Genomic DNA, 57,166 nt, shown 5'->3' on the forward strand with positions numbered 1-57,166 from the left:
TCGCATGCATCTGATCGTCGCGTTCAATTATGGATCGCGGCAGGAAATCGCCCGCGCCGCGCAGCGCCTCGCTGTCGAAGTGGCGGAAGGCAAGCGCGATGCATCGTCAATCGATGCCGATGCGCTCGGCCGCTATCTCGACGCCCCCGATGTTCCAGATCCCGACCTGATCATCCGCACCAGCGGCGAACAGCGACTGTCGAATTTCCTGATGTGGCAGGCGGCCTATAGCGAGCTTGTTTTTGTTCCGGTCCACTGGCCGGATTTCGACAAGGCCGCGCTTGAGGGCGCAATCGCCGAATATGCCCGGCGCGAGCGCCGCTTTGGCGGTCTGGTTGTGAAAACCGGATCGTGAGCGAAGGCCAAGCAGCATCGACAGAGGGAGCCGGGCAGGAGGGGCGGAACCTTCTCCTGCGGATTGCCGCTGCGCTGGTGATGGCGCCGTTCGCGATCGCTATGGCCTATTTCGGCGGATGGCTTTGGATCTGCCTCGTCACGGCGGCGGCGATCGGGCTTTACGTCGAGTGGTTGACCGTGATCGGTGAGCGCCGGCTTCCGCTCGTGCTGTCGGGCGTGCTCGTCCTGCTCGCCGTGGGATGGGTTGAAATCGAACATTTCGATGTTGCAAGTGTTTCTACCCTTGTCGTGCTGGGTGTTGCGGTCGCGGCCATATTTTCCCGCGAGCGGCGCGGCTGGGCGGTGGCCGGGATTGCGTATGCCCTGACCGCCGCGATTGCCTCCAGCGTGGTGCGGCGTGACCCGATTTTCGGATTCGTCGCGCTGATGTTCGTGCTGCTGGTGGTTTGGGCAACCGATATCGGCGGCTACTTTGCGGGCCGGCTCATCGGTGGTCCGAAACTCTGGCCGCGGGTCAGTCCGAAGAAGACCTGGGCGGGTGCGATCGGCGGTTTTGCGGCCAGTCTTGGCGTTGCGGTCGGATTTGCGGTCTGCGGTTTCGGAAAGGCGGTTTCATTGCTGTTATTGGGAGCCGTGCTGTCGGTTGCCGCGCAGCTCGGCGACCTCTTCGAATCGGCGGTCAAGCGCCGGTTCGGCGTCAAGGATTCCAGCCACCTGATTCCCGGACACGGGGGCCTGATGGACCGCCTTGACGGATTCGTCGCCGCCATTGCTCTCGCGGCACTTTTCGGCTTTTTACGCGGCGGCGCGGATGGCGCCGGCCACGGTCTTATGGTTTGGTGAGGTATGAGCGCCGTTCCCTTGCGTAACAACAAAACGGCCCGCGCCGTTCGTTCGGTCACCGTGTTAGGTGCGACCGGGTCGATCGGCGACAGCACGATGGATCTGCTGCGGGCCTCCAAAGATCGTTACCGCGTCGAGGCTTTGACGGCGCACAGCAATGTGCAGGCGTTGGCCAATCTCGCGAAGGAATTCGATGCGCGTTATGTCGCTGTCGCCGATTCTGCCCGGTTGCAGGAATTGAAAGACGCGCTTGCCGGCACGCGAACGGAATGCGGCGCCGGCGAAAATGCCGTCGTCGAAGCCGCGGCGCGGTCAGCGGACTGGGTGATGGCTGCAGTCAGCGGGGCCGCCGGCCTGAAGCCTGCGCTTGCCGCGGTCGATCGCGGTGCGACTGTTGCGCTCGCCAATAAGGAATGTCTCGTTTGCGCCGGCGATTTCTTCATGGAGCGCGCGAGCAAGGCGGGAGCCTGCATTCTTCCGGCTGATTCCGAGCACAACGCGCTGTTTCAGGCCTTGGCTTCCGGGAATCGCGACGAACTGGTTCGCGTCATCATCACCGCGTCAGGCGGGCCGTTCCGCACCTGGTCGGCTGCCGGTATCGAACAAGCAACGCTGGAGCAGGCGCTCAAGCATCCGAACTGGAGCATGGGACAAAAGATCACAATCGATTCGGCATCGATGATGAATAAGGGTCTCGAGGTAATCGAGGCGGCATGCCTGTTTGGTTTGACCGCGGAAGAGATCGACGTTCTCGTTCATCCGCAATCGATCATTCATGGAATGGTCGAGTTCTCCGATCGCTCGGTGGTGGCGCAGCTCGGTGCGCCCGATATGCGCACGCCAATTGCGCATTGTTTGGGATGGCCTGACCGAATCGTTGGGCCCGCGGCGAAACTCGATCTCGCCAAGATCGGACAGTTGACGTTCGAGGCACCGGATTTTGCCCGCTTTCCGGGCCTTAAACTGGCCTATGACGCCTTGCGGACCGGCCGTGGCGCAACCACCGTCTATAATGCGGCAAACGAAGTCGCGGTCGCCGCTTTCATCGCCGGCGGGATCCGGTTTGGCGCGATCGCGCGGCTCGTTGAAGCGACGCTGGAAGCCTTTGTTCGCGCGGGCAATCTGGCGCCGCTGACGTCGGCTGATGATGCAATTACTGTTGACCATAACGCGCGAAATAAGGCGGCCACCCTATTGCCTCAAATTGCCTTAAAGGCATCCTAGAGCGTTGGGGCGGAGCCTGCCGGCTTCGGGTGAGGGGATTCGTATGTCTGAGTTTTTCCAGCACAGTTTCAATGTGTTAGGCCATGGCCTGATCGGTTACATCGTTCCCTTCCTGTTTGTTCTGACTGTCGTCGTTTTCTTCCATGAACTTGGCCATTTCCTGATCGCCCGCTGGGCGGGCGTGAAGGTGTTAACTTTCTCGCTCGGATTTGGCCCGGAATTGGCCGGATTCAACGACCGCCACGGAACCCGCTGGCGGATCTCCGCCGTGCCGCTCGGCGGCTACGTCAAATTCTTTGGCGACGACAGCGAAGCTTCAACGCCGGACCTGGAATCACTCGGCAACATGAGCCCAGAGGAACAGGCGGGCAGCTTCCATCACAAGAAGGTCGGTCCTCGCGCGGCAATCGTTGCCGCCGGTCCGATCGCGAATTTCCTGCTGGCGATTCTGATCTTCGCTGGCATGGCGCTCTATCTGGGCAAACCCAGTTCGACCCCGCGCGTCGACGTCATTCAGGCCGACAGTGCGGCTGCTTCGGCAGGTTTTCAGGTTGGCGATATCGTCACCTCGATTGACGGGACCGCAATCGAGAGCTTCGCCGACATGCAGCGGATCGTGTCGACCAATGCCGGCACCAAGCTGACATTCCGCGTCAAGCGCGATGGCAACCTCATCACGCTGACCGCCGTGCCCGCATTGAAGGAAATGAAGGACGTCTTCGGCAACAGCCACAAGATCGGCGTGCTTGGAATCCAGTACACGCCGCAGCCGAGTGACCCAAAGAGCGCAACGCCTGTCGGCTATCTCGAATCGCTCAAGATCGGCGTCGAGCAGGTCTGGTTCATCATTGATTCGACGTTCAAGTTTGTCGGCTCGCTGTTCGTCGGCGCAGGCTCGACCAATGACCTCGGCGGACCGCTGCGGATCGCGCAGCTTTCGGGCCAGGCCGCGAGTCTCGGTTTCCAGTTCCTGCTGCAGCTATGCGCCGCGCTTTCCGTGTCGATTGGGCTGCTGAATCTGTTTCCGGTTCCGCTGCTCGATGGCGGTCATCTTTTGTTCTATTCCGTGGAAGCCTTGCGGGGGCGCCCGTTGTCGCCGAGAGCCCAGGAAATGGGGTCCAGGATCGGCCTTGGGCTGGTGCTGATGCTGATGGTGTTCGTCACCTATAACGACATCTTGCATCTCGCGGCATCTTGAAACGGCTTTTTTGTGACGTGGCCAATAGGCAACGTCTTGGAATGAAAATGAAATCGCGCTGCCACATTAAGTTTGCCGCCTAGGCAAAATTAGCTACAAGCAAGGCGGCAGATGGGGATTTGCCGGTTCGTGGGGGTTCGATGGACCGGCACAAGATTGTAAGGGCGCTCGGCGCATGAAGGTTGGAATGCGGGTACGGGGGGGCTTGCTCGCCGCCCTGGTCATGTTGTCGGCGCCGCTTGCTGGAACGCTCGCGGTTGGGCTCGCGTCTTCGCCGGCGTGGGCGCAGACGGTGGATTCGATCGAGGTCCAGGGCAATCGCCGGGTCGAGACGTCCACGATCCGCTCGTATTTCAAGCCCGGCCCCAATGGAAAGCTGGATCAAGGCCATATCGACGACGGCCTGAAGGGCCTGATCGAAACCGGCCTGTTCCAGGACGTGAAAATCAACCAGGCCGGCGGCCGAATCGTCGTCTCGGTGATCGAGAATCCGGTCATTGGCCGCGTCGTTTTCGAAGGCAACAAGAAGATCAAGGACGAGCAGCTCTCGTCCGAAGTTCAATCCAAACCGCGCGGAACGTTGTCGCGTCCGATGGTCCAGTCTGATGCCCAGCGAATCGCCGATATCTATCGTCACGCCGGCCGCTATGACGTGACGGTCGTCCCCGAAATCATCGAGCAGCCCAACAACCGCGTCGATCTGATCTTCACGGTCAACGAGGGCAAGAAGACCGGCATCAATTCCATCGAGTTCGTCGGCAACACGACCTATTCGTCCTACCGCCTCAAGGACGTGATCAAGACGCACGAGTCGAACCTGTTGAGTTTCCTCGGCGGCAACGACGTCTACGATCCCGACCGCATCGAAGCCGACCGCGACCTGATTCGACGTTACTACCTCAAGCACGGTTTCGCCGACGTGCAGGTCGTTGCCGCGCTGACGGAATACGATCCGGACAAGAAGGGCTTCCTGGTCACTTTCAAGATCGAGGAAGGCCAGCAGTATCGCGTCGCTACCGTCAATTTCGAATCGAGCATTCCCGGACTGGTCGGAACTGCGCTCGCGCCGTATTCGCGCGTCAGCGTCGGCTCGCTCTACAACGCCGAGGCGCTTGAGAAGTCGGTCGAGGAAATGCAAATCGAAGCGTCGCGTCGCGGATACGCATTCGCGATCGTCAAGCCGCGTGGCGACCGCAACTTCGAATCGCACACCGTCTCGATCACCTTCGCGATCGACGAAGGTCCGCGCACCTACATCGAGCGAATCAACGTGCGCGGCAATACGCGAACGCGCGACTATGTGATCCGCAGGGAATTCGACATCTCCGAAGGCGACGCCTACAACCGCGCGCTCGTCGATCGCGCCGAACGCCGCCTGAAGAATCTGGATTTTTTCAAGAGCGTCAAAATCACCACTGAGCCGGGCTCTTCAAGCGATCGCGTGATTCTCAACGTCGATCTTGAGGAGAAATCGACGGGCGACTTCTCGGTCTCAGGCGGCTATTCGACGACCGATGGTCCGCTCGCCGAGGTCAGCGTCTCCGAGCGCAACTTGCTGGGCCGCGGTCTTTTCGGAAAGGTATCGGTGACCTACGGCGAGTTTGCGCGTGGCGTCTCGCTTTCCTTCGTCGATCCGTATCTGCTCGACTATCGCATCGGGCTCGGCCTCGACACCTATTACCGCGAACAGCTGCCCAACGCTTATATTTCCTACCAGACGAAGACGATCGGCTTCAGCCCGCGAATCGGACTTTCGCTTCGTGAAGACATGGCTGTGCAGCTGCGCTATTCGATCTATCAGCAGGACGTCTCGCTGCCGAGCTTTCTCAACAACTGTAACAACAACCCGAACAACCCCACGCTCGCATTCAATCCGTCGCCGGCTTTCGCCAACACGACCGCGGGGCAGGCGCTGATTCAGCAGCTTATTCCAGGCGGCGTGGATCCGTCCGGCACCGGCCTGTGGTGTTACTCCGACGGTGAAGCGTCCTTGCCGGTTCGTAAGGAGCTTGCCGCGGGCTCGACGATAACGTCGGCGGTCGGTTATTCGTTCGACTACAACACGCTCGACAACAACAAGAACCCGACTGACGGCTTGCTCTTCGACTGGAAGCAGGACTTCGCAGGCGTCGGTGGGGACGTGACCTACCTGAAGTCGGCGGCGGACTTGAAGTACTACACGCCCATGGTCGCCGACATCGTCGCGTTGGTTCACCTCCAGGGCGGTATCATGACTCAGGTCGGCAACAACCAGATTCGGATGCTGGACCAGTTCCAGATGGGCCCGAACCTGGTGCGCGGCTTCGCTCCAAACGGCATTGGTCCGCGCGACATCAACCCATTTGGCACGCAGGACGCGCTTGGCGGTACGCAGTACTGGGGCGCTTCGATGGAATTCCAGATGCCGTTCTGGTTCCTGCCCAAGGAACTCGGCATGAAGGGGGCGGTCTACGCCGACGCCGGCTGGCTTGGCGATTACAAGGGACCCACGGATTGGGTCGCGACGGGCGAAGTCAATACGCCCGGTTGTATCAGACCGGTCAACAACGGCGCGGCTTTCCCGGCCTCGCCCGGCACCTGCTTGGGATTGCAGTATGACCCGCAGAACATCGTGCGCACCGCGGTGGGTGTGGGCTTGATCTGGCAGTCGCCATTCGGTCCGCTGCGCTTCGACTACGCGATCCCGCTCACCAAGGGTCCGCACGATATCGTGCAGCAATTCAAGTTCGGCGGCGGCACCAGCTTCTAATCCCTGGCCGCTTAGTCTCACCGCATCGTCGGCACGACCGAGCCGGACCACAAACGGGTCCGGCTCAGGCTATTCTGGGGATTGCCAAGGATCGTCAACGACCGCAGAGTTGAACTGCAGAGCCGGCCGTCCGGACGTGTTGGGCTCGGACGGGTTGCGGCTCTTGGCGCGGGCGCTCGAAGCACCCAAGGAGAGGATTGGGAAGATGGAGGAGGCGTCGGTCAAATACGAACTGATTGACATCAACGAGATCCTCAGGACGTTGCCGCATCGTTACCCCATGCTGCTGATCGACCGGCTGATCAATGTTCGCTCGGACCACAGCGGAATCGGCATCAAGAATGTCACGTATAACGAGCCGGTTTTTCTCGGTCATTTTCCGGATCGTCCGGTCTATCCCGGCGTGCTGATGATCGAGGCGATGGCGCAGACCGCAGGCGTCATAGGAATCAAGGCGATGGAGACGGACAAGCCGCGCGCCGTCTACTTCCTGACCATCGATAAGTGCAAGTTTCGCAAGCCCGTCCTGCCCGGCGACACCATCGAGTATCACATGCGCAGCGTCTCGAGGCGGAAGGCGATGTGGTGGTTCCACGGGGACGCCAAGGTCAATGGCACCATCGTTGCCGAGGCTGATGTCGGCGCCATGCTGGCCGACTGACGCCACCCTGTTTCGCTGGCGCTGCTTGAGTGCCGCGCAACCTCCAATCGACACACCAGGCTTTCTATGGTCTAGTTTTTGCGGCGAGGCGCGGGGGAAGGGCCAACATGCGAAACGTGACGGTACTGGCGGCGTTCGCAACTTTGTTCGTGAGCGTGGATAGCCCGGCCGTTGCGGGCAAGACATGCCTTGCCAGCGCAACCGAAGCATTGCCCAAGATCACAGGTCTCGTCGTCAAGAGATCGCGGACGCGCCCGGTGTCGCCCACTATTCTGGCAACCTGGAGAGGCCAGGCGAAACCCGTCATGATCGACCTTGACGTCGAAACTTCGAGCGAGGCGCAGACCTTCTCCTATATGTGCGTGATGAGCCAGGGGTCTGCTTTCGTCCAGCGCACGATGAATTAACGCTGCGATTTGCGCCTGTTGAGGCGAAGTGCCAGTCACACTGGACAGCCCCGGTAGCTCGCGCTAACCACTGAAAAATCGAACAAATTACGCCAATCTCTTCAGGACGACAGGACCCTCGATGACCACGATCGATCCGACCGCGCGGGTTGAAGACGGCGCAGTGATCGGCGAAGGCGCCACGGTCGGTCCTTATTGCGTGGTGGGCCGTGACGTCGTCATCGGCCCGAACTGCACGTTGATTTCCCATGTCCATGTGATGGGACGCACGACGATCGGCGCGAATTGCACCGTCTATCCGTTCGCTTCGCTGGGCGGAGCACCGCAATCGCTAGGTTATCGTGGCGAGCCGACGAAACTCGAGATCGGCGAGAGCTGTACCATCCGCGAGTCGGTCACGATGAATGTCGGCACGGTCGGCGGCGGCGGCATCACGCGTGTTGGCAATCGCGGCTACTTCATGAATTGCAGCCATGTGGGCCATGACTGCTATGTCGGCAACGACGTTATTTTCGCCACCTCCGCGACGCTTGGTGGGCATTGCGAGATCGGCGACTTCGTCTTCATTGGCGGCCTCTCGGCCGTGCATCAGTTCACGCGCGTGGGGTCGCAGGTGATGATCGGCGGCGTCTGCGGCGTTCGCGGCGACATCATCCCCTATGGTCTTGTCAACGGCCAGTACGCGCGTCTCGAAGGCCTCAATATTGTCGGCATGAGACGCCGCAAGTTTACCCGCGAGCGGCTGGCTGTAGTCCGGTCGTTCTACCAGAAGCTGTTCGAGGGTCCCGGGATCTTTTCCGAACGATTGAGCGCGGTGCAATCCCTAGCGGCAACCGATCCCGCGATTGCGGAAATCCTGCAGTTCATCGATGCCGGCAAGCATCGTCCGCTGTGCTTGCCTTCCGGCCGTAACGCCGAAGATTGACGACGGAGTCCTCGAAAGCCATGGCAGCGGCGGCTTTTGAAATCTCCTCACCTGTTGGTGTCATCGCGGGCGGTGGCGCGATGCCGTTTGCGGTCGCCGATTCCCTGAAAGCGCGGGGCCTCGATCCCGTTCTGTTTGCGCTGAAGGGAGCTTGCGATCCCGCATCCGCAGAACGGTTTCGCCATCACTGGATCACGGTGGGTCAGCTCGGGCGGACGATGAAATTGCTTCGTGCCGAAAGCTGCAAGGACGTGATCTTTATCGGAACGCTTGTGCGGCCTGCGCTGTCGGAACTCCGGCTCGATTGGGGAACGCTTCGCGTCATCAGGCGGATATGGGCGGCCTTTCGCGGCGGCGACGATCACCTGCTGTCGGGCGTCGGGCGGATCTTCGAGCAGCAGGGCTTTCGTCTTCTGGGCCTGAAAGAGGTCGCGCCCGACTTGCTGATGCCGCAAGGATGCGTCACGCGAAAGATGCCTGACAAAGACGCATCCGCCGACATAGCCCGGGGACGCGAGCTGCTCGCCGCGCTCGGGCCTTTCGACGTCGGCCAGGCCGTTGTCGTGATTGACGGTCATGTCGTGGGCGTCGAGGGCATCGAGGGAACCGATGAATTGTTGAGGCGTATCGCAGATCTGCGTGCACGCGGCCGCGTTCGCGCAGCTGCCGGTCGCGGCGTGCTGGTGAAGGCGCCGAAAGACGGACAGGATTTGCGTTACGATTTGCCGGCCATCGGGCCGCGTACGGTCGAAGGGGCGGCAGCGGCCGGGCTTTCGGGCGTGGCTGTCGTTGCCGGAAACACGGTGGTTGCGGAGGCGCAAGCCATGATCGAGGCCGCTGACGAGGCTGGTCTTTTTGTGACAGGTCTAGCCTCCTGATGCCGGCGCCCGCAAATGGCAGGGTCGCGCGCAAGATTTTTCTGATCGCAACAGAGGAATCCGGCGACCGGCTGGGCGCGCATCTGATGAAGGTGCTTCGCCAGCGCCTCGGCGATGCCGTTACATTCGAAGGTGTCGGTGGGCTCGCAATGGCGAGAGAGGGCCTGAAGTCGCTGTTTCCGATTGAAGAGCTGTCGATCATCGGCTTTTCCGCCGTAATCAAGCAGTTGCCGAAGGTCTTGCGCTTGATCGGGCAAACCGTTGCCGCGGTGGTGCGAGCAAGGCCCGACATGCTCGTCATCATCGACAGCCCCGACTTCACTCATCGTGTCGCGCGAAGGGTGCGATCGCGTGATCCTTCGATCCCGATCGTGGACTATGTTTCACCGTCGGTATGGGCCTGGCGGCCGGGCCGGGCGCGCGCCATGCGGGCCTATATCGATCACGTTCTGGCGCTCCTGCCATTTGAGCCAAAGGAATATCAGCGGCTACGTGGGCCTCCATGCAGCTATGTCGGCCATCCGCTGACAGAGCAGCTTGCCTTGCTCAGGCCTAATGCTGAAGAGCAGCAACGGCGCAACGGAACGCCGCCGGTGTTGCTGGTTCTGCCGGGAAGCCGCCGGGGCGAGATCCGATATCATATGGCGGTATTTGGCGAGGCGCTGGACCACCTCCATGCGCAGGGCAAGGAATTTGAATTGATCCTGCCGACGATGCCGCATCTGCTGGAAGGCGTCCGGGAAGGCGTCCAGTCGTGGAAAGTTGCTCCCCGGATTGTGGTTGGCGAGCAGGAGAAACGCGCGGCGTTCCGGATCGCCGCTGCCGCGCTCGCCAAGTCGGGTACGGTGACGCTGGAGCTTGCGCTGGCGCAGGTGCCGATGGTGACGGCCTATCGCACCGGGGGGCTGGAGGCCTTCATCGTCCGGCGCGCGCTCACGGTCACGTCGGTGATCCTAGCCAACCTCGTCATTGGCGAGAATGTGGTGCCTGAATTCCTTCAGGAGAATTGCACGGCTGAGAAGCTCGCGGACGCTCTTGGCGAGGTACTCTCTGATTCACCGATGCGCCGGCGACAGGTTGAGGCGTTTGCGCGAATTGACGGCATCATGTCGACGGGCAACCAGCCGGCGAGCGTGCGCGCCGCGGACGTCGTTCTCGGAATGCTCAGAAAGTCGCGACGGACCGCCTAGTTCGGCGCGAGCGACAACTAAAAAGCCGGACGCGATGGTCGCATCCGGCTTCTAAAGTGCCTTCGCAGATCGTCGGCTATTACTTCCGCTTGTCGATGGCGACGTAGTCGCGGCGCGTCTGGCCGGTGTAGAGCTGCCGCGGCCGGCCGATCTTCTGCTGCGGATCCTCGATCATTTCGCTCCACTGGCTGATCCAGCCGACGGTGCGGGCGACCGCAAACAGAACGGTGAACATCGATGTTGGGAAGCCCATCGCCTTCAGCGTGATGCCCGAATAGAAGTCGACGTTCGGATAGAGCTTGCGCTGGATGAAATATTCGTCGTTGAGCGCGATCTTTTCCAGCTCCAGCGCGACCTTGAGCATCGGATCGTCGCCGTGACCGGTCTCCTTCAGCACGGCGTGACACATCTTCTGCATGATCTTGGCGCGCGGATCATAGTTCTTGTAGACGCGATGGCCGAAGCCCATCAGGCGGACTTCGCTGTTCTTGTCCTTCACCTTCTTGATGAAGTCCGGGATCTTGTCGACGGTGCCGATGCCTGCGAGCATCGCCAGCGCCGCTTCGTTGGCGCCGCCATGCGCCGGTCCCCACAGGCAGGCGATGCCGGCGGCAATACAAGCGAAGGGATTGGCACCAGAGGAGCCGGCAATGCGGACCGTCGAAGTCGAGGCGTTCTGCTCGTGGTCGGCGTGCAGAATGAAGATCTTGTCGAGTGCATCGGCCAGCACCGGATTGATCTGGTATTCCTCGCACGGCACCGCAAAGCACATCCGCAGGAAGTTCTCGGCGAATTTCAGCGAGTTCTTCGGATAGATGAAGGGCTGGCCGAGGTTGTATTTGAAGGCCATTGCCGCCAACGTCGGCACTTTCGCGATCATCCGCATCGAGGCGATCATGCGCTGCTGCGGATCGTTGATGTCGGTGGAGTCATGATAGAAGGCCGCTAGCGCACCGACGCATCCGACCATGACCGCCATCGGATGCGCGTCGCGGCGAAAACCCTGGAAGAAGCGGGCCATCTGCTCGTGAACCATGGTGTGATGGGTCACGCGCTGGTCGAAGTCCTGCTTCTGGGCCGGCGTAGGAAGCTCGCCGTACAGTAGCAGGTAGCAGGTTTCCAGGAAGTCGCCATTCTCGGCGAGCTGTTCGATCGGATAGCCGCGGTATTCGAGGACGCCGGCATCGCCATCGATATAGGTGATTTTCGACTCGCAGCTTGCCGTCGAGGTGAAGCCGGGGTCGTAGGTAAACATGCCCGACTGGCCGTAGAGCTTGCCAATGTCGATGACGTCGGGGCCGACGCTACCGCTCGAGATCGGGAGATCGAAGGTCTTGTTGCCTACCGTTAAAGTTGCGGTCTTGCCTTGAGATACGGCCATCGTGAGATCCCCGATGCGATCGTTGCGGAAGCCCCGCGTTTGACGCCTTTTCCGAGACGGCCGGCAGGCGTGCGGGACGTTTAAATGAAGCAGCGAAATGGGTAGCTTATTGCTGTGTGCGCTGCAAGGTGGCGCCCAGTGGTCCGATTCTGGCATTTGCATCCCATCTCGGCAGGCACCTTTGCGAATGCCAGAATCCAAGGACCGCTAGCAAATATCGGTTCCTAGTGGAGTTTTGGATTTGACATTCGCTTGATTGACTCGCGGCCATGTTGGGCGAGTGTCGAATCCACTCCACTAGATGCGCTAGTCCGGTCCCTGATCGTCGAGGCGGGCGAGGCTTTCGTCCCGACCAAGCACCGCAAGAACATCGAATATACCAGGCGAGGTCGAGCGCCCGGTCAGGGCGGCGCGCAACGGCTGGGCGACGGCGCCGAACTTGAGGCCGTTTTGATCGGCAAAGGCGCGCATCGCGGTTTCTGTTGCTTGCGCGGTCCAGTCTTTGACCTCCCAGAGCGCAACGCGAAGACGCCCTATCAGCAAGCGGTTTTCCGGCGTCAGCAAGGCCGCTGCCTTGGCGTCGATTTCAAGCGGCCGGTCGGCGAAGATATAGTAGGCGCTGTCGATCAGTTCGATCAGCGTCTTGGCGCGCTCCTTCAGGCTTGGCATCGCCTGCAACAACTGCGCCCGGGTCTTGTCGTTGAGCTTGGCCTTGAGGTCGGCGCCGTTGGGCACGAAGGGAAGCACCTCCTCGAACATCTTCACGAGGGATTGATCGTCCGTGTGCCGGATATAATGCCCGTTGAGATTTTCAAGCTTGGCGAAGTCGAACCGTGCCGCTGATTTGCCGATGCCCGACAGATCGAAGGCTGCGATCATTTCCTCTGTCGAGAAAATCTCCTGATCGCCATGGCTCCATCCGAGCCGGACCAGGTAATTCCGCAGGGCGACCGGCAGATATCCCATAGCCCGGTAGGCATCGACGCCAAGCGCACCGTGACGCTTGGAAAGCTTTGAGCCGTCCGGCCCGTGGATCAAGGGAATGTGCGACATGCTGGGAACGTCCCAGCCGAGCGCTTCGTAAATCTGCTTTTGCCGCGCCCCATTGATCAGATGATCGTCGCCGCGAATGATATGGGTGACGGCCATGTCGTGATCATCGACCACGACCGCCAGCATATAGGTCGGGTTTCCGTCGCCGCGCAAAAGGACCAGATCATCGAGGTTCTCGTTCTGCCAGACCACGCGGCCCTGCACCTGGTCCTCGATCACGGTCTCACCCGTCAGGGGCGCGCGCAGGCGGATCGTCGGTTTCATGCCGGGCGGGGCCTCGGAGGGATCGCGGTCGCGCCACAGGCCGTTGTAGAGGCGGGTGCGGCCCTCGGCACGGGCCTTTTCCCGCATCGCCGTCAGCTCCTCCGGCGTGGCATAGCAGCGATAGGCCTTGCCGGCCGCCAGCAGGCTTTCGGCGACCTCCCGGTGGCGGGCGGCGCGGCTGAATTGGTAGATGACGTCGCCGTCCCAATCGAGCTCCAGCCACTTGAGCCCGTCCAGAATTGCGCCAATCGCCGCATCCGTGGATCGCTCCCGGTCGGTGTCCTCGATCCGCAGCAGCATCTTGCCGCCATGCTTGCGCGCATAAAGCCAGTTGAACAGGGCGGTGCGGGCTCCTCCAATATGGAGAAAGCCGGTCGGCGAAGGGGCAAAGCGCGTAACGACGTGGTCGGCCATAGATGTCAATGAGGTGTTGGCGGGCTGGGGGTGTATAGCAGGAACCCCATATAACTAAAGCCTTCCGTGGGAGAGGCTAATTTGGCAGATAGACCTTCGAATCCCTTAACGGAAACCAGAATGACCCTAGAAGCGACGACGGCAGAGGCAGGCCGCGATTTCATCCGCGATATCGTCCAGGCCGACCTGGATTCCAAAAAGCATAGCCTGATCGTGACCCGGTTTCCGCCGGAACCGAACGGCTACCTGCATATCGGGCATGCCAAGTCGATCGGCCTCAACTTCGGGATCGCGCAAGAGTTCGGCGGGCGCTGCCATCTTCGCTTCGACGACACCAATCCGACCAAGGAAGAGCAGGAATTCATCGATTCGATCCAGGCCGACGTGAAATGGCTTGGATACGACTGGGGCAAGGACCTCTTCTTCGCTTCCGACTATTTCGAAAAGCTCTACGAGTGGGCGGAAGGTCTGATCCGCGCCGGCCTCGCTTATGTCGACGACCAGACCCATGAGCAAATCCGCGTCAACCGCGGCACGCTGACCGAACCCGGGAAGAACAGCCCGTTCCGCGATCGCTCGGTCGAGGAGAACCTCGATCTGTTTCGCCGCATGAGGGCCGGCGAATTTCCAAATGGCGCGCGCGTGCTGCGCGCCAAGATCGATATGGCGTCGGGCAATATCAACCTGCGCGATCCCGTGCTCTATCGCATCCTGCACGCCCACCATCCGCGCACCGGCGACAAATGGTCGATCTATCCGAGCTACGACTACGCGCATGGCCAGTCCGACGCGATCGAGGGCATTACGCATTCGATCTGTACGCTGGAATTTGAAGACCATCGGCCACTCTATGAGTGGCTGCTCGACAAATTGCCGGTGCCGTCAAAGCCGCGCCAGTACGAATTTGCGCGTCTCAACCTGACCTACACGCTGCTGTCGAAGCGCGTGCTGACCATGCTCGTGCGCGACGGCCATGTGTCGGGCTGGGACGATCCGCGCATGCCGACGATCGCAGGCCTGAAGCGACGCGGCGTGCCGCCGGCGGCGCTCCGCGAATTCATCAAGCGTATCGGCGTTGCCAAGGCCAACAGCGTTGTCGATGTCGGCATGCTCGAATTTTCCATCCGCGAGGTCCTGAACCAGACCTCACAGCGCCGGATGGCGGTGCTACGGCCGCTCAAGGTCGTGATCGAGAACTACCCGGAAGGGCAGGTCGAGGAGTTAGAGGCCGTCAATCACCCAGACGATCCCAGCGCCGGCATGCGGCGCGTGGCGTTTGGCCGTGAGCTCTATATCGAGCGCGACGATTTCATGGAAAACCCGCCGAAGAAGTTTTTTCGCCTCTCCCCTGGCAACGAAGTGCGGCTGCGCTATGCCTATTTTATCACCTGCCGCGACGTGGTGAAGAATGCCGCCGGTGAGATCGTCGAGCTGCGCTGCACCTACGATCCTGCGACACGGGGCGGCAACGCGCCTGATGGACGCAAGGTCAAGGCGACCATGCACTGGCTCTCTGCGGCGCATTCAAAGCCGGCGGAAATCCGTCTCTATAGTCAGCTGTTTGCAAACCCGACGCCAGATGCGGCGAATTTCGCAGCCGACATCAATCCGCAGTCACTGGAGGTCCTGAGGGATGCGAGGGTCGAGCCTGACGTGGCCGGGTCGAATTCGACCGACGTCATGCAGTTCGAGCGGCAGGGCTATTTCGTGCGTGACGAGGATTCAACCGCCGATCATCCGGTGTTCAATCGCACCATCGGATTGCGCGACACGTTCGCGAAAGAGGTCGCCAAGGCCTAACGCTACCTGCGTTGCGGGGACGACTTGTCCAGTCCGGCCAACCGGACCCCGACCATATGGCGGGCCAGACGGTCCCTGGCCTTTTCTTCGATCAGGAGATTGATGAAGGCGAGGCGTTTTGGTTCGTCGTCTGCCTCTGCCAGGAGTTGGCGATACCGATCGTAGTTATACGCTGCGTCCGTTCCACTCATCGCTACCCCCGCAACAACTCGTGTAACGGAAGTGTTACGCTGCGCCGCCTGCGACGCAATCAAATAGTAAGTCAAACGACGGCTGCCATTTGATGCGTTGTGGATAACCAGCTTGCGTTGTCGTCTTCGCGGCGCGGCAAACGGAGGCTTCAGGTGAGGCGCTCGCGGATTTCGTCGCGCATCTTTTCGCGGAACGCCGCTCTGAGCGCGGGACGTTCCTTCTCGTCGACATCCCAGCGATCGAAGATATTGAAGTTCTCCAGGATCGGATGACGATCGCTCGCCATGGCGAGTATGGTCAGAAGCTTGTCGGCGGGGCCGCTTGGGCCGGTGACCTCCCAACGGCGGATGGTGTCGGCGCCTTCCTTCGGCGCCAGCCCGCAAAGCTTCGCCATGTCAGCGGCCGACAGCGGCTGGCCGATCGCTTCCCCCAGATCCAGACGAAGTTGTTTCAGTTCCGCGCCTGTCACGAATCCCGTTCCTTCCGCATGGTCGGCGGTCTCGACAACAATTGCGGCTTTCCTGCGAATTCCGCATCCGTTCGGCTTGTTGCCGGACCACCGCTCTAGGTAGCATGCCGCCCGCTGACGTAGCGTAGGGTGGCTGGATGGCTGAGCGGGGCAGGACGCCTGGCCGGGTTCAAGGCATTGCGGAGACCTGGCCGCCGCGCGGCGGGGCCAGAACCGGTGGTCTTGCCGCGGCGTCTGGCGAATGGCCGCGCATCTTCGAAAAGGTGCGCGAGTGGGTGCGCGCGGAAGCCGGCGCCGGGCGGCTGCTGCCGTGGGTGCCGATCGCCTTCGGAACCGGCATTGCTTTCTATTTTGCAGCCGATCACCAGCCGGTCCTCTCCGTGACCGTCGTCACTGCCGTAGTGCTCGGCATCGCGGCCTTCCTGCTTCGGCGCAACAAGGTCTTCCCTGCCGCTGTCATGGTCGCCAGCGTGGCGGCCGGTTTTGCAACGGCGACTTTCAGAACGGCGCACGTCGCGCATGAGGTGCCGGCAAGGCCGGCCTATTCGGTGTCGCTGTCGGGCTTTGTCGAAGCGCGGGATGTTCGCGAGCGGACCGATCGCTTCGTGCTGCGGGTGACGCAGATGGACGGCCCGCGCCTGCCGACAAAACTCGATCGTGTGCGACTGTCGGTGCGCAAGGGCGCGCTGCCCGAGGTCGGCAGCTTCGTCGAGATGAAGGCGCGTTTGCAGCCGCCGCTCGCGCCGCTAAGGCCAGGCAGCTACGACTTCAGCCGCGACCTGTTTTTTCAGGGTATCGGCGCCTCGGGCTTCGTCACCGGCAGTATCAAGGCCAGCGAGCCGCCGGTCGCTGGCGGCCTGTCGCTGCGCTACGCCGCCTTCATGCAGGATCTGCGCGATGCGATCGACGCGCGGATCCGCACCACTCTCGATGGCGACAAGCGCGCCATTGCGACCGCGCTGCTGACGGGCCGGCGCGATGCGATCACAACGCCCGTCAACGACGCGATGTTCATCTCGGGGCTCGGCCACGTCCTTTCAATTTCCGGCTACCACATGGCGGTTGTCGCCGGCGTCGTGTTCTTTGCAATCCGCGCGCTGCTGGCGCTGGTGCCGGTACTGACGGTGACCTATCCGATCAAGAAATGGGCGGCGGCCGCGGCGCTGTTCGCCGCCGCATTTTATCTCTTGCTGTCCGGGGCGGAAGTCGCGACCCAAAGATCGTTCTACATGACGGCCGTGGTGCTGATCGCCGTGATGGTCGATCGCCGGGCCATCACCTTCCGCACGCTGGCGCTGGCGGCCATTGTCGTGCTCGTGCTTGCGCCGGAAGCGCTGGTTCACCCGAGTTTCCAGATGTCATTTGCGGCGACGCTCGGTCTGGTCGCGCTGGTCCAGATCGGCATGCCGCGCCTGTTTGCAACGCCGGAGAATTCCGCGGCCGCGAAAGTCGCGCTGTGGGGAGGGCGCGAGCTCATGACTCTCACGCTGGCTTCACTCGTCGCAGGCCTTGCCACCACGCCGTATGCCGCTTTTCATTTTCACCGGGTGACGCCGTATGGCGTGCTGGCCAATCTGGCCGCCATGCCGGTCGTCTCCGCTGTCGTGATGCCCGCGGGCATGCTGGGACTTCTCGCCATGCCCTTCGGCTTCGACGGCTTCTTCTGGTGGCTGATGGGTATTGGCATCGATTGGATGATCGCCGTGACCGAGTGGGTCGCGGCGCTTCCTGGCGCCATCGGCCGGATCACGGCCTTCGGCGTCGGTCCATTGATCGTGTCCAGCCTGGGAATTGTGCTGCTGGGACTTTTGCGCACGCCGTTGCGATGGTCCGGGGCGGTCCTGCTGACGATCTCCGTGATTTGGGCGGTGGCGCTTCCGCAGCCTGACATCTTGATCTCCGGCGATGGCCATAACGTTGGTGTGCGCGGACGCGATGGCCGGCTGCATCTGATGAAGACCGGCAAGGACGCTTTTCTCGTCAAGGAGTGGCTCGCTGCCGATGCCGACGACCGGGACCCGAGCGCAGCGTCGCTTTCTGACGGGGTCTCCTGCGACGCCGAAGGGTGCGTAGCGCCGATGGCCGACGGCCGCTTTGTCGCGCGGTCGATCAGGCCTGACGGACTGGCGGATGACTGCGCGCGGGCGACGCTGATCGTGACGGCAACACCCGTTCCGCAGGGGTGCGGTGCCACCGTGATCGACTTGAAGCGGCTGCGGGCGCAGGGCGCCATGGCGCTGCGCTGGACGCCGCGCGGATTCAGCATCGATGCCGTCCGGCCGCGAGGCGTGAGCCGGCCGTGGGCGCCTTTCTCCGGTGAGGTCGAAGCCGAGACCGCTCCAAGCGCAGGCGCCACCACCCCAGCGCGACCGGCCGATGCGACGCCGGCAGAGTCCGATCTTCAGGCTGAGGATTGAGCTTCGGACTGAGTTTCCATGGGCATCTCATCCGCTGGATGCGCGCCGATCATGCTGGGCGAGACGGCGACGTGCAGCTCGAAAGCACCGAGGTGGAATTCGTCGGTCTCTGCGATCGCCTCGTCAGTCTCCACCGCCAAAGGCGGCGCCGAGGTCTGAACGAGGGTGAAGGACGCATCAGGAAATTGCGTCCAGATCGCGAGATCGTCGGCGGCAACCGTCAGCCACCCGAAGCGAAACATGTAGCGGCCAGGCTCGGTGACGTGTCCAACCTGTTGCCATGTGACCTTATTGACGGGCAATTTTGCCTCCCTCCCCAAATGGTGGCGCAAGGTTCGCGGCGGATCCTTCACTCCCGGACTGGCCGATCGAGCGCAACACTTTTTGCGTCCGCAGCTCGAAGGCATCGAGCTGCAACGCGAATGTCGTCAGCGCCAATTGCAACCTTTTCAATTCCCTGGAACGCGGGTCGTTCCAGGGATCGATGACGCGTGACGCACCAAGCCGAGCTGTGACCAAGCTGCTGACCCGCTCGTCAACCGGTGGTAATGGGCCTCGTTACGGGCGCGTTGGCGACGACAGGACGCGGCGTCGTGCGCTCACGCTGTTGCACGGCGGGCAGTTGCAACACGGTTGCCTGCTGGCCTTCGCGAAGCAGAGTTACCAGCACATGGCTGCCGTCCGGGAATTCGATCGTGTCGTGGTGCCGGTCGGGCAGGTGGCGGTCGATCTCGCCGAGCTTGCCGACCCGAAAAGCCGACCGCCGCGTCCAGAACCACCGGCTGTCGTATTTGACGTTGTCGGCGAAGGCGAGTTCGGTACCCGGCAACAGGCAGACCGCGACATCCGGCTCGCTCTCGGACGCAAAGCCCTTGGTGGACGTCCCGCGGAAAGTCGTGGTGATCAGTGTTTCGCCCGCTTTGGCGGGGCGGGTCGCAACAGCGTGCAGACTATAGTCACACATCGGGTGGCTCCTCAGTCGAGATAGCCGGCCGTGCGTCTCCGTCGAAAAGAGGCGCAGGCCTCCATCTAGGTGAACATCAGTGTGTGAATCTCTCGCCGCTTGGCGGCAATTCTGCGGCTTGCCTCAGGCGACCGGATCACAAATTTGTTTTGCAAAAGGCAAACGCCTTGCGGAACTTTTTTGTTCCTAAAAAACAAGCCGATGCGTGAGGCGAGGGACGGGCGTGCGTGCGGTCCAGTGCGATGAATTCGCAAACGAATCCGTCACCACACCTACGAATGTCTGAGGGCCAGGACGCTAGTATTTCCGGTACAGGCCGATCAGTTTGCCCTGAATCTTGACCCGGTTCGGCGGCAGGATGCGGACTTCGTAGGAGGTATTCGCCGGCTCCAGCGCGATCGACGCACCACGGCGGCGGAAGCGCTTGAGCGTGGCTTCCTCATCGTCGATCAAGGCGACGACAATATCGCCGGTCTCGGCTGTCTCGTTGCGCTGGATCAGCGCCATGTCGCCGTCGAGGATTCCGGCTTCCACCATGGAGTCGCCACGCACCTCGAGCGCGTAGTGCTCGCCCGATCCCAGCATGTCCGGCGGAACGCTGATGGTGTGGCTGCGGGTCTGTAGCGCCTCGATCGGCGTGCCGGCCGCGATGCGGCCCATCACCGGCACGGCGACGGGACGCTCGCCGTCATCCGCCGAACCGACGCTACCGCCGCCGCGAACCTTGCCAAGCGTCCCTTCGATCACGCTCGGCGTAAAGCCGCGCCGGCTGCTGCCGCCAGCGGTCGCCAGTTCAGGCAGCTTGATCACTTCAATGGCACGGGCGCGATTGGGAAGGCGGCGAATGAAGCCGCGCTCCTCGAGCGCGGTGATGAGGCGATGGATGCCAGACTTGGACCGCAGATCCAGCGCGTCCTTCATTTCGTCGAAGGAGGGCGGCACGCCCGACTCCTTCAGCCGTTCGCTGATGAACCGCAGGAGTTCGTATTGTTTGCGTGTCAGCATCTCGACCAGTCCCCAGGTTGCCGTCGTTCGCGTTGGAAAGGCCTCTGACCCTTGAGACTCCCGTCAGAGCGCCCGACTCCGACCAGGATCGACAAAGTTCAGAAACAAATCATGAACGAACACTATCTGTTCCATATGTGTTCCGCAACCACTTAATTTTTCGTCAACGACAAGTGCGCTTGCGCTGAGTGCGGGAACTTACTCGGCGGGCATCCTGAGGACGCGGCAGACAGAGCCCGATTGGGCTGCGGGCGCAAATGGCGGACGGATGAGAAGTGCCTGTGCCGCAGCGAGATTCCCAAGCAACGAACTGTCCTGATGATCGACCGGCGTTGCGATCAGCGCGCCGTCGTCGCGCATCGAAAGCCGTGCGCGCAAATAGTCCTCGCGCCGGTCATTGGCAGCCACATCGCGCCCGAGCAATGCCTGTTCGGTCGCGTGATGGATGATGAGTCGGCCGCAAAGTTTGCGAATCAACGGCACGAGAAACAGGTACGCGCACACATAGGACGACACGGGATTGCCGGGCAGGCCGATCACCCGCAAGCCGCCGAGCCGCCCGTGCATCAGCGGCTTTCCCGGCCGCATCGCGATCTGCCAGAAGGCGATCGTCACGCCTTCGGCATCGAGGGCGCGCTTGACCAGGTCATGGTCGCCGACGGAAGCGCCGCCGGTTGTGATCAGGATGTCGGCCCCTAGATCGCGGGCGCGGCGGATGCCGGCCGTGGTGGCGTCCAGGGTATCGGCTGCGATTCCGAGATCGACGACGTCAGCGCCTTCGGCGCGGGCGAGCGCGCGCAGCCCATAGCCGTTGGAATAGACGATCTGGCCCGGCCCGGGCGTCTCGCCGGGCATCACCAGTTCATCGCCGGTGGCAAGCAAGGCGACCTTCGGCCGCCGGTGAACCGGCAGGCGGGGATAGTTCATGGAGGCGGCCAGCGAGAGATCGCGGTCGGAGAGTGCGTTGCCGGCCTTCAGCAAGAGGTCGCCCTCGCGGAAGTCGACCCCGGCGCGGCGGATATGGCGTCCCACGACGGCGGCTTCGGTGACCGTGATGCCGTCGCCGTCGACCACAGTGTCTTCCTGAATGATCACGGCGTCGGCTCCGTCCGGAACCACGCCGCCGGTAAAGATGCGCGCGGCTTGCCCCGTCCCGATGACGCGGTCGAATGGCCGGCCAGCGGCGATCTCGCCGATCACCTTGAGCTTCGCTCCGGCCTGGTTGGCGTCCGCAGCGCGCACGGCATAGCCGTCCATGGCCGACATGGCTTGCGGCGGCTGGGTGCGTAGCGCCGCGAGGTCGCGCGCCAGGATCCGCTTGTGCGCGGAATCGAGTGCGACCAATTCCTCGGGCAGCGCCTCGGCCCCCGAAAGAACGGCGGCGAGGGCGTCGGCGACCGGCATCAATGCCAAGACAACACTCCGAAAGGCAAAACTCCGATAGCGGGCACTTCCAACGTCACTTTCCTAGATCCCGAGCGCCTCAAACGCCCTTGCCACATCGTCTGGCGAGGTGACAAGGACCGCCTTCAGGCCGCGTTGGCGAGCGCCCTCGATGTTCTCAGTGAGATCGTCGAAGAACACAATGCGGTCCGCCTGCACCCCGATCGCTTGCACGACGTGATCATAGGCTTCCGCGTCCGGCTTTCGAAGCCCGATGGCGGAGGACACGAAGATTTTGCGGAAATGCTTGAGCACATCGGCAAATTGACCGGAGAAATGGGCCACGTGCGGGGCATTGGTATTGGAGAAGGCGTAGAGCGGCAGGTGTTGCGCCGCACGGGCAAGGAGCTGATTGATACCGGGCATTTCGCCGACAAAGATCGCGTTCCAGCCCTCCATGAATTGAGCGTCGGAGATCTCGACGCCGAGGGACAGGCGCAGGCCGGCAAAGAAATCTTGATCGCTGATTTCGCCCTTTTCGTGCCGCTCATAGAGGTCATCCCGCAGGAACCGCCGTGCCAATTCCGCAGGTTCGCAAGCAGCGTGGCGTGCCCAGCATTGTAGCGTCCGGCTGAATTCGATGTTGAGCACCACGCGGCCGAGATCGAACAGCAGGGCGTCGGCATCGCCGGGCGCGAGAGGTGGATGGTTCATCTGAACATTTCGAGCCAGTTGGACTGAAGGCTGCTCCGGGCTAGTGGACCACTAGCCGCAGCGTCCGTTCAAATGCTTTTCAACGCTGAAAAGTCAATATCGATAAGGTGCGATGTCCAGGAGCGGGAAGGCGCTGAGGACGCTCGGCAGGTTGGTCGGCACGGCCTGATGAAGGTAGGATTTGTCGAGCTCGGAGAATTTGGTGACACCGAGCAGGCCAAGGCAGCGCACCACTTCGTCTTCGAGCAGTTCCAGCATGCGCACGATGCCACTTTCGCCGGCAGCCGCGAGCGCCCAGCACTGCAAGCGCCCGATCCCGACGAGATCGGCGCCCAGGATGATCGCCTTGACGATATCGCTGCCGCGGCAGAACGAGCCGTCGACCATGATTTTCGCGCGGCCTTTCACCGCGGCGACAATTTCAGGCAGCACATGCATGGAGCCGCGGCCGTGATCGAGCTGGCGTCCACCATGATTGGAGACGTAGATCCATTCCACGCCGTGATCGAGCGCGACCGTCGCATCCTCCGCGGTGGCAATGCCCTTGATGATCAGCGGGATCTTGAATTTGTCCTTGATGAGCTTGACGGTGCGCCAGTCGAGACCTTTCTGGAAGTCGCCGCCGGTGGCGCGCAAGCGGCTTTCGCGGACATAACGCTTGGCGATGTCGCGCTCGCGGCGGCTGTAATGCGCGGTATCGACCGTCAGGCAAAACGCCGTATAGCCGCAGGCGATCGCGCGGCTCACGCGGTCTTCGACAAAGGCGTCATCGCCGCGGACGTAAAGTTGATAGATGCGGAGCGCATCCGGCGCCGCCTCGGCGACCTTCTCCAGTCCTGGCTCCGTCACGGAGCTCAGCATATGGGCCGCGCCAAATCGTCCCACACCGCGGCTGACGCTGGCGCCCGAGCCGGCGGGATCGAATATTTCGAGCGCGCCGACCGGCGCCATCATGACGGGCAGGCGCAATTTGCGGCCGAACACCTCGGTGGTGGCATCGATACGCGCGACGTTGCGCAACACCCGTGGTCGAAAGGCGATTTCATCGAGCGCCATGCGGTTGCGGCGCATCGTGGTTTCTGTCTCGGCGGCGCCGATGATGTAGTCCCAGGCGTTCTGATTGAGATTGTCGCGCGCCTTGTTCACGAACTCATGCAGATTCTGGAACGGCTCGGCGCTGGCGCCGAGTTCAGTACTTGTCGGGATACGGGTGACTTCGTTCATTTTCTTCTCCTTGTATGTCCGACACGCTTGCCGCGGACGCCTTTCTTAAGGGGCAGGCAGTCGCCGCGCAAAACCCTTTGGCGCGGATCAGGAATGCCCGGCCGGCGTGAGCAGGCCAGGCCGGGCATACCCAAATCGCCGTGATTACTTCGCGTTGGACGCAATCACCGTCATTTGCCGGGCTTCGCGCTTGGCGACCATCTTGGCCGTGGTGGCGGCGTATTTCTTGAAATGATCGGTCTCGCGATGGGCCTTCAGCGCGGCTTCGTTGTCGTAGACCTCATACAGGAAGACGTGGTTCGGGTCGCTGTTGAGGTTGATGATGTCGAACCGCTTGCAGCCGGGCTCCTTGACCGATGCTGCGCCGTTCTCCTTGATCGCCGCCAGGAAGGCGTCGCGCTCGGCGGGCACGATATCAAGATCGACCGCATTGACGAACATGCCGGCCGATTGCGCTTCCACGCGCTGGCCGGCGGGCAGCAAGACGAGACAGGCCACCGAGATCGCAAGCGTAGCGGCGGCCGCAGAAATTGACTTGAACATGAGAAATCCTCCCCGATGTTGCCCCGGATTATTTCCGGTTGCCGGCGCATGGGTGCGGTTCTGGATGCATTGGCCGCGCGCCAAGCCTATCCATAACCTATTGCACGGGAGCCGGTAAGCCCGCCGCGGCCCCTCCATTCTTCCCTGCCGCTTCGCAAATTGCTAAGGCTGGTTCGCGTTTGGCGTGCAAGAGAGGAAACAGTCATGACAAAGATGATGGCCATTGCGGCCCTGGTCCTGTCCGCGTGCGGCGTGACGGCGGCGAACGCTCAAAGCATGAATCTTACCAGCGCCGAGGTCAAAGATGGCGGCACGATCGCCAATGAGCAGGTCTTCAAGGGATTTGGTTGCACCGGCAATAACGTCTCGCCGAGCCTGAGCTGGAGCGGCGCACCGAGCGGCACCAAGAGCTTTGCGTTGAGCATTTACGATCCGGATGCCCCGACCGGCAGCGGCTGGTGGCATTGGGTCGTGTTCAATATTCCGGCCAACGTCATGTCTCTGCCGAAGGGAGCCGGCGACGTGAAATCGAAGGGAATGCCAAAGGGAGCCATTCAGAGCCGGACGGATTTCGGCAGCGACGGCTATGGCGGTCCGTGTCCTCCGACAGGTGACAAGCCGCATCATTATCAGATCACGGTTTTCGCGGTCGATGTCGACAAGCTGCCCGACGCCAAGGACCACAATGCCTCCGCAGCGCTGGTCGGCTTCGACCTGCATTTCCATACGCTGGCCAAAGCAAGCTTGACGGCCACTTACGGCCGCTAGTGCGCGATTGACCGGCTTGGGCTGTCGCTGACAATCTCTCCCGGCAATGCTGACAAAGATCAGCTTTACCGCCGGGAGGGAATTCAATGATGCTTCGTTCAATCCAGATACTTGCCGCCGCCGCTTTCCTGATCGGCTCGGCCGCATCGGCTTCCGATATCCGCCGCGTCGTCGTCGGACTCGATGCCGACAACAAGTCGGTCGTGATGTTCGACACCCGGATGCCGCTGCAGTCCGGTCCCATGGGTCTGCAGGCGACCAATCTGTGGGTCACCAATTCCTATCCGCTCGGCTTCTCGTTCAAGGACGATACGTCGGCCATCCCGGTCGGCATCTCACCGCTCGATAACGGCACAAAATTCCGCGTGGTCGAGTTTCCGCCGCTCGATGCCGCCACCGAAGCCAAAATGGAACCGGGTTTTCTGATGAAAGCGGTCGGCCCGGTCGCGCCGGCGAGGGGAGTGCCCGTCACCCACCCGCTGATGCATCGGACGCGCAGCGTCGACTACGCCGTCGTCCTGTCCGGGGAGATCGACATGATGCTGGATAACAGCGTCGTCCACCTCAAGCCGGGCGATACGGTGGTCCAGCAGGCCACCAACCATGCATGGGTTAATCACGGAACCGAGACTTGCCGGATCCTGTTTGTGCTGATGGACTCCAGGCAGCCATAAGGCGGTCCGAATAAGTTGCGAGCGATTACAAATTGGACAGGTAAGGGATTTCCGGTTCTTTACGGTCCGCGAAACCCCTATAGTCCCGCTCCGTTGTGGCCATATATGCCGCAGAGGCGGTATTCGGCCCCGGTCGGCTTTTCGGGCCAATTTGTTGACGCTCTCAAAGCGGCCTCAATGATACCCGACAAGTGCCGCATACGACCGGTTTGAACGGAAAAACCCCATGAAGGTCGCCAGCCAGTCGATAAGGACCGGCGGCGCCAACCCAGAAGGCTCGCCAAATGCGAAAGAACTCCCTGTTTCTCCTCGGCACGGTCACGGGCATTTGCCTCACTCTGGTGATTGGCGGGCCGATCGGCCAGCAAATGGTGGCTGTCGCCAAGGCGAAGGTGGAGAACGACGTTTATTCGCAGCTCAATCTGTTCGGCGAAGTCTTTGAACGGGTCAGGAGCGACTACGTCGAAAAGCCGGATGATTCCCAGATGATCGAGGGCGCGATCAACGGCATGATCACCTCGCTCGATCCGCATTCGCGATACATGAACGATGCCTCCTGGCATGAGATGCAGGACACGACGAAAGGCGAGTTCGGCGGCCTCGGTATCGAAGTCACCATGGAGGATGGCCTCGTCAAGGTCGTCACGCCGATGGACGACACGCCCGCATCGAAAGCCGGAATCATGTCCGGCGATTTTGTTTCCCAGATCGACGACGAGAACGTGCAGGGGCTCACGCTGGAGCAGGCCGTCAACAAGATGAAGGGCCCGGTCGATACCAAGACCAAGCTCACGATCCTGCGCAAGGGCAATGATAACCCGATCTATGTGACGCTGACCCGTGAGATCATTCACGTCAGGCCGGTGAGCTTCCGCACCAATGGCGGTGATATCGGTTACATCCGGATATCTTCGTTCAGCGAGCAGACCGGCGACGAACTGAAAAAGGCGATCGCCGATATCCAGAAGCAAATCCCGTCGCAGACCCTGGCCGGTTATGTGCTCGACTTGCGCAACAACCCCGGCGGATTGCTCGATCAGGCGGTCTCCGTTTCAAGCGCGCTGATGGCGCGTGGCGAGGTGGTTTCGACGCGGGGGCGCCGCCCTGAGGAAACCCAGCGCTTTTCGGCGCGCGGCGGCGATCTCACCAAGGGCAAGCCGCTCGTCGTGTTGATCAATGGTGGTTCGGCTTCGGCCTCCGAGATTGTCGCTGGCGCACTGCATGACCACAAGCGGGCGACCCTGATCGGCACCCGCTCATTCGGCAAGGGCTCGGTGCAGACCATCATCCCGCTTGGCGGAGATCATGGTGCGCTGGCGCTGACGACGGCCCGCTATTACACGCCGTCGGGACGCTCGATCCAGGCGCAAGGCATCCTGCCCGACATCGAGATCTTGCAGGACGTGCCCGATGACATGAAGGGGCGCGTCGAAATGAAGGGCGAAGCCTCGATGCGCGGACATCTCTCCGCGGAAGGGGCCGAGCAGACCGGCTCGCAGTCCTACGTTCCGCCGAATGAGAAGGACGACAAGGCATTGGCTGCCGCCTACAACCTGTTGCGCGGCGTCCAAGTCAACGCCGGCGGGCCGGCAGCGACTGCCTCGAAGCCGACGGTGCCGAACTAGGAGTGATCTCAGGCGACCGCGGCCGGCCGCGAGCGGTGAGCGAGCAGGATTCGTCTCACCTCTTCAGCCGGCTTCGGTGCACTGAAGAGGTAGCCCTGCATCTCGGTGCAGCCTAATCCGCGCAGCAACTCCTGCTGAACCTCCGTCTCGACGCCCTCGGCCGTCGTCGTCATCTGCCTGGCTGCGGCGAGGCTCACCACCGCCTGCACGATGGACGAGCCGTTCGCCTCCGTGAGGTCGTTGACGAAGCAGCGGTCGATCTTGATCTTGTCGAACGGGAAGCGCTGCAAATAGCTCAGCGACGAATAGCCGGTGCCGAAATCATCGAGCGCAATCCGCACGCCGACGGCGCGAAGCTGGTGCAGAACCTCAAGCGCCGCATCGTCATCCCGGATCAGGACGGCCTCGGTGATTTCGAGTTCAAGCCGATCGGCCGGCAGGCCAGAATCTGCGAGTGCGGTGACAATCTTCAAGGCCAGTGTGCCGCTTCTGAATTGAACCGGCGAAACGTTGACCGCCACGTTGATGGCGTCAGGCCAGCTGGCGGCTTCCGCGCAGGCCTTCGCCAGCACCCATTCGCCGATCTCGTTGATGAGGCCGGTTTCTTCCGCGATCGGAATGAACTCAGCGGGCGAAACCATGCCGCGCTCGGGATGACGCCAACGCACCAGCGCCTCGCAGCCGGTAATCTTGTTGGTCTGAAGGTTGAGGCAGGGCTGGTAATAAACCTCGAGCGCGTCGTCGGCGATTGCCTTGCGCAAATCGATTTCGAGCTGCCGTCGCGCCCGGACATGGGCGTCCATCGAAGGCTCGAAGAAACGCCAGGTGCGCCGGCCGGCCGATTTGGCCGCATACATCGCCATGTCTGCGTTCTTGAGGATCTGATCGAGATCCGTCCCGTGCCGTGGGGCGATCGCGACACCGATGCTGGCATCGGACGTTACCTGATGGCCAAGACATTCGTAAGGAGCGCGGATGGTCTGCAGCGCGCGCGTGGCAAGATCGGCTGCATCGGCGGGGTCCTTCAGGGCGGTCTTAACGATGGCAAATTCGTCGCCGCCGAGCCGCGCCACGAAATCGGAACTTTCGATGCAGGCGCCGAGCCGCTGCGCCACCGACTTCAACAGCTCGTCGCCGGTCATGTGGCCCAGGCTATCGTTGACGCTCTTGAACTCGTCGATGTCGATATAGAGCACAGCCAGTTGGCGCTCGGGGCTCGCCTGCGCAAGCTCCTGCCGCAGCCGCTCGTGGAACAGGGCGCGATTGGGCAAGTCGGTCAGCGCGTCATAGTGAGCCAGATGCCGGATCTGCTCCTCGGCGCGCATGCGCTCCGTAATGTCGTCATGGGTGGCGAGCCAGCCGTTTTTCAGGGGCTGATTGACGATCTGGATCAGGCGGCCATCGCCGGTCTCGATCGTATTGCGGGTCGTCTTTCCGATCGCGACGTTGCGGCGGACGTTGGTGATAAACGCCTCGACGTCGCCCTTGAACGATCCGATTTCCGTCCGGTACAGGAGAAGATCGCGGAAGCTGAGGCCGGGCTTCACCACGTCGGCCGACAATCCGTACATCGCAATATAGCGCTGGTTGCAGACGACCAGCCGCTCCGAGGCGTCATACAGCAACAGGCCTTGCGACATGTTGTTGATCGCGGTGTCGAGGCGCTGCTTTTCGATCCTGTGTTGCTCCAGCAGCTTGCGAACGAAGAAAGACAACAGCAGTGCGATGGTGATCGCGGACAGGATCGCGATCACGACCAGAAAGCGGGTTTGCTCGCGCCAATCGGCCAGCGCGGCATCGACTGTCACGCTTGCAACGATCGCGATCGGGAAGCGCTCCAATGTATTGGCTGACGCCAAACGTTCCTGACCGTCGATCGGGCTCGTCAGACGCACCGAACCACGACCCGATGAGGAGGAGATGTGGCGGAAGATTTGGCTATCCCGCACATGGGATCCGATCATGCGCTCAATATGCGGGTAGCGCGCCAGCAGGATTCCGTCGCGCCGGTACACCGAAATCGCCGCGCCGTCACGAAGGACCACGGAGGCCAGGTATTTCTCGAGCGTAGCGGGCGCGACCGAGCGCGTGATGATTCCAGCGAACTCGCCGTTCGGTCCGGTCAGCCTTTGAGCGAGGATGGTGGTCCACCCGCCGGAGAAGACGCGGCCTCGAACGAGTTCGACCTGGATTGGCGTCTGCTCATTGCCGGATTGGAGCGTTTTGAAATAGGTACGGTCAGAAATCCTGACGTCCGGGACCGGCCAGACCTCGGAAGAGTTGACCAGATTACCATCAGCATCGAACACGGTGATGCCGGCCGCGTCGGAATAGGCGCCGACTCTGGTTCTGAGTTCCTCGTGCCATTCCAAGGTGGAGAGATTTCCTCTCAACAATTCGGAACTGATGCCGGTGGCGTGAAGCCGCGTGGCGATATCCTTCAGGACGATCGTGAAGTCCTCGAGCTCCTGATCGAAATGGCGGGCAATTAGCTGCACCGTGTTTTCGAGTTCGCGCTGATTGCTCTTCAGGGCCCGCTCGCGAAAATTGCCGACCATGAAAGTGGTGCCGACCGCGATCGCCGCGATCAGGAACGCTCCGCCACAGATGAGCGAGCGGATCGGGCCGCTTGAAAGAAAGGCCTTCAGGTCGAAGGAGCCGGTACTGTCTGCGGTCATTGCGATTGCCGTCACATTCCAATGCCGGCCAATTCCCCCAAGGCCGGCACGAACTCGTTACAGCAGCGGTGTGGAAGTGAGGTTAGCAATCGGGGTTAACCAGCGGTGAATCGCGCCCGCGGCGCCGACCAAAGGCCAGGCAGGCCCGGGCGGTAAATGCCGGATATGCGAGGCGCAATACGAAATTCGCCGCGATCAACTCGTCGCTGAAGTAGCGGATTCAGTTTCCGGCGCGGTAGTGTCCGGACTTACCGCCTGACTTTTCCACCAGACGAATGCCCTCGATGCGCACGCCGCGCTCGACCGCCTTGATCATGTCGTAGATCGTGAGGCAAGCGACAGAGACGGCGGTCAATGCCTCCATCTCGACCCCGGTCGGCCCGGTCACCTTGACGGTGGCGCGGACCCTGCACCCGGGAAGCTTCGCATCGGTTGAGATATCAAGCGTCACTTTCGACAGCGCCAGCGGATGGCACAACGGAATGAGTTCCGAGGTGCGCTTGGCGGCCATGATGCCGGCGATCCGTGCGGTGGCGAGCACATCGCCCTTGCTGGCATTTCCGGACACGATCAGCTCCAGCGTCGCCTTGCTCATGACGACGAGACCTTCGGCAACTGCGGTCCGCTCGGTCGCTGCCTTGGCGGACACGTCGACCATTCGCGCCTCGCCCTTGGCGTCGATATGGGTGAGGGCAGGTTTGGCCTTGTCCGACTTGGCTTTCGATGGCAGGCGCGTCATCGTCAGCCGGCCTTCGTTGCGCTGACCGTATCGCCGCGCGTGATGAGCGCCCGCGTCGCCGCGGCAACGTCCGCCTGCCGCATCAGGCTTTCGCCGACGAGGAACGTCGAGATGCCGACGCGCGCCAGTCGCGCCAGGTCGGCCGGCACGAAGATGCCGCTTTCGCCGACCAGCAGCCGATCCCTCGGGATCAGCGGCGCCAGCGCCTCGCTGGTCTCGAGCTTCGTCTCAAAGGTGCGCAGGTTGCGGTTGTTGATCCCGATCATCGGCGACTTCAGTTTGAGCGCGCGCTCGAGTTCGCTTCCGTCATGGACTTCGATGAGGACATCCATGCCATGGGTAATGGCGGCCGCTTCGATGTCCTGCGCCGCACTGTCTTCCAGCGCCGCCATGATGATCAGGATGCAGTCGGCGCCATGGGCGCGGGCTTCTGCTACCTGATAGGTATCGTACATGAAATCCTTGCGCAGCGCCGGCAGTTTGGTGGCGGCGCGCGCTGCGACCAGAAAATCGAGATGGCCCTGGAAGGAGGGCGTATCGGTCAAGACGGAAAGGCAGGCAGCACCGCCGGCTTCATAGGCTTGCGCAAGCTTGGGCGGATCGAAATCAGCCCGGATCAGTCCCTTGGACGGCGAGGCCTTCTTGACCTCGGCGATAAGGGCATATTCGCCGCGCGCGAGCTTGCTGCGAATGGCGGCGACAAAGCCGCGCGGCGCAGGCGCTGCCTTGGCGCGTGCTTCGAGATCGGCGAGCGGATAAGCGCGTTTGGCGGCGGCGATCTCTTCGCGCTTGTAGCTCTCGATCCGCTTCAGGATGTCGGACATGGGAAGCGCACGCCTAGCTGTTGGAGACCGCAATGAGCTGTTTCAGCCGCTCGGCTGCCGCGCCCTCGTCGAGCGATCGGGTGCCAAGCGCCAGGCCTTCTTTCAAGTCTTTGGCGCGGCTGGCCACGACCAGCGCCGCTGCGGCATTGAGAAGCGCGACATCGCGATAAGCGCTCGGCTGGCCGGCCAGCACCTTGCGCATCGCAGAAGCGTTGGCTTCGGCGTCGCCTCCCTTCAGCGCTTCGCCCGCGACTCGCTTGAGGCCGACATCTTCCGGCGAGACCTCGAAAGAACGGATCGCGCCTTTTTCAAGCGCCGCAACAAAGGTGGGGCCGGTGAGGGTGATCTCGTCGAGACCATCCGACCCATGCACCACCCAGACCGATTCCGATCCAAGGTTTTTCAAAACCTGCGCGAGAGGTTGCACCCATTGCCGCGAGAACACGCCGACCATCTGCCGCGTGACGCCGGCAGGGTTGGACAGCGGACCCAGGAGATTGAAGATCGTGCGGGTGGCGAGCTCGACTCGGGTCGGGTTGACGTTCTTCATCGCCGGGTGATGGGCGGGCGCAAACATGAAGCCGATGCCCGCCTTGGTCACGCAACGGCTGACCTGCTGCGGCGTGAGATCGATCTTGACGCCGAGCGCCGCCAGGACATCGGCTGCGCCTGAACGCGAGGACAGCGCGCGATTGCCGTGCTTGGCGACAGGCACGCCGGCGCCTGCAACGATGAAGGCCGCGCAGGTCGAGACATTCACCGAGCCCGAACCATCGCCGCCGGTACCGACGACGTCGATCGCATCCGCCGGCGCCTCGACTTTCAGCATCTTGGCGCGCATTGCAGAAACAGCGCCGGTGATTTCGTCGATGGTTTCGCCGCGAACGCGAAGCGCCATCAACAGCCCGCCCAATTGCGACGGCGTCGCCTCACCGGACATCATCCGGTCGAAGGCGGAAGCTGCCTCGTCGCGCGACAGCGTGGCTCCGGTAGCGACCTTGGCGATGATAGATTTGAGATCGTCCATCAGATGCTTTCAGAAAAACGGAAACGGCCTTCGGCGCTCAAGGATCAGTTGTTGCTGCTAGCTCCGGTCGCTTGCGCGAAGGCGCCTTCGTTGACGCTGGTGCCGATCTCCGATTCCAGCTTGGTGATGTATTGGGCGAGCAACTCGTCGACCTGCGTGCGCTGAACGGCTTCCTTCAGCTTTTTCATTTCTGCGGACGCAAGATCGGCTGCCGGCGCCGTGACTTCGGTGACGCGGAAAACGACCCAGCCGTTTGCGGTGGGGTCGGGCGTCTGTCCGGCGGAATCCTTGGGCGTTCGGAATACAGCCGCGACCACGCCGGCGTTAAGGCCCGGCAGGGTTGCGTCGCGCTTGAAGTCCTTGGCCGTTTCGACGCTTAGTCCCGCCTGTGCCGCTTCATCGGCGAGCTTGCCGCCCTGGTCGAGCTTTTTGACCATCTCGGTCGCCTTGTCGCGCAAGCGGCTGGAGACCTGGTCGGCGCGCCACTTGGCCTCGACCTGATCCTTGACCTCGTCGAGACTGCGCTCATGCGACGGGGTGATGCCAAGAACGTCGTACCAGACATAACCGCCGTTAAAGGAAATCGCGTCGTTATCGACGCCCACGTCGCTGCCAAAGGCCTGCGAGACGACATCGAGCCCGCGCGGAATGTCCTTCGCCGGCTGACCGTCGGGCGTGCGGCCCGAGCGATCGACGGCATCGACGGTCACGGCTTTCAGGCCAAGCTTCTGCGCGGCTTCGACCACGCTTGCCCCGCCGCCGCGCTCGTCTTCCATCTTGTCGCGCAACTCGCCGATCTTGGCGCGCGCCCGCTCGCTCGCAATATCCTGCTTGATCTGCGAGGCGTGGCCTTCATAGGTCGCCTCGGCCCCCGGCTCGATCTTGCCGACCTTGACCAGCGCAAAGCCGAACTTGCCTTGCGCGGGCTGGCTGACCTCGCCGGATTGCAACGAGAAAGCTGCGTCCGCAATCGCGGGATCGCCGATCGCGGATTTCGCGATGAAGCCGAGGTCGATATCGGACGGGCCAAGCCCGCGCTCCTTGGCGATATCTTCAAACGACGTACCCGATGCAATGCGGTTGCGGGCGGCGGTTGCGTCCTCCGCGTTCGGGAAGGTGATTTGCTGGACCTCGCGCTTCTCGGGCGTGTTGAGCTTGTCTTTGCGCTGCTCGAAGACCTTCTTGGCGTCTTCGTCGGAGACGTTTTCCCATTTGCCGATTTCATCGGGCGTCACGGCGACGAAGGAAATCTTGCGATATTCGGGTGCGCGGAACAGCGTCTTGCGATCCTCGAAATAGGCAGCGAGCGCCTCCGGCGATGGCGGGTCAATGGTTCCGGCCTGGGCCGCTCCAAGCTTCACGTATTCGATCGAGCGCTGCTCGTTCTGGAAACGCGCCAGCGCTTCCAGCTCCACGTTCGAAGGCTCGAAGCCCGCCGCGACCGAGCCCGCAATCTGACGCCGCAGCATGATGCGCCGCTGCTCAGCGAGAAAGCGCTGCTCACTGTAGCCCATTTGCCGTATCAGGCCCTGGAAGCGTTGCGGATCGAACGATCCGTTGACGCCCTTGAAAGCAGGATCGTCCATGATCGACTTCAGGGTCTCTTCGTTCGATTGACCGAGCCCGAGCCGCCGCGCTTCTTCGTCAAGCGTGGTCTCTGCAATGGTTTGCTGAAGCACCTGCCGGTCGATACCCAGCGCGCGGGCTTGGTCCGAACTCAGCGGGCGGCGGTACTGGCGGCCGATCTGCTGCAGGCGGTCGGTGTAGATCTGACGGAACTGTTCGGTCGATATCTCGGTGCGTCCAACCTTGGCCAATGTCGATTGTCCAAAGCCCCTGAAAATATCGGCGATACCCCAGATGCCGAAACTGATGATCAGGACGCCCATCACAACGGCCATGACAATTTTGCCGAGCCAGTTTGATGAGGCTTTGCGCATTCCTCGAAGCATTGGGTCCAACTTGTTGGCAGGAGGGAACCGGCGGCTGCCCTCGGAATTCGTTTCGAATGCCGAAAAAGGGCGTCACCGGATTGATAACGCATCATAAAGTGGCGGCTGCCTGCTCGCAACCAGCGCGTCACCTCATTGAAAAGAGTTAACGGGCCAATCGACCCCGCATCGGACGATCTGGCCGAGGTTGACGTGCTCTGGTAGCGATGGGCTTTGGCGCCCTTGAAGGAACTTTTTGGACATGAACCCGACCATTCGGCCCCTGATCGCCGGCAATTGGAAAATGAACGGCCAGCGTTCTTCGATGACCGAATTTGAGGCCATGCTCGCAGGCGCCCCGGCGGTGGCCGCGAAGGCCGATCTGCTGGTTTGTCCCCCGGCGACGCTGATTGCCGCATTCGCCGCCAAACTGGGAGGCGCGAAGAGCGTGGCGATCGGCGGCCAGGATTGTCATCCCAAGGCTTCCGGCGCCCATACCGGCGATATTTCGGCCGAAATGCTGGCCGATGCCGGCGCCAGCGCGGTGATCGTCGGTCACTCGGAACGGCGCGCCGATCACGGCGAGAGCGATGCGCTGGTGCGCCAGAAGGCGGAAGCGGCCTGGCGCGCGGGGTTAACCGCCATCGTCTGCATCGGCGAGACACAGGGCCAGCGCGATGCGGGGCAAACGCTCGACATTTGCCGGGGCCAGCTGACGGGTTCGCTGCCGGACGGGGCGCGCGCCAGCAATCTGGTGGTGGCTTACGAGCCGATCTGGGCGATCGGCACGGGTCTGACCCCCACGGGTAAAGATGTTGAGCAAATTCATCAGTTTATCCGGGAGACGCTCAGCGCGCGGTTTAATAAAGAGGGCGCCGGGATGCGCATTCTCTACGGTGGCTCGGTCAAACCGTCGAATGCGCGGGAACTCATGGGGGTGGCAAACGTCAACGGCGCCCTGGTCGGCGGGGCGAGCCTGAAGGCCAGCGATTTCCTTGCGATTGCAGCCGGCTGTCCCTAACTCTGGCTAAGGCCGTGCCGGGGGTGACAATGACCCGTGCAATCGTGTAACACGCCGCCCAAATCCATCTCCGTAAGCCGAAAGCGTTGTCGAACAGCTTTGGTTTGCGACGAAAGGCCGAAATGCAGACTGTCATTATCGTAATCCACCTGATGATCGTCGCGACGTTGATCGCGACCGTGCTGCTGCAGAAATCGGAAGGCGGAGGTCTCGGCATGGGCGGAGGCGCCGGCTTCATGTCGAGCCGAGGGACGGCCAATCTTCTGACGCGCACGACGGCCGTGCTCGCAGTGGGCTTCTTCCTGACCAGCCTGTTCTTGTCGTGGCTCGCCAGCTACGACCGCAAGCCGAGCTCGATCCTTCCGCCGACGCAGTCGCAGCCGGCGACCGGTGCGCCAGCCGCGCCGTCAAGCGGAGGCCTGCTGGACTCGTTGAAGAAATCGGACGAACAACAGCAAAACGCGCCGGCACCCTCGGGACCGCAAGCGCCTCGTTCGCAATAAAGCAGGCGGGCCATGCGGCATGGCCCTCTACCACGCTGTATCAGAAGCCTATATCAAGGCACTGATATCTCTTTAATTTTGGCGTCACCCACAGGCCGGGAGAATTTCGCGGCAATGAACCTTTTCGTTTTGGCGAATCGGAGCAGTGGCCTTAAAGGTTAAGTCCCATGGCGCGGTACATCTTCATCACCGGCGGCGTGGTTTCCTCGCTCGGAAAAGGTCTGGCATCGGCGGCTCTTGGCGCGCTGCTGCAGGCGCGTGGCTACAAGGTTCGGCTGCGAAAGCTCGATCCCTATCTCAATCTCGATCCCGGCACGATGTCGCCCTATCAGCACGGCGAAGTGTTTGTGACGGACGACGGCGCCGAGACCGATCTCGATCTCGGCCACTATGAGCGCTTCACGGGGCGTCCGGCGACCAAGGCCGACAGCATCACCACCGGGCGCATCTATCAGGACATCATCACCAAGGAGCGGCGCGGCGATTATCTCGGCGCGACCATCCAGGTGATCCCGCACGTCACCAACGCGATCAAGGATTTCATTCTCGACAGCAACGACGACTTCGATTTCGTGCTGTGCGAGATCGGCGGAACCGTCGGCGACATCGAAGGCCTGCCGTTCTTCGAGGCGATCCGGCAGGTCAAGAACGACTTGCCGCGCGACCACGCGATCTACATTCACCTGACGCTGTTGCCGTTCATTCCAAGCGCGGGCGAACTCAAGACCAAGCCGACCCAGCACTCGGTCAAGGAGCTGCGGTCGATCGGCATCCAGCCCGATATCCTGCTCTGCCGCACCGATCGCCCGATTCCGAAAGAGGAACGTCGCAAGCTCGGCCTGTTCTGCAATGTGCGCGAGAGCGCCGTGATCGAGGCCCGCGACGTCGACAACATCTACGCCGTGCCGGAGGCCTATCATGCCGCCGGCCTCGACGACGAGGTGCTGGCGGCGTTCGGCATTACCTCGAAAATTCCGCCCGCGCTGCAAAGCTGGAACGTCATCAACGAACGGGTCCGAAATCCGGAAGGCCAGGTGACCATCGCCATTGTCGGCAAGTACACCGGCATGAAGGACGCCTATAAGTCGCTGATCGAGGCGCTATCGCACGGTGGCATCGCCAACAAGGTGAAGGTCAACCTCGATTGGATCGAGAGCGAGGTTTTCGAGAACGAGGATCCGGCGCCGTTCCTCGAGCACGTCAACGGCATCCTCGTTCCCGGCGGCTTCGGCCAGCGCGGCGCCGAGGGCAAGATCAAGGCGGCGCAGTTCGCGCGCGAGCGCAACGTGCCGTATTTCGGCATTTGCTTCGGCATGCAGATGGCGGTCATCGAAGCCGTACGCAATCTGGTCGGCATCGCGGATGCCAATTCGACGGAGTTCGGACCGACGTCACAGCCCGTTGTCGGCCTGATGACCGAATGGCTGCGCGGCAATGAGCTGGAAAAGCGGTCGAAGAACGGCGATCTCGGCGGAACGATGCGGCTTGGCGCCTATCCGGCAAGCTTGCGGCGTGGCAGCCGTGTCTCGGCGGTCTATGGCGGCGCCACCGAAATTTCGGAGCGCCATCGTCATCGCTATGAAGTCAATACCGCCTACAAGGACCGGCTCGAGCAGCAGGGATTGCGTTTCTCCGGGCTGTCGCCAGACGGCATCCTGCCGGAGATCGTCGAATACGAGGACCATCCTTGGTTCATCGGCGTGCAATTCCATCCCGAGCTGAAATCCCGGCCATTCGAGCCGCATCCGCTGTTTGCCTCGTTCATCGAGGCGGCGATGGTGCAGTCGCGGCTGGTGTGACCTGCGTCGGCCGCCTTTGACGGCCGCACTGATTGTTGCGAAAAGACGCTCCCCGCCAAAAGCAAGGTCAAAGGGAGTGCTTGATGATCTACGAAACGCGCGTCTACCGCTGTGTGCCGGGCCGATTGCCCGCACTGCTGAAACGCTTTGAAACCATCACGCTGAAACTTTGGGAAAAGCACGGCATTCGTCAGGCCGGGTTTTTCACCACGCTGGTCGGCGAATCCAATCAGGAGTTGACCTATCTGCTCGCATGGGAATCGCTTGCCGAGCGGGAGAAGAAGTGGGCGGCGTTCCAAAGCGACCCGGAGTGGATCGAGGCGCGCGCCAAGACCGAGGCCGATGGCCAGATCGTCGGCAACATCGTCAATCAACTGCTCGTGCCGACCGCGTTCTCGTCGGTGAAGTAACGCGGGCACGGCATACGGTATCACCATGCCCCATGGACTTGATCATATCGTGCATGCGGTGCGCGACGTGGACGCGGCGGCGGAATTCTATCTCCGCGCCGGGTTCATAGTGAGCGGACGCAATCGCCATCCCTGGGGCACGCATAACCGCATCGTGCAGTTGAAGAATTGCTACATCGAAATTCTGGAGGTCGCCGAACCCGATAAGATCGTGCCCCACGGGCCGCGCTTTTTCTCGTTCGGGGCCTTCAGTCAGGAGTTCCTCGCGCGGCACGAGGGCTTTTCGATGTTGCTGCTCAATAGCCGCGATGCCAAAGCCGATGCGCGGGCGTTCGAGGCAAGCGGTATCGGCGCGTTCGACGTGTTCGAGTTCGCGCGCGAAGGGAAAAGGCCCGACGGCAGCACGGTCAAGCTTGCTTTCTCACTGGCTTTTGCGGCTGTGCCGAATTCGCCTGACCTCCGCTTTGCCGCGTGCCAACATCATTATCCCGAAAATTTCTGGAATCCGGCGTTCCAGGCCCACGCCAACGGCGCACAACGCGTTCCCGGCATCGTGTTGATCGCCAATCATCCTGCCCGTCACTGGGATTTTCTCAAGGCGTACACGGGGGACGAAGCTGACTCGCTGGTGGGCGGCATCGTTGCGCTCACCAAGAATGGAGAGATCGAGGTCCTAGAGCCGTCAGCACTCCGCGATCGCTTCGGTGTCTCGGTCACGGCTGAAGGCGAGGGGATCACGCTGAGCGCCATGCGCTTTACTGTTGCGGACCTGGCGGAAACAGAGGCCTTGCACCGGCGAAATGGAGTGGCTGTTCGGCGCCATGGGGAGCGGCTGATTGTGCCGCCGGACGTCGCCTTTGGCGCAACCCTGATATTCGAAGCCGCAAAGCCCTAAAAGTGGGTTGATCGATCAGCCATCGCCCGGCATGGTCGCGGCCAAACAGGACCTGACCATTGAGCGCCACCTCCGCTGCAGAGATCGTTGACGTTGGCCCGGCCAGATTCGGCAATCATTTGCCGATGTCGATCATCGCCGGGCCGTGCCAGCTCGAGAGCCGCGCGCATGGACTCGAAGTGGCGTCTGCGCTGAAGGACATCGCCGATCGCCTCAAGATTGGCCTCGTCTACAAGACCTCCTTCGACAAGGCCAACCGTACTAGCGCGTCAGCCGCACGTGGCATCGGCCTTGCGCAGGCTTTGCCGATCTTCGCCGAAATACGCTCGTCGGTGGGACTGCCGGTGCTGACCGACGTGCATGAAGCCAGCCAATGCGCCGAAGTGGCGCAAGCCGTCGACGTCTTGCAGATCCCGGCCTTCCTGTGCCGGCAAACCGATTTGCTGCTGGCTGCGGCCGCCACTGGAAAGGTCGTCAACGTCAAGAAGGGACAGTTCCTGGCGCCGTGGGACATGGCCAATGTCGTCGCCAAGATCACAGGAAGCGGCAACGCAAAGGTGCTTGTGACCGAGCGCGGCGCCTCGTTCGGCTACAACACGCTGGTGTCCGACATGCGCTCGCTGCCGATCATGGCGCGCACGACCGGTGCGCCCGTGATCTTCGATGCAACCCATTCGGTGCAGCAGCCCGGCGGCAAGGGGACGTCGTCCGGTGGCGAGCGCGAGTTCGTCTCCGTGCTGGCACGGGCAGCCGTTGCGGTCGGCGTCGCCGGCGTCTTCATCGAAACCCATCCGGATCCGGACCATGCGCCATCCGATGGGCCGAACATGGTGCCGCTGCGCGATTTCGAAGGCCTCGTGAAAACCCTGATGGCTTTCGACAAGGTTGCCAAGAACGGCTGAAAAGCATGGCCAATAAGAATGTCTGAGAAGCACGTGACGCGCTGATGCCGGAGATTCCGCCGCGGCCGCATGATCGCATGCCGCCCGCGATCAACATCATCGCGATCGCAACCTTTGCGGCCAGCCTTTCGGCCCGAGCGCTCGATCCGGTGCTGCCGCACATTGCCGGTGAGTTTCAAATCAGCATTGCGACAGCCGCGAGTTTTGCGGCGGTGTTTGCCTTCACCTTTGCTGTGGTTCAGCCGGTGCTGGGCGCGGCTGCCGATCTCTTCGGCAAGGTTCGCCTGATGATCGCCTGCCTGGTCATTCTGGGACTAGCCAACGTCCTCGGCTCCCTGACCACATCCTTTCCGCTTCTGTTTGCCACCCGCATTCTCGCCGGCGTCGGCTCCGGCGGCGTGTTTCCCGTTGCGCTGAGCCTCACCAGCGATCTCGTCGGGCCCGAAAAACGCCAGGTCGCGATCGGCCGCACGCTCGCGGGTTCGATGACCGGTAATCTCTTGGGCGCATCGTTTTCGGGCGTGATCGGCGATTTTCTCGGCTGGCGTGGCGTGCTTGCGATCCTCGGCTGTCTCGTGGTTGCAGCGTCGGTTGCAGTCGCGGCCGGCTTCCGCGGCGCGGCGATTACCCACTCACCCAAAACCAGCCTTAGGGCGCTTCGTCACGGCTATCGTACGATCTTCAGCAACCCGAATGCGCTATGTTACGCCGCGGTCTTCATCGAAGGTTGCTGCGTGCTCGGGCTGTTTCCCTATATCGCGTCGTTTCTGTTCGACCTCGGTGAAACCTCGCTCTCGATCGCCGGCATCGTGATCGCGGGTTTTGCGGTCGGCGGGTTGTTCTACACGATGACGGTCTCGCGCTTTCTGCCGCGGCTTGGCGTCAACGGCATGATGATCTCAGGCGCCGCGCTGGTCGGCCTGCAGCTTGCGGCCATTGCCTTCGGTCCAGGCTGGAAGATCCAGATCGCGTGCCTGCTGTTCATGGGGTGGGGCTTCTACATGATCCACGGCTGCCTGCAGGTCTTTGCAAGCGAGCTGTCGGTGGAGGCCCGCGCCACGGCCTTAGCGCTGCACTCGTTCTTCTTCTTCATGGGCCAGACCGTCGGTCCGATTGCCTACGGCTTCGGCATTCAAACTGCTGGCAAGATGGCGACCCTGCTGACGAGCGCCGCCATCATCACCGCGCTCGGCTTTGCCTGTGCGCGGCTGCTGAGGCCGCGACCGCCGGCCGACGCCGGCAAGACCGCTAGCGGAGCGATCTAAGCAGCGTGTCTTCGGCGCGGCTGATGTGCCGGTCCCGGTGGCGCAGGATGTAGAATGATCGGCGCGGCAGATCGAACCGAACGCGATGCAGGGTTTTGGCCGCGATCGATGGCGCGGCGACCAGATCGGAGACGGCGGTCGCTCCGTCGCCGGCTTCAACTGCCGAGCGCACGGCTTCGTTGGAGGGAAGCTCCAGCGCAATCCGAAGATCAGACAGTTTAAGTCCGTTTTGCCGGAGCGCCGCCTCGAACATCGAACGGGTACCGGACCCCCGTTCGCGCAGTATCCACGGCGTCGCCGGCAAATCCTTGGCGGACACCTTTGTCCGGACGGCCCACGGATGTTTGGCGCCAACGGCGAGGATCAGGCAATCGCCGTCGATCTTGCTGACCGTCAGAAGGCTTTCATCGACGTCGCCTTCGACAATGCCAAGATCTGCGCTGCCCTCGATCACCATCCGCGCGACTTGCTCGGTGTTGGCGATCGCAAGCCGCAGATCAATGCCGGGATAGGCTGCGTGAAATGTCTGGAGTCGCCGGGGTAGCCAGTAATTGCCAACGGTCTGGCTTGCTGCGATGGAAAGCGAGCCGCGCTTCAAGCCGGCGAGGTCATTGAGGACCTGCGTAGCATCCTTGGCGCGCGCGAGCACGGCACGGGCCTCGACAAGGAAATCCTTTCCGGTCTGCGTCAGCGCGATGCCGCGGCCGATGCGATCAAACAGCTTGATGCCGTAACGCGCTTCGAGCGCTGCGATCGCAGCGCTCGTTGCCGATTGGGTGAGGTTCAACTCGCTGGCCGCCCGCGTCACATGCTGTTTTTCCGCGACCGCAACAAAGATGCGAAGCTGTTCGAGGGTCATCGTCGTTATCCAAAAAATTTGATCAAGGCGAAGCTGAAGCTTGCGATGAAGAGGAAAGCCAGCGTACCCAGCAGCGCCGGCCGAACGCCACGGGCGGTGAGCCTGCGGACGTCGGTTTCCAATCCCATCGCCGCCAGCGCGACGGAAAGCAGGAAGGTTGTCACGGCAGCAATCTGAGCCCGTTCCGCAGCCGGGATCGTGATCAGGCTGTTGAGTCCGACCACGGCAACGAAGCCGAGCACGAACCAGGGCATGGGCGGACGCGGCGAGGCGGTTGCGGCCGGGTTGCGTTGGGCTTGGCGGCGGGAGGCCATCCATCCGAGCATGATGACAACGGGCGCCAGCAGCATCACACGTGAGAGTTTGGCGATCGTGCCGAATTCTCCGGCCGCCTTGCCATTTTGGAAAGCTGCCGCGACCACCTGTGCGATCTCGTGAATCGACGCGCCGCTCCATAGTCCGAACGCGTGCGGATCGAGATGCAGCAGCGCGGGCAGAAGTGGGTAGGCGAACATCGCAACCGATCCGAAGATCGTCACGCAGGCGATTGCATAAGCGACGTCCTCGTCATCGCCGTTGGTCACGGTATTGACGGCGATGACAGCCGATGCGCCGCAAATCGAGGTGCCAGCGGCGATCAGTTGCGCGAGCTTGCGCTCGACGCCGAGCAACCTTCCAGTCCAGACCGTGAAGACGAAAGTCGTTGCGAGTGTCGCTGTGATGATGAGGAAATCGCGATGCCCCACGTCAACGATCTGGCTGACGGTGAGTTGGAAGCCAAGCAGAACGATGCCGAAACGGAGCAGACGCCGCATGCTGAAGGCGACGCCTTGTTTGGCGGTCGCAGGCGTGCCGACGAGATTGTGGAAGACCGTGCCGATCATGATCGCCAGGATCAGCGGGCTGAAGGCCGTCATTCCCGGTAGTTGGCGCAAGCCATAGGCTGATGCAGAGACGACGGAGGCCATTAGGAGTCCTGGAAGGATGGCGCGGACGGGTCTGACATACGGCTTGATGAGATCGGCATTGGACGCGATCGACGGTGCGGAATGGGACATGTTGGGCTCCTGAAGTTGCCCAACACATATCGATGCATTCGATCGTTCAATCCAACAGATTATATCGGTAAGATCAATCGATTTTATTGATGTTTTGCTCGGGCGCCGGTGCCAGTCGGCCTACTGCAAAGCCTCGCGAAAAAACGCAATCACCTCGTCAACCGCTACGCGGGTCGGCTCGCCCGGCGCGTCGATCAGATCGCCTGTGAAGACCGAATGCGGAGGTTTTCCGCGCGCCAAAAAGCCTTTTGGATTGCCGGCGCTGTCGGGCAATTCCGTTCCGGCGAAGGCGTCGCCAAACGTGCGGCGCAGCGTTGCAAAGCGCGGCGCCTTGCACAATTCATCGCCGGCGAAACGATAGCCGCGCAGCTTCAACCCCTGTCGCGTCCGGGCCACCACCTGCTCGACATCGGCAGGAGCCATGTCCAGCGCGGCAGGAGAAAGCGCCGGCACGGCGGGTTGGGCGAGAACCGGCGCCAGCACGACCGGATCAAGCGCCATTGACAACGCAAAGCCGCCGGTGACGCACATGCCGATAACGCCTACTCCGGGACTCCCGCACTCCTGTTGCGCAAGGCGCGCCAGCGCACGCAGCCAGTCCGTCACGGGGCTCGATCGGTTGGCGCGCAGGATCGTGAATTCGCGCGAGGTGCAAAGGAAAGCAACCCGTGTATTGGAGGGCTCGTCCGCATTGCCCGCGTCGGGCGTGCCGAACAGGATCGGGGCATAAACGCGAAAACCTGCCTCGCGCACCCAGCGGCAAAAGCGCGCCAGCGTGGGCGTAAAGCCGTAGATTTCGTGGATGACGATGACAGCGGGACCGCGTGTCCCCGTCACCAGCACCGGTTTGGTCTTCTCGAGCAGCTTGATGTCGCGTCTGGTGAAATCGGCGATGTCGGACGTCAATTCCATGTCGCCACCTTGTCGAGCTGTCAGTTCAACAAAACACCATCTGAAGGCTTTTCATCCGCGGCCGCGATAGGACGCAACGCCCTGATCCGGAATCCACATTCCCTTCGGCAATCTGCCGGTCTGCCAGAACACGTCGATCGGAATGCCGCCGCGCGGATACCAGTAACCACCGATCCGGAGCCACTTCGGCTTGATCTCGGCCGCGATGCGTTTGCCGAACATGACAGTGCAATCCTCATGGAAGGCGCCGTGGTTGCGGAAGCTTGCGACATAGAGCTTGAGCGATTTCGATTCCAGCAGCCACTGGCCGGGGACGTAATCAATGACGAGGTGCGCGAAATCGGGCTGGCCAGTGACCGGACATAACGAGGTGAATTCCGGTGCGGTAAATCGCACCACATAATTGGTGTCCTTTTGCGGATTCGGCACGCGGTCGAGGCGGGCCGCCTCGGGCGTCGATGGCCATTCGACGGCGCGTCCGAGCTGCAAGTTGGACGGCAAGGTTGCGGATTTTGGGGGCTTTGATGGCTTCCTGGACATATTCAGTCTCCGTTGCGCACCTTTTAGCCAATTCGCTTTTTCCCGTCACCGCCAACGCAACCTTTTCCGCCGGATTGGCTTGCTGTAGAAGCTGCCCGAACCCTTTAAGCCACCCTTTCTCGAGAGGCACTCATGACCGCCATCGTCGACATCATCGGCCGCGAAATCCTCGACAGCCGCGGCAATCCCACGGTTGAAGTTGACGTCGTGCTGGAAGACGGATCCTACGGCCGTGCCGCCGTGCCGTCCGGCGCCTCGACCGGCGCGCATGAGGCCGTCGAACTGCGCGATGGCGACAAGGCGCGCTATCTCGGCAAGGGCGTGCAAAAGGCGGTCGCGGCCGTCAATGGCGAAATCTTTGACGCGCTCTCTGATATCTCGGTCGAGCAGCAGGTCCAGATCGACCAGATCATGATCGATCTCGACGGCACTGCCAACAAGAGCCGGCTCGGCGCCAATGCGATCCTCGGCGTCTCGCTCGCTTGTGCCAAGGCTGCTGCGGCATCCTTCGACATGCCGCTCTATCGTTATGTCGGCGGCACCTCGGCGCGAACCTTGCCGGTGCCGATGATGAACATCATCAATGGCGGCGTGCACGCTGACAACCCGATCGACTTCCAGGAATTCATGATCATGCCGGTCGGCGCTCCGACCTTTGCCGATGCGCTGCGCTGCGGCTCGGAGATCTTCCACACGCTGCGATCCGAGCTGAAGAAGGCCGGCCACAACACCAATGTCGGCGATGAGGGCGGTTTCGCTCCGAACCTGCCGTCGGCGGATGCGGCGCTCGAGTTCGTCATGGGCGCGATCGGCAAGGCTGGTTACAAGGCAGGCGGTGACGTCATGCTGGCGCTCGACTGCGCGGCGACCGAGTTTTTCAAAGAGGGTGCTTACGTCTATGGCGGCGAAAACAAGTCTCGCTCGCGCTCCGAACAGGCGAGGTATCTCGCCGACCTTGCGTCGCGCTATCCGATCGTTTCGATCGAAGACGGCATGTCGGAAGACGATATGGAGGGCTGGAAGGAATTGACCGATCTGATCGGCGACAAATGCCAGCTCGTCGGCGACGACCTGTTTGTCACCAATGTGACGCGGCTGGCGGATGGCATCAAGAACGGCCGCGCCAATTCCATTCTGGTCAAGGTCAACCAGATCGGGACGCTGACGGAGACGCTCTCGGCGGTCGAGATGGCCTACAAGGCCGGCTACACCGCCGTGATGTCGCATCGGTCCGGCGAGACCGAGGATTCCACGATCTCCGACCTCGCGGTCGCCACCAATTGCGGACAGATCAAGACCGGCTCGCTGGCGCGCTCGGACCGCACCGCCAAGTACAATCAATTGCTGCGGATCGAGCAGGAACTGGGCAATCAGGCGAAATATGCGGGGCGTGCGGCCCTCAAGGCGCTGGCCTGAAGCAAACAGACGCAACCAAAGGGCTTGCGTTTCCTGGCCAGCGCGGGATCATCGGCGCAACAGACATTAACGGGAGGACGTCATGAGCGCCGATGGCAAAAGCGGGCTGCAACTTCGCTCGCTGATCAAGAAGAGCGGCGAGCTCGAGATTTCGCTGGTCGAAATTCCAACACCGGAGCCGGCGACCGACGAGGTCGTGGTGCGGGTCGAGGCAACGCCGATCAATCCGTCCGACCTCGGCCTGCTGGTCGGTGCAGCCGATATGAGCACTGCGAAAGCGGCCGGCACCAAAGACGCGCCGGTCATCAGGGCGCGCGTGCCCGACGCGGCCATGCGGGCGATGGCAGGAAGGCTCGACCAATCCATGCCGGTCGGTAACGAGGGCGCCGGCGTCGTCATCAGGACCGGATCGTCGGAAAGCGCCAAGGCGCTTTTGGGCAAGACCGTCTCGATGATCGGCGGCGCGATGTACTCGCAATACCGAACGATCAAGGCAGGCGATTGCATGCCGCTTCCGGAAGGCACCACGGCGGCAGACGGCGCTTCCTGGTTCGTCAATCCGCTGACCGCGCTCGGCATGGTCGAAACGATGCGGCGCGAGGGTCACAAGGCGTTGGTGCACACGGCCGCCGCTTCCAATCTCGGCCAGATGCTCAACAAGATCTGCCTCAAGGACGGTGTCGATTTGGTCAATATCGTTCGCAGCTCCGAGCAGGCCGACATCCTGCGCAAGATCGGCGCGAAATACGTCGTCGACTCCAAGTCGCCGACGTTCATGAACGATCTGACCGAGGCGCTCTCCGAAACCGGTGCGACCATCGCCTTTGACGCGATTGGCGGCGGCAAGCTTGCGGGACAAATCCTCACCTGCATGGAAGCGGCGATCAACAAGACCGCCAAGGTCTACAGCCGCTATGGCTCCAACGTGCACAAGCAGGTTTATATTTACGGCATGCTCGATCCGGGCCCGACCGAACTGACCCGGTCGTTCGGAATGATTTGGGGCGTCGGCGGCTGGCTGCTGTTTCCGTTCCTGATGAAGATCGGTCCGGCCGATGGCATGAAGCTTCGCCAGCGCGTGGCTTCGGAGCTCAAGACTACATTTGCGAGCCACTACACGCAGGTCGTCTCCTTGCAGGAGGCGCTGCAGCTCTCTCATCTTGCGGTCTATGGCAAGCGCGCAACCGGTGAGAAGTACCTGATCAACCCCAGCAAGGGTTGATTGCGTTCGAGTGAATTGAACAGGAAATCAAGGAGTTATCGGGGAGTATTTTCAAACAGGGGGAGACGTTCATGTCCACGGATCTGAAATACCTAGCCTTTACAGCCATCCTGACGGCGTCGTTATGGATTCCCTACATCGCATGCCAGGTCATGACCAACGGCAACCTGTCGCCACAGGAATACATTGACCCGACGCCGCGGAAGGTCCCGTTGTGGGGCATGCGGGCGAGCCGCGCGCACCTGAATGCGGTCGAGGCCTTCGCGCCGTTCGCTGCGCTGGTAATCATCATTCACCTCGCGGGCAAGGCCAATGCCACGACGGCCTTTTGGTCGATGGTCTTCTTCTGGGCTCGCTTGGTTCACGCCGTCGTCTTTTGGTTCGGCATTCCCTATCTCCGGACGCTGAGCTTCACGGTGGGCTATATCGCGATCCTCGGCCTGTTCTGGCAGCTTCTGTAGCAGCCGATCTCGCAAGGGTCTCACAAGGGTCGTTGAAGCCGGGTTGTCTGCGCAGCCCGGTCTAAAGTCGTACCCGGGTACGTCAAATTGACTTGCCTTTGCTCGGCGAGGAGGGAACATTCGCGGCCGCAATTGCCACCGAAAATCATGAAAACAAAGTCTTAGAGGGGAAGCCCATGAATGAACTGAACCGCCGTGATCTGTTGGCCGGAGCCGCCGCAATCGGCGCCGCTTCCGTCCTTCCGCTCGCCTCACAGCAAGCCAAGGCCGCCGCGCCTGCGGCTGCCACGCAGGCGCCTGGGTTCTATCGCTACAAGGTCGGCAGCATCGAATGCACCTCGATCAACGATGGCGCGCGCACGTTCCCGCTGCCTGACACATGGGTGACCAATGTCAGCAAGGACCAGGCGATCGCTGCTGCGGAAGCCGCTTACATGCCAAAGGGCATGGTGACGGTGCCATTCAATCCGCAGCTCATCAACACAGGCGGCAAGCTGGTCCTGCTCGACTGCGGCAACGGCATCTCGGCCTTTGACGCCACCAAGGGTCAGGCAGGCCGCCTGATGCAAAATCTCGCGGCGGCCGGTGTCGATCCCAAGAGCATCGATATTGTCCTGATGTCTCACTTGCACCCGGACCACACCAATGGCATCCGCGCCGCCGACAATTCAATGGCGTTCCCGAATGCCGAGATCATGGTGCCGGCGAAGGACTGGGATTTCTGGACGAGCGAGGAGAACGCCGCCAAAGCCGAATCCAACCAGATGATGAAGAACTACTTCGCCAACGTGAAAAAGATCTACACCGGCATCGAAAAGAAGGTGACGAAGTACGATTGGGACAAGGAAGTCGTGCCGGGTCTCACGTCGATCGCTACGCCCGGCCATACGCCGGGACACACTTCGTTCGCGTTGGCCTCGGGCGGTTCGAAGATCCTGATCTCGGCGGACGTGACCAATATTCCCGAATTCTTCCTGCGCAACCCGGATTGGCACGTCGCCTATGACGCCGATCCGGATATGGCGCAAAAGACCCGTCACAAGTTCTATGACATGGCTGTGGCAGAGAAGGCGACAGTGGTCGGCTTCCACTTCCCGTTCCCCGCGGTCGGTCACGTCGAGAAGGATGGCAACGGCTATCGGCTCGTTCCGGTCGCCTTCAATCCGGTTCTCTGAGCGGATTTTCCTGAAGTCTGGCAACCAGGCCGCTCTAAAACGCGGCCTGGTTTTTTGTTCGGAAACGAATTCTTGAACGAGTTGGTTCGATCCGCCTATTTCATGCACTTGCATCTTTTGCGAACCACGCTAGGTTGGCGGCGAAATCGCCCACCGCGTCGCCCATTCCGAAGGAAAGCACATGTCCAGTCCGCACCACGTCCTCGTCATCGTCGGCAGCCTCCGCAAGGAGAGTTTTTCGCTCAAGATCGCCAATGCGCTGGCCAAGCTCGCGCCACCGACGCTGAAGCTCGAGGTCGTCACGCCGCACGGCATTTCGTTTTTCAACCAGGACCTGGAAGCCAACCCGCCGGCCGACTGGCTGGCGTTCCGCGAGAAGATTCAGAAGTCGGATGGCGTGATCTTTGTGACGCCCGAATATAACCGCGCCATTCCCGGCGTGCTCAAGAACGCCATCGATGTCGCCTCGCGGCCCTACGGCAAGAGCTCGTTCCTCGGCAAGCCGACCGGCATCGTCAGCAACTCGCCGGGGCCGCTGGGCGGCGTCAATGCAGCCAAGAGCTTGCAGAACATCCTGCCGGGCATTTCCGGTACGATCATGGGCCAGCCCGAGACCTATCTGAACGCCGTGGGCGACGCCTTCGACGAGAAGGGCAACCTCACCAAGGAATCCCTGCAAAAGGTGCTTCAGCAATACATCGACGCCTTCGCAGCCTTCGTCCAGAAACAGAGCGCATAGGGTTTCGCAACCGTTCAGGATTTCAAGGGAGTGCTTAGCACTCCTTTAACCCGGCAGGCGCATGTTCCCGGTGGAGTGGATTTGACATTCGCAACCCGCCGGCCGCGGGTTCGTACGCGAACGTCAAATCCGAAACTCCACTGGAATCCCATATTTGCTGGTGGCCCCTTGATTCTAACATTCGCAAAGGTGGTCGCTGCGAGGGAATGCGAATGTTAGAATCGGGCCACTAAGCCATGGTTTCCCGCAGGCGCCTCAAATCATTTCTCACCGGTGTTGCCCTCTATACGATGGCCGCGGGAATGATTGGCTACTTCGGCGTCAACGCCTATACCGGAAAATATGGGCTGAATGCGCGCCAGGAGCTCGATCAGGAAATCATCGCGCTGACGGCCGAACTGGCGCGTCTGAAAAAAGAGCGCAGTGAGGGCGAACAGCGCGTCTCGCTGCTCCGATCCGACCGGCTTGATCCGGACATGCTCGACGAGCGCGCGCGCTACCAGCTCGACTATGTCAACCCGCACGACCTCGTTCGGATGACCAATCCGAACTAGTGCCCACTTTTCGAAGTTCGTGCTCCATCGCAGCACCCACCGTCACGAACTTCGAAAAGTCATGGGCTACTCAACTTATTGATTCTAGTACGTACCGCTCTATCGATCTGAAGTCCCTGATCGAGTTCGCCGCTTGTGGTGCAGGGACTTCAGATCGGCGATACTAGTGGCGTAACGAATGCCACTGGTCGTCAAATTACAAATTCGCACCGAATAGATTTCGAAAATGTCGTGCCGCATTGCACTGCGGCATGGCGCGGCATTTCCGGCTTGCAAATCCTTTCATGGCGGTTTGAGTTGGGCTAGAGAAAACAAATTCGCCTCTCTTCAATCCGGAAACGCCATGGCAACTCCCAAAAAAAGCGCCGCAAATGAAACCGTTCAAGAGAAGGGAGCGCCGCCTGCCTTCACGAGGGAACAGGAGCTAAAGGCGCTGCGGGATATGCTGCTGATCCGCCGGTTCGAGGAGAAGGCCGGCCAGCTCTACGGCATGGGTGCGATCGGCGGATTCTGCCATCTCTATATCGGCCAGGAAGCGGTCGTCGTCGGCATGCAGATGGCTCTGAAAAAGGGCGATCAAGTCATAACGGGATACCGCGATCACGGGCACATGCTTGCCTGCGGGATGGATGCCAAGGGCGTGATGGCCGAGTTGACCGGACGCCGCGGCGGCTATTCCAAAGGCAAGGGCGGCTCGATGCACATGTTCTCCAAGGCCGAGAATTTCTACGGCGGCCATGGCATCGTCGGCGCGCAGGTCTCGCTTGGCACGGGGCTAGCTTTCGCTAACCATTATCGCGGCAATGATTTTGTCAGCCTGGCCTATTTCGGCGACGGCGCCTCCAATCAGGGCCAGGTTTATGAGAGCTTCAACATGGCGGAGCTCTGGAAACTTCCGGTGATCTACGTCATCGAGAACAACCGCTATGCCATGGGCACCTCGGTGGTACGCTCTTCGGCCCAGACCGATTTCTCCAAGCGCGGCGCCTCCTTCAACATTCCCGGCGACCAGGTCGACGGCATGGATGTCCGCGCCGTGAAGGCCGCAGCCGACAGGGCGGTCGCGTGGTGCCGCGCCGGCAAAGGGCCCTACATCCTGGAAATGCAGACCTATCGCTACCGCGGACATTCGATGTCGGATCCGGCGAAGTACCGCACCCGCGAGGAAGTGGAGAAGATCCGCCACGATCAGGATCCGATCGAACAAGTCCGCAACCGTTTGCTAACCGCAAAAATGAGCGAGGACGAGCTGAAGAAGATCGACGCCGAGGTTCGCGAGATCGTCAACGCTGCTGCCGACTTCGCGCAGCACGATCCCGAGCCCGATGTGTCCGAGCTCTATACCGACGTCTATCGATAAGCGTTCGCAGCACTGGATGTGCGCTCTAAAACTGACTTCGTGGAGTTGATATGCCCATTCAAGTTCTCATGCCTGCGCTCTCGCCGACGATGGAGAAAGGCAACCTCGCCAAGTGGCTAAAAAAGGAAGGTGAGACGATCAAGTCGGGCGATGTGATCGCCGAGATCGAAACCGACAAGGCGACGATGGAAGTCGAGGCGACCGACGAAGGCACGCTCGGCAAGATCCTGATTCCGGAAGGCACGGCCGACGTTGCCGTCAACACGCCGATCGCGACCATTCTGGCCGACGGCGAAAGCGCGGCCGATCTCGCCAAGGCGCCTGCGCCCAAGCCAGCGCCGGCTGCGGCTGCACCGGCTGCCGAGGCGAAATCGGCTCCAGCTCCGAAAGAAGACCACGCACCGGTTGCGCCGAGCGCCGTTGCTCCGCCCGACCCGGAAATCCCGGCCGGCACCGAGATGATCACCCAGACCATCCGCGATGCGTTGCGCGATGCGATGGCGGAAGAAATGCGCCGGGATCCGGACGTGTTTCTGATGGGCGAGGAAGTCGCCGAATACCAGGGCGCCTACAAAGTCAGCCAGGGGCTGTTGCAGGAGTTCACGGCCCGTCGCGTGATCGACACGCCGATCACCGAGCACGGCTTTGCCGGCATCGGCGTCGGCGCGGCCATGACGGGCTTAAAGCCGATCGTCGAGTTCATGACCTTCAACTTCGCCATGCAGGCGATCGACCAGATCATCAATTCGGCGGCGAAGACGCTCTATATGTCGGGTGGCCAGATGGGCTGCTCGATCGTGTTCCGCGGCCCCAATGGCGCGGCGGCCCGCGTCGCCGCCCAGCACAGCCAGGACTACGCCGCCTGGTACTCACAGGTTCCCGGTCTGAAGGTGATCGCGCCGTACTCAGCCGCCGATTACAAGGGCCTCCTGAAGGCTGCGATCCGCGATCCCAATCCGGTGATTTTCCTCGAGAACGAGGTGCTTTACGGCCACACCGGCGAAGTGCCGAAGCTCGATGACTATGTGATTCCGATCGGCAAGGCGCGCGTAGCGCGAAATGGCAGCCACGTGACCATCATCTCATGGTCCATGGGCATGTCCTATGCTTTGAAGGCCGCCGACGAACTCGCCAAGGAAGGCATCGAGGCTGAGATCGTCGACCTCCGGACCATTCGTCCGATGGATACCGAGACGATCATTGCGTCGGTGAAGAAGACCGGGCGCGCGGTGACGGTGGAGGAAGGTTGGCAGCAGAGCGGTGTCGGCGCTGAAGTCGCGGCGCGCATCATGGAGCACGCCTTCGACTACCTGGATGCGCCGGTCGCGCGCGTCTCGGGCAAGGATGTGCCGATGCCTTACGCGGCCAATCTCGAGAAACTCGCGCTGCCCTCGGTCGCCGAAGTGGTCGCGGCCGCCAAAGCCGTTTGTTATCGCTGACTCGAAGCGAGGCTCAAGCACATGCCAATCAATATTCTGATGCCCGCACTGTCGCCGACGATGGAGAAGGGCAACCTCGCCAAGTGGCTCAAGAAGGAAGGCGACAAGGTCAAATCCGGCGACGTGATCGCCGAAATCGAAACCGACAAGGCGACCATGGAGGTCGAGGCGGTCGACGAGGGCACGATCGCGAAAATCCTTGTGCCTGAAGGCACGCAGGACGTCCCCGTCAACGACGTCATCGCGGTTCTCGCCGGCGACGGCGAGGATGTGAAGGCTGCCGGCGCATCTGCCGGGGCAAAACCAGCGGCAGCACCGCCGCCGCCAAAGCCCGCAGCACCGGCTCCTGCGACAGCAGCCGCACCTGCGGCTGCACCAGCGCCTCAACCCGTCGCGGCGCCTGCGCCACCGGCAGCTTCGCCTGCGCCGCAGGCCGTATCTTCGCAGGTCAATGGCCATGCGCGCACCTTCTCGTCTCCGCTGGCGCGGCGTCTCGCCAAGGAAGCCGGCATCGAGATCGGGCGCATCACTGGCACTGGTCCCCACGGCCGCGTCATTGCGCGCGACGTGGCCGAGGCGAAGTCGGGCAAGGGGCTGAAGGCTCCGGCCGCAGCGCCAGGCGCAGGGCCCGCGCTCGCGCCTTCGATGTCGGACAAGCAAATCCTCGCGCTGTTCGAACCCGGCTCTTACGAGATCGTGCCGCATGACGGCATGCGCCGCACGATTGCGCAGCGTCTGACCGCCGCGGTGCAGACTGTTCCGACATTTTATCTCACGATCGACTGCGAGATCGGCAAGCTGCTTGCTGCGCGCGAGGAGATCAACGCTTCCGCGCCGAAGGACAAGGAAAAGAAGCCGCTCTACAAGCTCTCGGTCAACGACTTCGTCATCAAGGCAATGGCGGTCGCGCTGCAGAAGATCCCCAATTGCAATGTGAGCTGGACCGAAAGCGGCATGGTCAAGCACAAGCATTCGGACATTGGCGTTGCGGTAGCGATGCCGGGCGGCCTGATCACGCCAATCATCCGCAAGGCCGAAACCAAGACGCTGTCGGCGATCTCGAACGAGATGAAGGATTTCGCCGCCCGCGCCCGCGCGCGCAAGCTGAAGCCCGAGGAATATCAGGGCGGCACGACGGCCGTCTCCAATCTCGGCATGTACGGCATCAGCCACTTCACCGCCGTGATCAACCCGCCGCACGCGACGATCCTTGCGGTCGGTACCAGCGAGGAACGTCCCGTCGTGCGTGGCGGCAAGATTGAAATCGCGCAGATGATGAGCGTGACGCTCTCGTGCGATCACCGCGCGATTGACGGCGCGCTTGGCGCAGAACTGATCGGCGCGTTCAAGGCGCTGATCGAAAATCCTGTGATGATGATGGTGTGATGTATGGCCGACACTTCCTTTGACGTCATCATCATCGGCTCCGGTCCCGGCGGTTATGTCACGGCTATCAGGGCTGCGCAGCTCGGCTTCAAGACCGCGATCATCGAGAAATCCTATCTCGGCGGCATCTGCCTGAACTGGGGCTGCATTCCGACCAAAGCGCTGCTGCGTTCCGCTGAGATCTACCACTACATGCAGCACGCCAAGGATTACGGCCTGTCTGCCGAGAAGGTTTCCTACGATCCGAAAGCGGTCGTGCAGCGCTCGCGTGGCGTCTCGAAGCGCCTGAACGACGGCGTTGGCTTCCTGATGAAGAAGAACAAGGTGACCGTTATCTGGGGCGATGCCTCGATCGACGCGCCCGGCAAGATCACCGTGAAGAAGTCCGCGGTCGAAGCGCCCAAGGGCGCGCTTGGCGAGGGCGCCTATCAGGCCAAGCACATCATCATCGCGACTGGTGCGCGCCCGCGCGTGCTGCCGGGACTGGAGCCGGACAAGAAGCTGGTCTGGACCTATTTCGAGGCCATGGTGCCGGAGAAAATGCCGAAGTCGCTGCTCGTCGTCGGCTCCGGCGCAATCGGCATCGAGTTCGCCTCGTTCTTTCACACCATGGGATCGGACGTGACGGTGGTCGAAGTCTTGCCGCAGATCCTTCCCGTCGAAGATGCCGAGATCGCAGGGTTGGCTCGCAAGCGCTTCGAGAAGCAGGGCATCAAGATTCTCACCAATACCAAAGTGTCGAAGCTTGAGAAAAAGGCTGACAGCGTGCTCGCCACCATCGACGATGGCAAGGCGCCGCAGACGGTCGAGTTCGATCGGGTGATTTCCGCGGTCGGTGTCGTCGGCAATATCGAGAATCTGGGTTTGGAGAAGCTCGGCGTCAAAACTGACCGCGGCTGCATCGTGATCGACGGTGCGTGCAAAACCAACGTGCCTGGCATCTACGCCATCGGCGACGTCGCGGGTCCGCCGATGCTGGCGCACAAGGCCGAGCATGAGGGCGTCATCTGCGTCGAGGCCATCAAGGGGATGCATCCCCATGCGATGGACAAAAACCTGATTCCCGGATGCACCTACTGCAATCCGCAGGTGGCGTCCGTTGGCCTGACGGAAGCGAAGGCAAAGGAGGGCGGGCGCGAGATTCGCGTTGGCCGTTTCCCGTTTGTCGGCAACGGCAAGGCGATCGCGCTCGGTGAAGACCAGGGACTCGTCAAGGTCATCTTCGACAAGAAGACGGGGCAACTGTTAGGAGCCCACATGATCGGCGCGGAAGTCACCGAATTGATCCAGGGCTACGTGGTGGCGATGAATCTCGAGACCACGGAAGAAGAACTGATGCACACCGTGTTCCCGCATCCGACGCTGTCGGAAATGATGAAGGAAGCGGTGCTCGATGCGTATGGCCGGGTGCTGAATATCTAGAGTGCCGAATATTTAGCCGGAATCGCTTTTGACCAATAAGTTTGCTCGCCGCATCGTGATGCCGGCCGCGGTACCGATGGTGGCGAGCGCGATTATCTCCCGAAAATAGCAGCTAGCGCAGGACGCCGGGTTCTGCGCCTCGATTGCTAGGGAGAAGAAAAATGAAGAAGACTGTTCTTGCGATCGCCGGTTCGGCGTTGATTGTTTTTGCTGGCGTGCAATTGGCGGCCGCCGCCGAGCAACATCGCGGCAAGGTTCATCATCGCGCTTATTCCGAGTACCGCGACAGCAACGCCTATGCCCAGCCGCCTGTTGGGTATGGCTATGGCTATGGTTCAGAGGCCGAGCCGGAGGCGTATCGGTACGGCGGCGGCTATTCGGACATGGCCGGCCACTGATCGCGGTTGCTGCGCCGGAAGGGCCGTTTCTCTCGAGAATTGGCCTTTCCGATAATACCGGTGAGGGTGACTTTGCGGCAACGATTGTGTCGCCGTTGCAACAGTACCTGAAGATTTAACCCTCATCCCGGCTCCTGCACAGCTACGCCGCTTTTTGGCCACACCCCTCCATGAGATCATTATGGGAGAGATTTGAAGGCTGCGGCGCTCGTTAGCAACGGGAAGGCCGGAGGAAACAGGTTAGCGATGGACGCCAAGACCAACATCAAGAAGCGGCTGCCGAGCCGCCACGTCACGGAAGGCCCGGAGAGGGCCCCGCATCGCTCGTACCTCTATGCCATGGGACTGACGACCGAGCAGATCCACCAGCCGTTCGTCGGCGTGGCGTCCTGCTGGAACGAGGCTGCGCCTTGCAATATCGCGCTAATGCGCCAGGCCCAGGCCGTGAAAAAGGGCGTTGCGTCGGCCGGCGGCACGCCCCGCGAATTCTGCACCATCACCGTCACCGACGGTATCGCCATGGGCCATGACGGCATGCGCTCGTCACTGCCATCGCGGGAATGCATCGCCGATTCCGTCGAACTGACCATCCGTGGCCACGCCTATGACGCCCTCGTTGGTCTCGCTGGCTGCGACAAGTCGCTGCCCGGCATGATGATGGCCATGGTGCGGCTGAACGTGCCCTCGATCTTCATCTACGGCGGCTCGATCCTGCCCGGCAATTTTCGTGGTCAGCAAGTCACAGTGCAGGACATGTTCGAGGCGGTTGGCAAGCACTCGGTGGGTGCGATGTCGGATGCCGACTTGGACGAAATCGAGCGAGTTGCCTGCCCCTCGGCTGGCGCGTGCGGTGCACAATTCACTGCCAACACCATGGCGACGGTATCTGAGGCCATTGGCCTAGCCTTG

At 61.7% G+C, this 57,166-nt stretch carries 54 protein-coding genes (1 of these 54 cut by a window edge); 34 read left to right on the forward strand and 20 right to left on the reverse strand.

The window, feature by feature from the left end:
* The 10 genes from uppS to lpxB all read left to right on the forward strand — a co-directional run.
* The coding region (gene uppS / locus VFB05_RS29880) for a polyprenyl diphosphate synthase (RefSeq protein WP_325019344.1) at positions 1-355 on the forward strand (355 nt) is incomplete at its 5' end.
* Positions 352-1,200, forward strand: a complete 849-nt coding sequence (locus VFB05_RS29885) for a phosphatidate cytidylyltransferase (protein WP_325019346.1) — start codon at positions 352-354, stop codon at positions 1,198-1,200. The genes uppS and VFB05_RS29885, both read left to right, overlap by 4 nt.
* A gap of 3 nt (positions 1,201-1,203) precedes the next feature.
* Complete coding sequence (gene dxr, locus VFB05_RS29890; protein WP_325019348.1) at positions 1,204-2,424, forward strand: 1-deoxy-D-xylulose-5-phosphate reductoisomerase; 1,221 nt, start codon at positions 1,204-1,206, stop codon at positions 2,422-2,424.
* A 43-nt stretch (positions 2,425-2,467) separates the two neighbouring features.
* Positions 2,468-3,622, forward strand: a complete 1,155-nt coding sequence (rseP, locus tag VFB05_RS29895; RefSeq protein WP_325019350.1) for an RIP metalloprotease RseP — start codon at positions 2,468-2,470, stop codon at positions 3,620-3,622.
* Between the two features lie 175 nt (positions 3,623-3,797).
* On the forward strand, positions 3,798-6,371 hold the full coding sequence (gene bamA / locus VFB05_RS29900; protein ID WP_325019352.1) for an outer membrane protein assembly factor BamA: 2,574 nt from the start codon (positions 3,798-3,800) through the stop codon (positions 6,369-6,371).
* Between the two features lie 205 nt (positions 6,372-6,576).
* Complete coding sequence (gene fabZ, locus VFB05_RS29905) at positions 6,577-7,032, forward strand: 3-hydroxyacyl-ACP dehydratase FabZ (protein ID WP_325019354.1); 456 nt, start codon at positions 6,577-6,579, stop codon at positions 7,030-7,032.
* A gap of 107 nt (positions 7,033-7,139) precedes the next feature.
* Positions 7,140-7,439, forward strand: coding sequence for a hypothetical protein (locus VFB05_RS29910; protein ID WP_325019356.1), 300 nt, complete (start codon positions 7,140-7,142; stop codon positions 7,437-7,439).
* Positions 7,440-7,560: 121 nt separating this feature from the next.
* Positions 7,561-8,364 carry an acyl-ACP--UDP-N-acetylglucosamine O-acyltransferase gene (lpxA, locus tag VFB05_RS29915; protein ID WP_325019358.1) on the forward strand — a complete coding sequence of 268 codons (804 nt, stop codon included), beginning with the start codon at positions 7,561-7,563 and terminating at the stop codon, positions 8,362-8,364.
* Positions 8,365-8,384: 20 nt separating this feature from the next.
* Positions 8,385-9,242 carry an LpxI family protein gene (locus tag VFB05_RS29920; protein WP_325019360.1) on the forward strand — a complete coding sequence of 286 codons (858 nt, stop codon included), beginning with the start codon at positions 8,385-8,387 and terminating at the stop codon, positions 9,240-9,242.
* Positions 9,242-10,432 (forward strand): lipid-A-disaccharide synthase, encoded by a 1,191-nt coding sequence (gene lpxB, locus VFB05_RS29925; RefSeq protein ID WP_325019362.1) that lies wholly within the window; start codon positions 9,242-9,244, stop codon positions 10,430-10,432. The genes VFB05_RS29920 and lpxB overlap by 1 nt, the downstream gene beginning before the upstream one ends.
* A gap of 79 nt (positions 10,433-10,511) precedes the next feature.
* On the opposite strand, the gene gltA is transcribed toward lpxB, so the two are convergent.
* Together gltA and gltX are read right to left on the reverse strand one after the other, a co-directional pair.
* Positions 10,512-11,813, reverse strand: a complete 1,302-nt coding sequence (gene gltA, locus VFB05_RS29930) for a citrate synthase (RefSeq protein ID WP_325019364.1) — start codon at positions 11,811-11,813, stop codon at positions 10,512-10,514.
* A gap of 306 nt (positions 11,814-12,119) precedes the next feature.
* Positions 12,120-13,544, reverse strand: a complete 1,425-nt coding sequence (gene gltX / locus VFB05_RS29935) for a glutamate--tRNA ligase (protein ID WP_325019366.1) — start codon at positions 13,542-13,544, stop codon at positions 12,120-12,122.
* Between the two features lie 120 nt (positions 13,545-13,664).
* Here gltX and VFB05_RS29940 point away from each other — a divergent pair, with 120 nt between their 5' ends.
* Positions 13,665-15,344, forward strand: coding sequence for a glutamine--tRNA ligase/YqeY domain fusion protein (locus tag VFB05_RS29940; RefSeq protein WP_325019368.1), 1,680 nt, complete (start codon positions 13,665-13,667; stop codon positions 15,342-15,344).
* Between the two features lie 2 nt (positions 15,345-15,346).
* Here the strand turns inward: VFB05_RS29940 and VFB05_RS29945 are convergent, their stop codons facing one another.
* Both VFB05_RS29945 and VFB05_RS29950 read right to left on the reverse strand, forming a co-directional pair.
* On the reverse strand, positions 15,347-15,535 hold the full coding sequence (locus VFB05_RS29945) for a hypothetical protein (RefSeq protein WP_325019370.1): 189 nt from the start codon (positions 15,533-15,535) through the stop codon (positions 15,347-15,349).
* A gap of 149 nt (positions 15,536-15,684) precedes the next feature.
* Positions 15,685-16,005 (reverse strand): hypothetical protein, encoded by a 321-nt coding sequence (locus tag VFB05_RS29950; protein ID WP_325019372.1) that lies wholly within the window; start codon positions 16,003-16,005, stop codon positions 15,685-15,687.
* 137 nt (positions 16,006-16,142) lie between these two features.
* On the opposite strand from VFB05_RS29950, the gene VFB05_RS29955 reads away from it, so the two are divergent.
* Positions 16,143-18,422, forward strand: a complete 2,280-nt coding sequence (locus tag VFB05_RS29955; protein WP_325019373.1) for a ComEC/Rec2 family competence protein — start codon at positions 16,143-16,145, stop codon at positions 18,420-18,422.
* Here the strand turns inward: VFB05_RS29955 and VFB05_RS29960 are convergent.
* From VFB05_RS29960 to VFB05_RS29990, 7 genes are all read right to left on the reverse strand, one after another.
* Positions 18,407-18,724, reverse strand: coding sequence for a hypothetical protein (locus tag VFB05_RS29960; protein ID WP_325019375.1), 318 nt, complete (start codon positions 18,722-18,724; stop codon positions 18,407-18,409). The two genes, VFB05_RS29955 and VFB05_RS29960, sit on opposite strands and share 16 nt — an antisense overlap.
* Before the next feature lie 233 nt (positions 18,725-18,957).
* Positions 18,958-19,386 (reverse strand): hypothetical protein, encoded by a 429-nt coding sequence (locus VFB05_RS29965; protein WP_325019377.1) that lies wholly within the window; start codon positions 19,384-19,386, stop codon positions 18,958-18,960.
* A gap of 297 nt (positions 19,387-19,683) precedes the next feature.
* The gene (lexA, locus tag VFB05_RS29970) at positions 19,684-20,391 is read right to left on the reverse strand and encodes a transcriptional repressor LexA (RefSeq protein WP_325019379.1); all 708 of its coding nucleotides are present in this window, start codon (positions 20,389-20,391) and stop codon (positions 19,684-19,686) included.
* 198 nt (positions 20,392-20,589) lie between these two features.
* Positions 20,590-21,804 (reverse strand): gephyrin-like molybdotransferase Glp, encoded by a 1,215-nt coding sequence (gene glp, locus VFB05_RS29975; RefSeq protein ID WP_325019381.1) that lies wholly within the window; start codon positions 21,802-21,804, stop codon positions 20,590-20,592.
* 54 nt (positions 21,805-21,858) lie between these two features.
* On the reverse strand, positions 21,859-22,488 hold the full coding sequence (locus VFB05_RS29980) for an HAD-IA family hydrolase (RefSeq protein ID WP_325019383.1): 630 nt from the start codon (positions 22,486-22,488) through the stop codon (positions 21,859-21,861).
* A 93-nt stretch (positions 22,489-22,581) separates the two neighbouring features.
* Complete coding sequence (locus VFB05_RS29985) at positions 22,582-23,712, reverse strand: alpha-hydroxy acid oxidase (RefSeq protein ID WP_325019385.1); 1,131 nt, start codon at positions 23,710-23,712, stop codon at positions 22,582-22,584.
* Between the two features lie 144 nt (positions 23,713-23,856).
* The gene (locus VFB05_RS29990) at positions 23,857-24,255 is read right to left on the reverse strand and encodes a putative quinol monooxygenase (protein ID WP_325019387.1); all 399 of its coding nucleotides are present in this window, start codon (positions 24,253-24,255) and stop codon (positions 23,857-23,859) included.
* 213 nt (positions 24,256-24,468) lie between these two features.
* Here VFB05_RS29990 and VFB05_RS29995 point away from each other — a divergent pair, with 213 nt between their 5' ends.
* From VFB05_RS29995 to VFB05_RS30005, 3 genes are all read left to right on the forward strand, one after another.
* A complete protein-coding gene (locus tag VFB05_RS29995) occupies positions 24,469-25,023 on the forward strand; it encodes a YbhB/YbcL family Raf kinase inhibitor-like protein (RefSeq protein ID WP_325019521.1) in 555 nt (184 codons plus the stop codon).
* 86 nt (positions 25,024-25,109) lie between these two features.
* Positions 25,110-25,697: a cupin domain-containing protein gene (locus VFB05_RS30000; protein WP_325019389.1), complete on the forward strand. Its 588-nt coding sequence runs from the start codon at positions 25,110-25,112 to the stop codon at positions 25,695-25,697.
* A gap of 284 nt (positions 25,698-25,981) precedes the next feature.
* Entirely contained in the window at positions 25,982-27,322 is a 1,341-nt protein-coding gene (locus VFB05_RS30005; protein WP_325019392.1) for a S41 family peptidase, read from the forward strand.
* A gap of 8 nt (positions 27,323-27,330) precedes the next feature.
* Here VFB05_RS30005 and VFB05_RS30010 read toward each other — a convergent pair whose 3' ends face one another.
* The 5 genes from VFB05_RS30010 to VFB05_RS30030 all read right to left on the reverse strand — a co-directional run bounded on the left by VFB05_RS30010 (position 27,331) and on the right by VFB05_RS30030 (position 34,542).
* A complete protein-coding gene (locus tag VFB05_RS30010; RefSeq protein ID WP_325019394.1) occupies positions 27,331-30,000 on the reverse strand; it encodes a bifunctional diguanylate cyclase/phosphodiesterase in 2,670 nt (889 codons plus the stop codon).
* Positions 30,001-30,220: 220 nt separating this feature from the next.
* Positions 30,221-30,739 carry a cyclic pyranopterin monophosphate synthase MoaC gene (gene moaC, locus VFB05_RS30015; RefSeq protein ID WP_325019397.1) on the reverse strand — a complete coding sequence of 173 codons (519 nt, stop codon included), beginning with the start codon at positions 30,737-30,739 and terminating at the stop codon, positions 30,221-30,223.
* A gap of 2 nt (positions 30,740-30,741) precedes the next feature.
* Complete coding sequence (gene trpC / locus VFB05_RS30020; RefSeq protein ID WP_325019399.1) at positions 30,742-31,563, reverse strand: indole-3-glycerol phosphate synthase TrpC; 822 nt, start codon at positions 31,561-31,563, stop codon at positions 30,742-30,744.
* A gap of 13 nt (positions 31,564-31,576) precedes the next feature.
* Complete coding sequence (gene trpD, locus VFB05_RS30025; protein ID WP_325019401.1) at positions 31,577-32,590, reverse strand: anthranilate phosphoribosyltransferase; 1,014 nt, start codon at positions 32,588-32,590, stop codon at positions 31,577-31,579.
* 44 nt (positions 32,591-32,634) lie between these two features.
* Positions 32,635-34,542 (reverse strand): SurA N-terminal domain-containing protein, encoded by a 1,908-nt coding sequence (locus tag VFB05_RS30030; RefSeq protein WP_325019403.1) that lies wholly within the window; start codon positions 34,540-34,542, stop codon positions 32,635-32,637.
* A gap of 241 nt (positions 34,543-34,783) precedes the next feature.
* On the opposite strand from VFB05_RS30030, the gene tpiA reads away from it, so the two are divergent.
* The 7 genes from tpiA (at position 34,784) to VFB05_RS30065 (ending at position 41,316) form a co-directional block, all read left to right on the forward strand.
* Entirely contained in the window at positions 34,784-35,542 is a 759-nt protein-coding gene (gene tpiA, locus VFB05_RS30035) for a triose-phosphate isomerase (protein ID WP_325019523.1), read from the forward strand.
* 122 nt (positions 35,543-35,664) lie between these two features.
* On the forward strand, positions 35,665-36,045 hold the full coding sequence (secG, locus tag VFB05_RS30040) for a preprotein translocase subunit SecG (protein ID WP_325019405.1): 381 nt from the start codon (positions 35,665-35,667) through the stop codon (positions 36,043-36,045).
* 167 nt (positions 36,046-36,212) lie between these two features.
* Positions 36,213-37,844 carry a CTP synthase gene (locus VFB05_RS30045; RefSeq protein WP_325019408.1) on the forward strand — a complete coding sequence of 544 codons (1,632 nt, stop codon included), beginning with the start codon at positions 36,213-36,215 and terminating at the stop codon, positions 37,842-37,844.
* An 83-nt stretch (positions 37,845-37,927) separates the two neighbouring features.
* Complete coding sequence (locus VFB05_RS30050) at positions 37,928-38,254, forward strand: NIPSNAP family protein (RefSeq protein ID WP_325019410.1); 327 nt, start codon at positions 37,928-37,930, stop codon at positions 38,252-38,254.
* Positions 38,255-38,303: 49 nt separating this feature from the next.
* On the forward strand, positions 38,304-39,149 hold the full coding sequence (locus VFB05_RS30055) for a VOC family protein (RefSeq protein WP_325019412.1): 846 nt from the start codon (positions 38,304-38,306) through the stop codon (positions 39,147-39,149).
* Positions 39,150-39,208: 59 nt separating this feature from the next.
* Positions 39,209-40,051 (forward strand): 3-deoxy-8-phosphooctulonate synthase, encoded by an 843-nt coding sequence (kdsA, locus tag VFB05_RS30060; RefSeq protein ID WP_325019415.1) that lies wholly within the window; start codon positions 39,209-39,211, stop codon positions 40,049-40,051.
* Between the two features lie 44 nt (positions 40,052-40,095).
* Positions 40,096-41,316, forward strand: a complete 1,221-nt coding sequence (locus tag VFB05_RS30065) for an MFS transporter (RefSeq protein WP_325019417.1) — start codon at positions 40,096-40,098, stop codon at positions 41,314-41,316.
* Here VFB05_RS30065 and VFB05_RS30070 read toward each other — a convergent pair.
* The 4 genes from VFB05_RS30070 to queF all read right to left on the reverse strand — a co-directional run bounded on the left by VFB05_RS30070 (position 41,300) and on the right by queF (position 44,685).
* Positions 41,300-42,175, reverse strand: a complete 876-nt coding sequence (locus VFB05_RS30070; RefSeq protein ID WP_325019419.1) for a LysR family transcriptional regulator — start codon at positions 42,173-42,175, stop codon at positions 41,300-41,302. The two genes, VFB05_RS30065 and VFB05_RS30070, sit on opposite strands and share 17 nt — an antisense overlap.
* 5 nt (positions 42,176-42,180) lie before the next feature.
* Entirely contained in the window at positions 42,181-43,233 is a 1,053-nt protein-coding gene (locus VFB05_RS30075; protein WP_325019421.1) for a YeiH family protein, read from the reverse strand.
* A gap of 120 nt (positions 43,234-43,353) precedes the next feature.
* Positions 43,354-44,145 carry a dienelactone hydrolase family protein gene (locus VFB05_RS30080; protein WP_325019423.1) on the reverse strand — a complete coding sequence of 264 codons (792 nt, stop codon included), beginning with the start codon at positions 44,143-44,145 and terminating at the stop codon, positions 43,354-43,356.
* Positions 44,146-44,196: 51 nt separating this feature from the next.
* A complete protein-coding gene (queF, locus tag VFB05_RS30085; protein ID WP_325019425.1) occupies positions 44,197-44,685 on the reverse strand; it encodes a preQ(1) synthase in 489 nt (162 codons plus the stop codon).
* Positions 44,686-44,817: 132 nt separating this feature from the next.
* On the opposite strand from queF, the gene eno reads away from it, so the two are divergent.
* The 12 genes from eno to ilvD form a co-directional block, all read left to right on the forward strand.
* Positions 44,818-46,101 (forward strand): phosphopyruvate hydratase, encoded by a 1,284-nt coding sequence (eno, locus tag VFB05_RS30090; protein WP_325019427.1) that lies wholly within the window; start codon positions 44,818-44,820, stop codon positions 46,099-46,101.
* A gap of 82 nt (positions 46,102-46,183) precedes the next feature.
* On the forward strand, positions 46,184-47,323 hold the full coding sequence (locus VFB05_RS30095; RefSeq protein ID WP_325019428.1) for a zinc-binding dehydrogenase: 1,140 nt from the start codon (positions 46,184-46,186) through the stop codon (positions 47,321-47,323).
* A 71-nt stretch (positions 47,324-47,394) separates the two neighbouring features.
* Complete coding sequence (locus tag VFB05_RS30100) at positions 47,395-47,784, forward strand: MAPEG family protein (RefSeq protein WP_325019430.1); 390 nt, start codon at positions 47,395-47,397, stop codon at positions 47,782-47,784.
* Positions 47,785-47,960: 176 nt separating this feature from the next.
* Positions 47,961-48,959 (forward strand): MBL fold metallo-hydrolase, encoded by a 999-nt coding sequence (locus VFB05_RS30105; protein ID WP_325019432.1) that lies wholly within the window; start codon positions 47,961-47,963, stop codon positions 48,957-48,959.
* Positions 48,960-49,140: 181 nt separating this feature from the next.
* The gene (locus VFB05_RS30110) at positions 49,141-49,698 is read left to right on the forward strand and encodes an NADPH-dependent FMN reductase (protein WP_325019434.1); all 558 of its coding nucleotides are present in this window, start codon (positions 49,141-49,143) and stop codon (positions 49,696-49,698) included.
* Positions 49,699-49,934: 236 nt separating this feature from the next.
* Positions 49,935-50,252, forward strand: coding sequence for a septum formation initiator family protein (locus VFB05_RS30115; RefSeq protein WP_325019437.1), 318 nt, complete (start codon positions 49,935-49,937; stop codon positions 50,250-50,252).
* Between the two features lie 343 nt (positions 50,253-50,595).
* Positions 50,596-51,612 (forward strand): pyruvate dehydrogenase (acetyl-transferring) E1 component subunit alpha, encoded by a 1,017-nt coding sequence (pdhA, locus tag VFB05_RS30120; protein ID WP_325019439.1) that lies wholly within the window; start codon positions 50,596-50,598, stop codon positions 51,610-51,612.
* 50 nt (positions 51,613-51,662) lie between these two features.
* A complete protein-coding gene (locus tag VFB05_RS30125) occupies positions 51,663-53,051 on the forward strand; it encodes a pyruvate dehydrogenase complex E1 component subunit beta (RefSeq protein WP_325019441.1) in 1,389 nt (462 codons plus the stop codon).
* 21 nt (positions 53,052-53,072) lie between these two features.
* Entirely contained in the window at positions 53,073-54,437 is a 1,365-nt protein-coding gene (locus VFB05_RS30130) for a pyruvate dehydrogenase complex dihydrolipoamide acetyltransferase (RefSeq protein WP_325019443.1), read from the forward strand.
* Positions 54,438-54,440: 3 nt separating this feature from the next.
* Complete coding sequence (gene lpdA, locus VFB05_RS30135) at positions 54,441-55,859, forward strand: dihydrolipoyl dehydrogenase (RefSeq protein ID WP_325019445.1); 1,419 nt, start codon at positions 54,441-54,443, stop codon at positions 55,857-55,859.
* A 161-nt stretch (positions 55,860-56,020) separates the two neighbouring features.
* Positions 56,021-56,257: a hypothetical protein gene (locus tag VFB05_RS30140; RefSeq protein WP_325019447.1), complete on the forward strand. Its 237-nt coding sequence runs from the start codon at positions 56,021-56,023 to the stop codon at positions 56,255-56,257.
* Positions 56,258-56,503: 246 nt separating this feature from the next.
* Positions 56,504-57,166: the 5' portion of a dihydroxy-acid dehydratase gene (ilvD, locus tag VFB05_RS30145; RefSeq protein WP_325019450.1), read on the forward strand. The gene runs 1,062 nt beyond the window's last position; the window shows 663 of its 1,725 coding nt (coding positions 1-663); its start codon is at positions 56,504-56,506; the stop codon falls past the right edge of the window.

It is taken from the genome of Bradyrhizobium sp. (assembly GCF_035652035.1).
Classification (GTDB): Bacteria; Pseudomonadota; Alphaproteobacteria; order Rhizobiales; family Xanthobacteraceae; genus Bradyrhizobium.

Excerpts from the sequence above, each read along its gene's own strand:
- dxr (WP_325019348.1), top strand. The coding sequence starts at position 1,204 with ATGAGCGCCGTTCCCTTGCGTAACAACAAAACGGCCCGCGCCGTTCGT.
- rseP (WP_325019350.1), top strand. The coding sequence starts at position 2,468 with ATGTCTGAGTTTTTCCAGCACAGTTTCAATGTGTTAGGCCATGGCCTG.
- bamA (WP_325019352.1), top strand. The coding sequence starts at position 3,798 with ATGAAGGTTGGAATGCGGGTACGGGGGGGCTTGCTCGCCGCCCTGGTC.
- fabZ (WP_325019354.1), top strand. The coding sequence starts at position 6,577 with ATGGAGGAGGCGTCGGTCAAATACGAACTGATTGACATCAACGAGATC.
- VFB05_RS29910 (WP_325019356.1), top strand. The coding sequence starts at position 7,140 with ATGCGAAACGTGACGGTACTGGCGGCGTTCGCAACTTTGTTCGTGAGC.
- lpxA (WP_325019358.1), top strand. The coding sequence starts at position 7,561 with ATGACCACGATCGATCCGACCGCGCGGGTTGAAGACGGCGCAGTGATC.
- VFB05_RS29920 (WP_325019360.1), top strand. The coding sequence starts at position 8,385 with ATGGCAGCGGCGGCTTTTGAAATCTCCTCACCTGTTGGTGTCATCGCG.
- lpxB (WP_325019362.1), top strand. The coding sequence starts at position 9,242 with ATGCCGGCGCCCGCAAATGGCAGGGTCGCGCGCAAGATTTTTCTGATC.
- gltA (WP_325019364.1), bottom strand. The coding sequence starts at position 11,813 with ATGGCCGTATCTCAAGGCAAGACCGCAACTTTAACGGTAGGCAACAAG.
- gltX (WP_325019366.1), bottom strand. The coding sequence starts at position 13,544 with ATGGCCGACCACGTCGTTACGCGCTTTGCCCCTTCGCCGACCGGCTTT.
- VFB05_RS29940 (WP_325019368.1), top strand. The coding sequence starts at position 13,665 with ATGACCCTAGAAGCGACGACGGCAGAGGCAGGCCGCGATTTCATCCGC.
- VFB05_RS29945 (WP_325019370.1), bottom strand. The coding sequence starts at position 15,535 with ATGAGTGGAACGGACGCAGCGTATAACTACGATCGGTATCGCCAACTC.
- VFB05_RS29955 (WP_325019373.1), top strand. The coding sequence starts at position 16,143 with ATGGCTGAGCGGGGCAGGACGCCTGGCCGGGTTCAAGGCATTGCGGAG.
- VFB05_RS29965 (WP_325019377.1), bottom strand. The coding sequence starts at position 19,386 with ATGTGTGACTATAGTCTGCACGCTGTTGCGACCCGCCCCGCCAAAGCG.
- lexA (WP_325019379.1), bottom strand. The coding sequence starts at position 20,391 with ATGCTGACACGCAAACAATACGAACTCCTGCGGTTCATCAGCGAACGG.
- VFB05_RS29980 (WP_325019383.1), bottom strand. The coding sequence starts at position 22,488 with ATGAACCATCCACCTCTCGCGCCCGGCGATGCCGACGCCCTGCTGTTC.
- VFB05_RS29985 (WP_325019385.1), bottom strand. The coding sequence starts at position 23,712 with ATGAACGAAGTCACCCGTATCCCGACAAGTACTGAACTCGGCGCCAGC.
- VFB05_RS29990 (WP_325019387.1), bottom strand. The coding sequence starts at position 24,255 with ATGTTCAAGTCAATTTCTGCGGCCGCCGCTACGCTTGCGATCTCGGTG.
- VFB05_RS29995 (WP_325019521.1), top strand. The coding sequence starts at position 24,469 with ATGATGGCCATTGCGGCCCTGGTCCTGTCCGCGTGCGGCGTGACGGCG.
- VFB05_RS30000 (WP_325019389.1), top strand. The coding sequence starts at position 25,110 with ATGATGCTTCGTTCAATCCAGATACTTGCCGCCGCCGCTTTCCTGATC.
- VFB05_RS30005 (WP_325019392.1), top strand. The coding sequence starts at position 25,982 with ATGCGAAAGAACTCCCTGTTTCTCCTCGGCACGGTCACGGGCATTTGC.
- VFB05_RS30010 (WP_325019394.1), bottom strand. The coding sequence starts at position 30,000 with ATGACCGCAGACAGTACCGGCTCCTTCGACCTGAAGGCCTTTCTTTCA.
- moaC (WP_325019397.1), bottom strand. The coding sequence starts at position 30,739 with ATGACGCGCCTGCCATCGAAAGCCAAGTCGGACAAGGCCAAACCTGCC.
- trpC (WP_325019399.1), bottom strand. The coding sequence starts at position 31,563 with ATGTCCGACATCCTGAAGCGGATCGAGAGCTACAAGCGCGAAGAGATC.
- trpD (WP_325019401.1), bottom strand. The coding sequence starts at position 32,590 with ATGGACGATCTCAAATCTATCATCGCCAAGGTCGCTACCGGAGCCACG.
- VFB05_RS30030 (WP_325019403.1), bottom strand. The coding sequence starts at position 34,542 with ATGCTTCGAGGAATGCGCAAAGCCTCATCAAACTGGCTCGGCAAAATT.
- tpiA (WP_325019523.1), top strand. The coding sequence starts at position 34,784 with ATGAACCCGACCATTCGGCCCCTGATCGCCGGCAATTGGAAAATGAAC.
- secG (WP_325019405.1), top strand. The coding sequence starts at position 35,665 with ATGCAGACTGTCATTATCGTAATCCACCTGATGATCGTCGCGACGTTG.
- VFB05_RS30045 (WP_325019408.1), top strand. The coding sequence starts at position 36,213 with ATGGCGCGGTACATCTTCATCACCGGCGGCGTGGTTTCCTCGCTCGGA.
- VFB05_RS30050 (WP_325019410.1), top strand. The coding sequence starts at position 37,928 with ATGATCTACGAAACGCGCGTCTACCGCTGTGTGCCGGGCCGATTGCCC.
- VFB05_RS30065 (WP_325019417.1), top strand. The coding sequence starts at position 40,096 with ATGCCGGAGATTCCGCCGCGGCCGCATGATCGCATGCCGCCCGCGATC.
- VFB05_RS30070 (WP_325019419.1), bottom strand. The coding sequence starts at position 42,175 with ATGACCCTCGAACAGCTTCGCATCTTTGTTGCGGTCGCGGAAAAACAG.
- VFB05_RS30075 (WP_325019421.1), bottom strand. The coding sequence starts at position 43,233 with ATGTCCCATTCCGCACCGTCGATCGCGTCCAATGCCGATCTCATCAAG.
- VFB05_RS30080 (WP_325019423.1), bottom strand. The coding sequence starts at position 44,145 with ATGGAATTGACGTCCGACATCGCCGATTTCACCAGACGCGACATCAAG.
- queF (WP_325019425.1), bottom strand. The coding sequence starts at position 44,685 with ATGTCCAGGAAGCCATCAAAGCCCCCAAAATCCGCAACCTTGCCGTCC.
- eno (WP_325019427.1), top strand. The coding sequence starts at position 44,818 with ATGACCGCCATCGTCGACATCATCGGCCGCGAAATCCTCGACAGCCGC.
- VFB05_RS30095 (WP_325019428.1), top strand. The coding sequence starts at position 46,184 with ATGAGCGCCGATGGCAAAAGCGGGCTGCAACTTCGCTCGCTGATCAAG.
- VFB05_RS30100 (WP_325019430.1), top strand. The coding sequence starts at position 47,395 with ATGTCCACGGATCTGAAATACCTAGCCTTTACAGCCATCCTGACGGCG.
- VFB05_RS30105 (WP_325019432.1), top strand. The coding sequence starts at position 47,961 with ATGAATGAACTGAACCGCCGTGATCTGTTGGCCGGAGCCGCCGCAATC.
- VFB05_RS30110 (WP_325019434.1), top strand. The coding sequence starts at position 49,141 with ATGTCCAGTCCGCACCACGTCCTCGTCATCGTCGGCAGCCTCCGCAAG.
- VFB05_RS30115 (WP_325019437.1), top strand. The coding sequence starts at position 49,935 with ATGGTTTCCCGCAGGCGCCTCAAATCATTTCTCACCGGTGTTGCCCTC.
- pdhA (WP_325019439.1), top strand. The coding sequence starts at position 50,596 with ATGGCAACTCCCAAAAAAAGCGCCGCAAATGAAACCGTTCAAGAGAAG.
- VFB05_RS30125 (WP_325019441.1), top strand. The coding sequence starts at position 51,663 with ATGCCCATTCAAGTTCTCATGCCTGCGCTCTCGCCGACGATGGAGAAA.
- VFB05_RS30130 (WP_325019443.1), top strand. The coding sequence starts at position 53,073 with ATGCCAATCAATATTCTGATGCCCGCACTGTCGCCGACGATGGAGAAG.
- lpdA (WP_325019445.1), top strand. The coding sequence starts at position 54,441 with ATGGCCGACACTTCCTTTGACGTCATCATCATCGGCTCCGGTCCCGGC.
- VFB05_RS30140 (WP_325019447.1), top strand. The coding sequence starts at position 56,021 with ATGAAGAAGACTGTTCTTGCGATCGCCGGTTCGGCGTTGATTGTTTTT.